Below are 41,143 nucleotides of genomic sequence, written 5' to 3' on the forward strand. Positions count from 1 at the left end.
AGATTTAAATAGTGTAATGTATTCTTGCTAAATAAAATCGTTGATTACTTTCGGGAGCATCGTTCTGGTGAGTTGAAGTGATGCAACGAAGTGTCTTGTTTCAAAGTAATTTCAATGTGTAATAGAATTTCTAATGCATATTGCGGGTTTAATTAAGGCGCTAATGTGCGTGCTCGTGATTCATCGTTTCATGATATATTTTTAAATCCTAACCATCTTTAGTTTACCTAATTCATATGGAAGAACACTTAATATTTATAACTTAGAGAAATGACGACAAAATTGATAAACCCCAAAACATAGATCGTGAACTGGAAAAAGATTACAATCACAACAGTAAGGATAGCTATTGGTTGGCATTTCTTGTACGAAGGTATCTCAAAAATAGTAATTCAAGACTGGAGCGCTGCTTCCTACTTAATGGGGGCCACTGGCCCTTTTTCAGACTTTTACCATGGGTTAGGTGAATCCGAAACCTTGTTAAAAGTAGTTGATCTTGCAAACATGTATGGATTAGTTCTTATCGGATTTAGTCTTTTTCTGGGGGTAGCCATTCGTATTTCTTCTATTTCAGCTATTCTACTGTTAACCCTTTATTATTTTGCCTATCCTCCATTTGGAGGAACTTTGTTTGGAGCTACAGAAGGAAACCTTTATATCGTGAACCGAATATTTTTAGAGGCTTCAATATTAGCTGTATTACTGAGTATAAAAGAAAAGGGCTATGGGATATTTGCTTTATCGTCTGTGTTATTTTCGCATAAAAGTAATATGGAAAAAGTAAGTAATGATGAAAGGGACAGTTCCAGGCGTGAAGCGCTTAGAAACCTGATAACTGTTCCTGTTTTAGGTGTATTTGGCGTTGGTGCTATACACGAAAACAATAAATATGGAGTTGATACACTTTCGGGAGCCACCATTAAAATTGGTAAAGCGGATATAAGTGAGTTAAAGGGAGAACTGCCCAAAGGGAAAATTGGAGCGCACGAAATCAGTAGATTGGTGATGGGCGGAAACCTGATAGGAGGGTGGTCGCATTCGCGCGACCTGATTTATGTTTCGAGCTTGTTCAGAGCTTATAATACCGAAGCCAAGATATTTGAAACACTTCAACTGGCTGAGGAGGCTGGGATAAATACCATCAATATTGGTTATCCTACAAATGCAACCATGCAGAAATATAAAAGAGTTACCGGAAGTAAAATCAAGGTTATCTCGCAGGTTGGGCACAATAAGGATAACCCGTTTGTATACATCAATAAAGCCATTGATTATGGTGTAGATATTATTCAGATCATTGGAAATTCAACCGATGTGCTGGTTCGGGACGGTAAAATTACCATGGTAGATAAAATGGTGGATGAAATCAGACGTCAAGGATATACTGCAGGAATAGGTGCTCATGCTTTGGAAGCCCTGGTTGAGTGTGAGAATGCAGGTATCATTCCAGATTATTGGATGAAAACCATGCACCACGATCAATATTGGTCGGCACACCCAAAGGAAAACCGATCTTCGTTTGAAGTGATGGGAGGAAGGAACAAAGAACACGATATGTATCATGATAACCTTTTCTGTTCTTATCCCGAAAAAACAATCGATTTCGTAAATAATGCCAAGGTTCCTGTCATGGGGTTTAAAGTATTGGCAGCAGGAGCCATAAAACCTGAGGATGGTTTCAACTGGGCCTTTGAAAATGGAGCTGATTTTATTTGTGTGGGTATGTTCGATTTCCAGGTGGTTAACAATGTAAATACAACAATCGATGTTTTGAATAACTTAAATGGTCGTAGAAGACGTTGGTATGGGTAGAGAGCCCCAATACATGTCCGGATTGAGCGGGAGGTGTGCAGTAATTAGCCTAGGGTGCAAGCCCTAGGGGAATAGGAGATAATATTGTTGCGCCACAGGCGTGAAGTCTGTATCGATGAGAGAAGCCATTAATCCCATACATCTCGATCATCAAACTCCACATTATATTTTTTCAGATACGCTTTAAATTCATCCTTAAATGCTAACAGAAAACACTTTTCATTTTTTATCCATGGGTATACTTCTAGGTCTTTCGGCGGGTTTATCGCCAGGACCGCTGCTAACCTTGGTATTGACACAGACGATAAAGTATAATAAATCAGAAGGCATTAAAGTTGCGCTATCTCCGTTAATAACTGATCTGCCCATTATACTGATTACCCTTTTTATATTCAAGGAACTTTCACAATTCGATCTTGTTTTGGGCATGATTTCATTTGTTGGCGGTGCATTTGTGGCATACCTGGGATATGAATCTATAAAAACCAAGAAACTTAACTTGAAAATAGTAGATGAAAAATCGCAGTCCATACAAAAAGGAATTATTACCAATTCCTTAAGTCCGCACCCATATCTCTTTTGGGCTACAGTGGGTATTCCGTTGTTGTTTAAGGCTTATGAAATAAGTTTGCAGAACGCCATCATATTTATGAGCTCTTTTTATGTGATGTTGGTTGGTTCAAAGGTGACTATAGCTATTATTGTTTCTCGTACCAAAGTATTTATGGGGCAGAAGGCTTATGGTTGGATTATGAAGGTATTAGGTGCGGCCTTGTTAGTTTTTTCATTAATGTTTATTTATGAAGGAATAAAATATCTGAAATAGCATAATCAGAAATGCACCCCATTAAACCTCCAAAAACTAGCTTTAGGCTTTCTCAAAATTTAAAACCTGGGTAATTTAACTACTTTAGCAATTTGTTGAACCACTCCCTTAGCTTAACAGTTGATTCCCTATCATCCAAAAACATAGCACACGCATGAGCTCCCAGACCTGAGTTTTCGAAAACAACATCAATTCCATTGTCTTGAAACATCCGTTTAGGTTGCTGATTGTTATTGTCGGTATGAAATTGAGGAATATGTTTAGCCCTTTTTAACCTTTCTAATGCATCGTCCATTTTAGTTTTTCCCCATCCATCGCCATCAAAATGCTGACAGGCATGAATACCTTTCCAAAGGGAGGCAATAGAATCGTTTCTTAAACCAATAAAACCACAGGCTATAGCGCCACGAGAAAAACCGGTCAGTACAATTTTCTCTTCATCGGCATTAAATTCCTTGCATACTCGTTTTACCAGGCGATAAGCAAAATCAGCGGTATGCTCGGGATTTCCCCAACCACTTTCAGCAATCTCTACACCATTGTCTGCGACAAAAGGTAAACTAAGCCAAATCGCGTTTTCTCCTTTGCTCATTCCATAACCAATAGTGCATTGCTCCGGTCGTCCCGTTGAATAACAACCCGTGTTATAAAAAATATTACCCGGAAATTCGACGATTAAGGGATATGTCTTCTCAGGCGTCCAACTATTAGGTAGGTATAATAATCCGTATATTTTATCTTCTTAGGGAAGCGAATACGTCACTCTTCTCCCTGCTTCAGGTTTGGCCATTTCCATATCCGGCACTTCTAATCTTCTTTTGGAGCTTGGAACGGCTTAGCTATACCTTTGGCTTTTAAACCACCTACCACTAATTTGGCATCCGCTTTTGCATTCACCAACATAAACTGAATTTTATCGATACAAGACGGGTTAATCTTCGGTGTACCATCGGGGAAAGCCTCCCACAAGTTACAAGATAAGGTCTGACTTTCTCCTGGAATTAAAGTCGCACTGGAGGCCACCGCATCCCATCCTTTATTGGCATGAACCCAAAACAAAAGCTCTATTTCTGAATCTCCAACATTGGTGAACTGAGCTTCAATAAATGCTGATTCGTTTAAATCCCATCCTTCTTCAGGTGAAATGATAGAACACCAATTATATTTACTTGTTTGGCTATTGGTCATATAAAGCGTCTTCTTATGAGTTTCTTTCACGAACTCAGCTTTTACTCCTTTTGAACCATCTAATTGGGATTCATATGGAAGGTGTTCCCATAAAGAACTTGAGGTATCGGAAGCTGAGCAAGCCATATTAAATAGACCTATAAATAAATAGAAGAATAATTGCTTATGTGTTATAATAGACATCCTGATTAAGGTAGAATTAATTTAGGTCTCCAAATTTAGAAAGAATTATAAATAAAACACCGGGTGAGTATTAGTCAATCATAAATAATCACCCGGCAAATTGTGTATTAATGGCCATTAGCTATTTAAACGACTTATTCAGGAGCTTTTGATACCAAAATTCCATCATTTCTTCATCACTAATCTTACCTGTATAACCTTCTTTGGCCATCGCTTTGGTAAACCAGGCTACCGATCCTTCTTTGGCTTTGGTGATGGTAGCTTCATCTTCTTCTACCATACCTTTTTCGAATTCTTTTAAAGCTGATATTAATTGGCATTTTAGCGCCTTCTCTTTCTTAGCATGTTTAAGACTTCCGCTTAAATTATTGAACTCCATAGGATCCTTTTTCAAATCATAGAATTCAAACTCAGGCCTTTCTTCTGCCATAAAATTTGTAAAAGGTGCTGCTAACTCTCCTTTTGAGTGAAGATACTTATAAACCGTAAATGCCGGATATTGCAATCGCTTGTAACTACTTAACTGCATGTAAGGAAGATCGGGTCTTCTGTTCCAAATTAATTTGTAGCGACCATCCGTAATACTTCTGATATTATCTGGTGCATCACCACATCGCTGGCGAAAACCATAAATATATTCACGTTTTTCTGAATTATCCCCCATAAATATCTTACCATGCATATGTTCAGGCACTTTAATTCCTGCCAAATCAAGTGAAGTAGTTGTCACATCGATAATACTAACCAACTTCGTACTTGCCTTATTTTTTTCAGGTTTAAATGGATTGTAAACGATTAACGGCACATGCAGTCCTGCTTCGTATAAAAACTGTTTATCGCGTAAATGAGGTCGTCCATTATCTCCGAAGAAAAATATAATAGTATTTTCCCATGCTCCTTCGTCTTTTAGGCGTTGGATGATGTTTCCGATTACATGATCTAAGTGCTGAATGCTTTCCAGGTACATGGCCCAATCTGCTTTAATAAGCTCATGGTCGGGATAACATGCTGGTAATGTTACTGTTTTGTAATCAATCGGATTTTCCTTGTCATAATCGAAATCACGATGAGGATATTTAATATTTACCTGTGCATAAAATGGCTGGTCTTTATCTCTATCCTGCCAGTCAATGGCATCAAAAATGTTTTTGGTTAGAAAGTTGAAATCGGTTTTCCCCATCTTTTTAAAGGACTTATCCATGTTGGAGCAGAAATAACCTGCTTCTCTAAAGTATTCGGTTACCGGTTTTACATGTTCAGGAAGCTCCATTTTGTTGATCGTACGATGATCGAGAGAGTTAATAGCCGTTGGGTACATGCCTGTGATGATGGAAGAACGACTTGAAGAACAAACCGGGGCTGTGGTATAGGCTTTAGTATATCTTGTTCCTTGGGATGCCAACATATCAAGGTTAGGCGTTTTAACGTCAGGGTTACCATAACAGGAAAGTTCCAGGCTTATATCATCGGAATAAATCCAAAGGATGTTGGGTTTCTTTTGGGCCGAAATGTGAAGAACAGCCGCAAGAAGCATCATAAAAGAGATAATTGATTTTAGTTTCATAATTAATGGTTTTGTTGCAATTTAATATTTTAAGACCCCCATCCTCCGCCTGTAGCTGAGTATTTTCCCCGGTTTCAGCGCCAAGGGAAGAGCTGACTTACATGACGTTTTCGTTTATCTAGAGCGAGGATGCCTGGAAGCAATTCGCTTTTTATACTGAATTTTGTCTACTTCTTATATTCTTTCTTTATAATTAAAGGAATTTGCACGTTAAACGACTGACGTACATGATTCTCATCGTAGGTGTCTGCTGCACAAATTAAAGCAATGGGCTTACCATCTTCAACCAAAACCTGAGGTCGTTCCAGGTGGTCGAACTGTTGGGTAGTACCATCCTCCCAGGTGAAACTACGATCAGAAATTTCAAAGTTTTTCGCTTTCTGCCAATCGATTCCATCCATAGAATCGTAGTGTACCAAAGAGAAGATACGTTTTTTACCTTCGTGTTTGATGAATTTTACGATAGCACGATATTTACCATCTGCATACCATATATAAGGATCTTCTGCAGGGAAACGAACGCCTTCCTCTAAAAATACGGGATCCGGGAATTTTTTAAACGGACCGGTAGGAGAATCTGCGATAGCCACACAATGAACTACAGGACCTCCTTGGGGTAATGGAAATTTCTTTCCTACCGCCTTATAAACCATTAGTATTTTACCATCTGCCATTTGGCAAACTGAAGGATTCGAAGTCATCAAAGCATCGTGAGCCGTAGAGTCGTTATGCGTAATATCCAATACTGGTTTATCAAATCTTTTCCACGGACCATTAGGATCATCAGCAACCGCCACGCCAATACGCTGGTTGTTTCGGTGCATCCAGTTAATGCGTGCCTTTCCGGGAACACTCACAATCTTTTCGTCACCAATGTTTCCCATATAGTACAGGTAATATTTGCCATTGAATTTATGCACTGTTGGATTATGTGTGGCAGAACCATCCCAGTATTCAGTACCTCTATCCGGTAAAGCTACATCAACGTGTTTGTATGGCCCAAAAGGAGATTTAGAAGTGGCATGGGCAATTACCGAATAGTTCACCCATTCCCAGCCAATTTGTTTAGGCCAGCGTGAGTATAACATGTGGTATAATCCGTCTTGTCCTTTAACAACCGAGCCACCCCAATGACTAAGGGTATCACCACCGCTAAACACGGAATGTTTAGCTACCTTTCCGAATTCAATTTTATAATCAGGAATTTGTTCTGTTTTATACTGACAAGAAATCAGGGCAAACATAATGAGTACAAATAGTACATTTTTCATTTTTATAACTTTTTAGAATTATTATTTTAATGGAATTTGAACATTCCAGGCATGTAACACACCATTTGAATCCATAGTATCCGCTGCACATAATAAGGCAATCGGCTTACCGTTTTCTCTATATATTTGAGGACGTTCAAGGTGTTTTAATTTTATAAGTTCACCACTTGCCATGTTTATCTGTAACTTCGAAACCAATGAGTTGTCAGCCAGTTTCCAATCAAAACCATCTTCGGATTCAAACAGTACCAATGCCTGGCCAGCTTTGGTAAAAGCTCCATGCATGTCTTTTACGATGGCTCTGTATTTTCCATCCTGAAACCATATGGAAGGATCCTCCGCTGGAAAATCGTGTCCCTCGGCCGTAAATACCGGCAAATCATATTTTTTAAAAGGTCCAGTCGGACTATCCGATGTGGCCACACAATGTACTACCGGTCCTCCTGATATCCTTTTTTTCTTTTTGCCAACCGCTTTGTAAACCATCATAAAACCACCATCAGGACGTTGGGTAACCGATGGGTTGCTCACTAATAAAGCATCCATGGCAGTGCTATCGGGGCTAACATCAATCAATGGATCATCAGATCGTTTCCAAGGACCATTAGGATCATCAGCTACAGCAACACCAATTCGCTGATTATTGCGATGCATCCAGTTGTATTTTAATTTACCGGGAGAACAAGGATTTTTTCCATCTCCTGTATTTCCCATATAATACAGGTAATATTTACCATTGAATTTATGAACGGTTGGATTATGGGTGCATAAGCCATCCCAGTATTCTTCTCCCCGAACAGGTAAGGTTATATTTTTATGTTTAAATGGACCATACGGAGACTCGGAGACAGCATGAGCAATTTCTGAATGCGTAACCCAGGCCCATCCCAAATCTTTCTTCCAACGCGAATAGAACATATGATAGAGGCCATCTTGACCTTTAACTAAAGATCCTCCCCAATGGGTTATTGAATCACCTCCGCTAAAAATGGAATGGTTGGCAACCTTACCCAATTTGATTTTGATGCTGGTTTGTTTTGGTTCCTGTTGACATGAAACCATTATCAGAATTGTGATTATTGTAATTAAATGTTTCATGTTTTTTTGTTTGATTTTTATCATCGGAATTTGTCTTTTCCCCAATTTGCAGGATTGTTATTAATATAATTTGCAATACGATGATGTTCAGCATTATCGCGAATAATGTGGTCGTAAAAACGTGTTTGCCATGCAAATTTGTACCCCAACCGATGTGCATGTTTGGTAACCGCCGATTTATATGAACCAATAACCGATGACACGGAATTTTTACCAATATTTTGAAAACGATTTTTACCAATGGTTTGATTGTCGGATGATGGCATTGATTGTTGTTGTGATTGTAGAGACAGGGCATGCCCTGTCTCTACGTTACGTTCGTCCACGTTACGTCCATCCACGTCATTATCGTTTGTACAATCATTTAAAATTAAAATACCATGCACATGATTGGGCATTACCACAAATTCACCTAATTCAATATTATGGGAATGGTTTGTTATTTCTTGCCATAATATATCGGCAATTACACCTGTGGATGACAATTCCATTTTATTGTTCTGTATTTTTCCAAAATAATGTTCTCTGTCTTTGGTACAAATGGTTATAAAATAGGGTGCGTTCCATCGATAATCCCAATTCTGTAATCTTGTGGATTCAATTCTGTATTTATTTTGAAATTTATCGGTCATATTACAATTTACCATTAAACCTGGTATAATTCCTTATTTAACCTCAACCACCTCTGACCACACGCTCTCACCAGTTTCCGTTTCTCGCTTCATCTTAAAATAAACCTTTTCTTCTCCCTTTAAATCGATGGATACCATACCTCTTACATTTGAGGTAAATTCTTTATCTAACATATCCTTTGCAACACCATACCTTATGGTATAATTACCATCATTAAAATCACTGGAATAACCAATCACCAATTTATTATCGGTAATAAATGAATCCCAAATAATTGGGGGCAATGCATTTTGATTTGTTGTTGCTTTAACCATTTCTGACGGCTTACTAACTCCTTTGTCGTTAATAGCATACAGTTGGAACTCATATTTTTTACCTTCCTCAATTCCCATAACATCTATATAGCTATCCACAGTTTTGTAGGATTCTTTTACATCGACACCATTAGCCGAATACGTGACGAAATATTCCGTGGCATTAGGCACCTGATTAAACAGTATTCTCACTGCATTTTTACCTGGAATAATTTCTGATATTTCTGGTGTTATCGCCTGTTGAAATGAAATAGTTTTATCTAACCTTGAATAGTTGGTTGGTGTTACCAGGCTAACGGTAAAATCTATAATGTCGGATGGCAAATCTTTCCACGAAATTGAGCCTTTCCATTCTTTATCCGCTGGCTGTATTTCGGGTAAATCAATAGCGTTTTTAGAAACAACATCCCCTTTACTGTTTCTAAATTGATAAACTAATTTATAGTTGCGCATGGCGTGACTGGGATAATCACTGGCACTTCTTACGGGCATGCGCACGTCAGCCGTATTTTTCTCAAAATCGATATCTGTAACTTCAATATCCAAAACAGGGGCATGTTCCCTTTTAATGCGTGGAAACAACCTGCGTTTCTGTCTCCAGGAAGTAATGACTCCCCACACCCTGTTTTCTTCAGCGGTTGTTCCTGCATACCCGCTCCTGTAATCATTAAATGTCCACATGGATGTTCCAATCACAAATTCATTTTTATGTCTGAAATTATTCGTCCATTCCGAAAAAATTTCTTTATCCGAATCCAGTGCGGTTGAGGGGAACGGGTCGAAACCAAATTCAGAAATAAAAACTGGTTTATCGGGCCATTTTGTTCTTAATGTAGTTATTATTTCCTGCGGATCTCCCTGCCATCGGTACATGTTATGCATGATTAAATCTACATGCGTGTTTGCGTCGGTTTCTGGAGTGTATTCCTTTTTTTGTCCCGAATTACTTACACAGGTAACTAACCTGTATGGATCCAGTTCCTTCTTTACATATTCAATAGCCGCTTTACCATAATAAAAGTGATTATTTAGCTCATTACCTACACTCCAACCAATTATGCTGGGATGGTTGATGTCTCGTTCAATCATACCTTTCAACCAATATTTAGCCAAAAAATAGTTCTTTTCTTTAATCTCTATTCCATGCTTTTCGGTAAGCATAACGTAGGGCTCGTCAAGCATTAATATTTCTTCATCTTCACTATTAAGCTTAATCCCTTTTTCTTTCTCTAACTTAGAAACCGGGTAGTAGCTAGCTCTGAATTCATCATTATCTAAATCTCGCACATTGATTTCTTCGAAAAGTAAAATCCCTTTTCTATCACATAAATCAATCAGCTTTTTATTTTGAGTCCCGTGCATGATACGCATAAAATTTGCTCCTGCTTCTTTCATCAGGTCAACATCTTTCTCCAACAATTCTATAGGTTCAGAAGAACCCCAGAAACGGTGCTCACTCACTCTGTTAAAACCAGCCAAACGAACGGGTTCACCATTCAATAACATTTTAGATGCTGTCAATTCAACTTTTCGTATCCCGAAATTATCCAGTCTTTTATTTAATACCATTTTTCCTTCGGAGATGGTAGTTTCAATTTGATACAATTTAGGATTGTCAAAGTGCCATAATTCTACATTTTTAGATTTCAAAACCGTTTCTAAGTGTATATCCTTTACCTTATTGGGTTCAATTTCAACAGTACCTTTTAAAGCCCCAACTTTGGCTTTATCCATTATTTTGGAATTAACTTTAAGGATTCTTTTCTCACTAGAATTATTTTCAATTCTCACCTTTACTTTAAGGTTTGCGGAACCTGTTTTCAGATTGGGGTCTGCATGTATATATTGATAATTTATTCTAACATCATTGTTTTTGGTTAAAGTAACATCTCTTATGATACCTCCCCAGTTCCATGTTGCACCAACAATTGCACTATTATCGGCTTGAACAGCGATCACATTTTTTCCATTGAAATTTAAAACATCGGTCACATCAAATTCAAAAGGGGTAAATCCGCCCCTGTTTTTTCCAATAAACTTTCCGTTGAGATAAATTTTTGAAAGATGATAAACACCGCCAAATTTCAGGTAATATCTTTCATTTGAATTCTGTTTCCAGTTTGCAGGAAGATCAAGAATCTTACGATACCAGCCAATACCTGTATAGTTTGAATAATCATTGATCATACCCCAATGTCCCGGAACAGCCAAATTGCTCCAATCCGAATCGTCAAAATCACTTAAATAAACACGCGTGGGTTCTTCTTTGGCCTTTAGATACTTCTCTTTGGAAATTTCCCTAAACATGACTGCATCAGCTGCCACAGCGCCACTCACAATGGCCGTTAATTCTATATAGTTATTATCAGCTTTGTTAAATTCATAAATACCCAGGCTATTCCATTCTCCACAAAAAACCCTTTGACTCACAAATTTTGTTGAAACACCTTTAGCATGTTTTACATTGCACTGGGCCGTGAGGTGTGATGAAAAAGGATATTTTACAAAGGTCTCGTAGTATCCTGATTTTTTTAAGTTGGGAAAAAACCGAAAATACGAACTATCTGCTTTATCGCCTCCATTCAGGTCGGTTAAGGAAAAATAATGTTGCTTATAATCCTTTCCGTAAAACTTTGACTCTCTGGCTCCTGTTTTCAATGTCTTCCAATTACCCTGCATTTCAACACCTGGATCATTGTTGTCAATCACAATATCACTTTTCGTCTCTTGAATGTTCATGTAATTGGAACCTTCTCCATAAATAGCATAGAATTTCCAGTGACCATTAAGCGAAACTTTTTCTTCGCCTGTTTGTGCATTTATATTAGTGCAGAATATCATGCAGGCTAATAATATCAGTTTTGTAGCTTTTATCATAGTCGTATTTTTTATCTGTTTAAAGGAACCCTTAAATTACATGCGTGCCCGCGATGAACATTGTTAACAGTTATGCCCAAGGCTCCGAACAAAAAAGTGGGAACGCCATCTTCAACTAATAATTGAGGTCTTTCTAATTTATATTCTGTTCGGGTTCCATTATCCTTTAATACCCGGCTAGGCAGCACCAAAGGATGTTTTGCCTGATTCCAGTCGCACCCATTCCCCGATTCCATAAGCGCAAATGCCCCTTTATCACCTGTAAATATTCCTTTTATGTCGCATACAATGGCGTAGTATTTACCGTCCTGACTCCATACATAGGGGTCTTCAGCAATCATATGTTCGTCCTCTGAACCTGGCATCTCAAAAATAGTTTCGTCATGCTTTTTAAATGGGCCCAGCGGATTATCGGCAAAAGCCACCATATAACGCACACGACTACCTTTAGACACCTGGTAACTATCGTCGTTTTTCATATCCACAGGCTGCCATCCATTCTGCTTACCTACCACTTTATAAACGGCAAATATGCTCCCATCAGGGGCTATATTAATGGCAGGATTGGATGTCATCAATGCATCTGGTGCACTTGGATCTTCATCTACATCGATAACTGGCTTGTCCATTCTGTGCCAGGGTCCTGCCGGACCATTTGCCCACGCCACACCAATACGCTGATTGTTGCGGTAAATCCACCAGTCTTTATTTTTCATTGAGGTGGGTTGTTGGGCTTTAACAGGCGATGTAGTTCCCATGTAATACAAATAGTACTTACCATCCTTTTTAAAAACAGTAGGGTTGTGCGTTGTAGTCCCGTCCCAAAACTCCTTACCTCTTGCGGGTAAGGCTACATTAACATCATGGTAAGGCCCCTCTGCTTTTTCGGCTACAGCGTAAGCTATTTCCGAATCAGTTACCCAGCCCATATGTCCCAGCTCATATTTCCAACGGGAGTAATACATATGGTATTTCCCATCGAAACCCTTCAAAACTGAAGCGCCCCAGATATGATAATCCTGGCTGATGAGTTTGTGTTTTTCGCTAACTGGCTGCACCAAAGCACCAATATTCAAATCTTTAGTAGCCGGAGTCTTTTTAGGGGAACAACTCCAAAAGAGTAGAATAACCAGTATCGAATTAAAGATCATGTAATTTCGTATCATCTTTATTTATTCCAGCTTTTATATACCTCTTTTAACTGCTGATATGCTGCTTTTTTCTTTCTTTGCTCATCAACAATCCCCCATTCCCGGAATCCCGATTCAGGCGTTCCTTTATAATTACTTCTATAATCGTTATAACACCAGTAAGAGATGCCGATTAGGTAAGGGTATGTTTTCATTTCGTTCATATAACCCACTAAATCATCTTGCAATTTTGAGTTTGGTGCCGGGCCAATTTGACCTCTCCCTAGCTCAGATAAAAAAATAGGTTTACCAGGAAAGTTCTCATGTGTTGTTCGGACAGCCTTTGCTGAGTTACCATATGAATTCAAACAAATAAAATCTACCTTATCGATTGGTTCGTTGCTGAGGTTTACACCCTGGCTGTAGCAAGTAAGACTTACATACGTTTTTAAGCGTGTTGTGTCCAGTTCATCGATATAATCCAACATGGAGGCGATATAATCGTGCTGACGTGTGGTAAGAAGTTTCTTGCCCCAGTTAGGAACAGAATCCCGCAATTCATTACCCATACTCCAACCCACCACACAAGGGTGATTAAAATCACGCTCCACCAAGGTGCTTAACCATTTTTTAGTAAGTGGATTATCAGGAAATGATTGCGGATCGTCATTACCCCAAACAGGTATTTCTTCTATCACTAAAAACCCAATACTATCACATACCTCCAGCAAGTTTTTGGATAACGGAGCATGCATCAATCGGGCAAAATTACATCCCAATGATTTAATATCGAGCATATCCTGCTTTACCAAATGGTCGGGTTCTGTATTCCCAAACTTGGGATGGTCATGAACGCGATTGAGCCCGTTCATTCTAACAGCTGTGTTATTTAAGAACAATTGTTCACCACGAACCTCCAACTTGCGAATACCAAACTTATCGGTATCAGAATCGACCGCCTTCCCTTTAATTTCCAGTTTACTGGTTAAGGTATACAAATTTGGGTTATCGAAATCCCACAGTTGAAAATCGGTAAGTTCCTTTTCAAAAGTCACTTCCTCAACTTTAGTCTGATGACTATCCAAAGATATTTTAGTAATGATAGGGTTTGGTATATTCGATATTTCGGACATAATACGCCCTTTGTAGTTTCTGCACGAGTTATTCTCAACTTTATATTTTAGAATGAATTTTACCTGGTTCGCTTCAAAATCAGGAATAGCTGCAATATGCTGATAAACCATACGAACATCTTCATTGCATGCTAAAGTAACATCACGGCTAATTCCACCCCAGGCCCACCATGCCCCACGTTTGTATGTATTATCAGCACGCACCAACACTTTATTGGGTTGATTATAATTTATATAGTTCGTAATATTATATTCAAAAGGTAAGTAGCCACCTACATGCTCGCCTAAGAAATGACCATTCACCCATACTTTTGAAGTTTGATACACAGCTCCAAACTGAATGCGTATCTGCTTACCTTTCCATGATGATGGAATATTAAACTCACGCTGATAATATCCTTTACCAACATACTCAGAATTTCTCTCACGAGTATCCCAGTTTCCAGGAACAGATATAGTATCCCAGTCGATTTTGTAATTGGCGATAACCTCATATTCCATTTTGGAGTTGGAAGCTAAAAAGTTCCATTGTCCGTTTAAGGATTGTTTTTGCGTTTGGGCATTCCCAAAGAATCCAATTCCAAATGCAATTATTAATGTGTAGATGAATTTCATAGTTAATTAATTTTTCACCGTTATCATATAACTAGGCACGGGATTTATCCCGTGCAATATATTCAGTTTAAAATGGCTTAAGCCTAAACATAAGGTTGAGTTGTTAGCCTGCTAAACAGATAGAAATCTATTGGCATATTATATTTGAACAACTAGTTTCCGGCGCAAAGCTGACTTGCATTATTTCACACCTTTGTGATGCGTCGGATTTACTTCTTTACTATACCCGGGGTTAAAACCCCGGGCTATTCATGTCTAACCCCGTTGGGGTTTATTACCTACAAACCACCTCAAAAACAGAAGCAGGTACATGGGCTGAAGGATGTTCAACTTCAATCACTAAACCTTTCGTTTTTAAAGCCGTATCAAGACTTATTTTATTAATCGTTTGATAATTCCCGGTTACTTCTCTTACCAACTCTCCGTCTAATGTTTTGATGACATAATTTTGAACACAGAACGGAATCACATCTTCAGGATGACCATATTGCACGGTTTCCATGGCATGGTCAAAATCAGTATCAAAAAACAAGGTGATTTCGGATATTTCTTTTTCTTCTTGCCATTCGATTTTCAATGCTGGTTTTTCATCATTTAAATCAGCAACCCAGGCATTGGCAGTAAGCCAGGGACGAACAAATCCGTTCCCTAAATTCTGAACGTTAAATGCTTCGATAGCTGGTGTAATTTCCATGGCCATATTTTTACCTTCCGGTCGACGATTAGGAATCCAAAACTCAAATTCATCCACGCCAATTCCTTTAGGTGGTCTTTGACTACCGTCATTTGATACTTTTTCGTTAACTCCGTTGAAGGCCGTCATCACACCTGTAATCAACTCTTTGCTTTCGCGTATGCTGATTTTATTGTTCTGCATAAAGGTGACAAAGGCATATAAATCTTCTTCAACAGTTGCATCAAAGCTGAATTCAATGACTTGTTCTCCTTGTTTTAATCCAATCGTTTTTGATTCCAGGATAATTTCCGGTGTGTAGTTCGTTGCCATTTCAGACCTACGTAATTGAACCTCAAGTTCCGTAGTCTCTTCTGCTTTAACAGTTACCTTAAACGAATATCTTTGACCTGCTTTCACCGGCAATAATTGAGCCGCAGAAACATCTAACCTTAACCAATCTCCATCGGCTGGTATTTGCGAAAGCTTTAAACTGGAAGATGCTGAAAGTTGACCAACATTTACCAGGTTACTGGCTGAATCGATAGGTACATTTAAAATACTTTGACCAGTCAGGTTTAATTCATTCTGTAGTTTTTTTAAGTTTTCCTTCTCAAGTATTTGTGCCGGCAACAAGTTATCCTCTTTACATACGGCTGCTGCCATCCCTACCGCCTGAGCACCAAAGCCACACGTCACCATCACTCTGGTTGAACCAAAGGCCACATGCGACGAGCTGATGATTCTACCCGCCAGAAACAGATTATCAATATCCTTACTTACAAAGCTTCGATAAGGTATATCATATACCCCTTTGGAATGCCATTGGGTACATCCCGACAACTCACTGTATACACCATCAGCAGGATGTAGGTCAAGCGCCCAGCCACCATAAGCTATGGCATCGTCAAAGCTTTGCTGTCCGAGAACATCTTGCTGTTTCATCATATACAAACCTTCAAAACGACGACTCTCACGTTTACCCGGAACATTACCAACCCACTCCAGGGTCAGATTTTCAACGCCTTTAAACTCTCCTGAGTTTTTGATATAATCCCAAACGCCAAAAATAACTTTAGAAAGTTCCCATTTGATCTCCTCTGTTTCATGAATGGTATCCAGACGCCCACCATATTCAAACCACCAAAAATTACATCCTGTCATATCTTTGCGGATGATTTTGTGGCGAGGTATCTGGGTAATATCTTTTAAAGCATATGATGGTGCTACGTATTTAACCGGATGATCCACCTCTTTCGTGTAAAAGAACATGGAGTGTCCCAATAACTGTCCATAAGATTTATCCGGTGCGAATAATTCTCCAAATTCTTCTTTTGATTCTGCACCTATTCTAAAGCTGGCTCCAGCCTGAAAAGCCACGATGCCATCTCCCGACGCATCACAAAACAATGGAGCATTAATGGTATATTCGATAGAATTTTGACTATTAAAGGCAAACACACTTTTGATGTTTCTGCCATCCGACTTTTCAACACTTGAAACTGAGGTATTCAGCAGTAGGGTAATATTTTCCTCATTCACTACTTTCTCCAATAATACAGTGTCAAAAATCACTGGATTCCCTTCTTTGTTTCGATAAAGGTTCTCCACCATTATCTCGTCAATCACACCACCTTCACGACTCCATCGGTTGTTATTTCCCATGTGTGAGGTTGCACCCAAAGCCCACAAGCGCACCTCAGAAGAGGCATTTCCACCCAGCACAGGTCTGTCCTGTACCAATACTGTTTTTGTTCCTTTGCGGGCTGCTGTGATAGCTGCACAAACACCTGAAAGCCCACCTCCAATCACTACAAAATCAGCCTGAATTTGAATTTGCTTATTATGTCGTTTATCTATTGAATATTCCTCTTGTATCATATTTTTAGATTTTTTTATTTTACATCATGTAAATCAATTCTACTCTTTTCTGTGGTGAAAATTGATTTACAACACGTGTTTCTTATCCAGTAAGGGTTTTATTCTCAAAGCCCATCATCTATCAGCCTCCTCTTTACATTTTTCCTTCTTCTTATTACATATTGTCTTTTGGGGCGATAGTAAATTACTGTTAACAGATTCTTGTTAAACTGTTCACCCTCTATTTCTATAAATAATCACGGAGCCCAGCAATGCTACAACTATACCCATACCAGCAACCAGTCCAGCACCGTTTTCTGCCAGGAAAGACAGTATAAGAACAATGCCACCGGTGGCAGCAACTCCAATTCCAATTACACGGGCACCCCGTTTGTTCCCTTCGTCTGCTTCTGTTTCTTCAGAACCTTTGCTGGCTAATATTTTTTGGTATTCATTGTATTGTGTTGTTTCAGCTTTTTTAATGATATAAATGATTTCGTAAATAGCCATTAGTACCACTGGCAATCCAACACCCAAAGCCATTTCCATGGCACGCCCCAATTCAATATTAAGTAAGGTTGGAGCCAAAAATTTAAAGAAAGCATTAATTAGTAATGAGATGATGGTTACCGTTAATGCAGATTTGCCTGTTTGGTTTTTAGAGAACAGCGACCAGATAGGTGGCAAAAACATAGCTCCTCCAGTAAGTGCAGCCACGGTCATCACCACTTCAACAATGCCTCCAAAATAAGGTACCATCAGGGCAATGATGATGGTTAGGATACCAAGACCAACAGTAGACCACTTACCAACCATTACCAGTTTTTTATCGGTGGTGTTCGGATTAAAATGTTTGTATACATCGTTGGCCAAAACACCTGCTGAAATATTTAAGGTAGTATTTACCGAACTTGATGTAGCGAATATCATACCTCCTAACATCAGACCTAACATTCCAACAGGCAGTACTTCTTTACACATCAATAGGTAAGCTCCTTCATCAGCCAAGCCACCCAAATCAGGATTTAATACACGATATATCATGGGAGGTAACATCCATATTAAAGGACTAACTGCATACAAACCTCCAAACAACCAACCTACTTTTTTGGCGTCTTTTGGAGAGGCCACACTGGTGTATCGTTGTACATACGCCCAGTTACCAGCTATAAAAAAGAGGTTATATAAGCCAAATGCCACCAGGAAGGAAGGTGAATATTCTTCATTAACAAAATTGAAAAAGTTATCGGGAGCTTTCGCAATAAAATTATCTATCCCACCAATAGCATCAAACGACAAAGGTACGACAATCAATACGGCTGCTGTTAATACCACAAACTGGAGTACATCAGTTACAATTACGGCCCATAGTCCGCCTACTGCAGTATAAATCAATATTAGCACCCCTAGAAAAACAATGCTGGCATAAATTGGAATACCTGTGGATACTTCTACAATTTTGGCTACCGGATATAAAAAAGCGCCGGTAGTAAAAATGGAAATAAAAAGAAACAGGTAAGTGTAAATCTTCTGTGTTCTATATCCAAATCTGTCTGTAATATATTCGGCGGCAGTAAGTGCTTTTGTTTTTTGCCATTTAGGGGCGATAACAAAACCAATGATGAGACCTGCAATACACATGGTCCATTGAATGGCAATAGCAACCCAACCGCTCTGATAGGCAATGGAGCCCCAAACGACAAATGTTCCTGCCGAAAAGAAACTCATAAAAAGCGATAGCCCGCTCATCCACCAGGGAAGTGCACCGCCGGCAGCAAAAAATGATTTCATATTTTTACCAGAACGAGAAAAACTCATTCCGCTGATAAAAACCAGTGCGGTAAAAACAAATATGGCTATGATATCTATATGTCCCATAAAATAATCTCGTTTTCTATTTATTCGCGTTTTTAATTCGTTTTATTTGCTTTTTGCTCAATCCATATTTGAAATACTCGTCCGGATTTCTTAAAAAATTATGATGTTTCATTTCCGGGTCGTGAATGTCACGACTTAAATCACAATCGAAACGGTATAATTCTGAATGCCATCTTTTCGCTTCCTTTCCTTTAAAGTTGATGAAGTGACCGATACCCCAGGTGATACCGCGTCCATCACCATTATCGGCAAAAGCATCAGGAATATAGGCATTAGGTCCCACAGGCATCATTTCAGTAATGGCCATAATTTCAAAATTGACCCAGTCTTTTGCATATTGAATGGTAAAGTGTTCGCTACCATCGCGGATAGTTAAAGAAGCCACTCCTTCTTTCCATGGGAAAAAGCAAATCTCATGTCCTGAGTTCTGAACAGGATTCAATGGATGTTTTTCAAATGGTCCCAGTGGGTCTTCAGCAATAGCCAAACCAATACCACTCCAGACTGTTTGTGGGCGGTTAAATGCCGCTTTATAATACACATATATCTTTCCATCATGTACTAACGGTGTTGGTGCTTGAATGGCAAACTGATCCCATTCTCCCTTTGTTCCGGTTGGAATAACTACCTCATTAACATGTGTCCACGGACCATTGATATTATCAGCGTAAGCTACACCTACAGGACAATAATCACCACGTACTCCACTAGGCTCCGTAAATGCCTGGTAGTATAAATAATACTTTCCTTTAAACTTTAGAATGTCCGGTGTTGCAACCGCCCTCCATCCTGGAATGGGGTATTCCGGACGTGTAACTGCCACCCCTTGTTCGTCCCAGTGGAATCCATCTTTGCTGGTTGCATACCAAACTTCACCTAAATCCCAATCTGTTGTTGCAATAGTATCGTTCCAGGTTATTTTATCTCCTTCCATTTCCATTACGGAGTAATCCTTTGAAAACCTTCCTACAGGAGGTATAGAAGTATGACGTTTGGTGTACCAAACATAGTACTTACCATTTTCAAACAGCACTTTAGAAGGATCGCGACGGGTTATGGTAGCATCTCCATCGTTATAATCAAGTCCAGTTAATTTGGTGTATTTAAATTGGCTATACAGCTCATTTTCAGCATTTACATACGACGGATATTGATTAAAACTACGATCTAAAGCAGCACTCAACTCATAATCACGAGAATATTCAGTTACCTGATAAGGGAAAGCTTTAGTACCCGGCTTAGGTGTTTTTAATGGAATTACCAATGAATACGAAATCTCACTATTCTTTGGCAGGATCGCGATAATCAGCGCTTTAGGTATTCCATTTTCCATGTAGAATTTAGGCATATCTGCAGTACGGGCTGTTTTGGTAACCGTACCATCTGTCCACTTTATTTCACCTGCCTTAAGCACTAAGAAGTTTTTAGCTGGATTCCATCTAAGGCCCATATCATCACCCTCAAACAACATAGTAGAGCCATCCGGATAATCACTCCAGGCTCCGCGAGAATCTTTGGCAATACAATAATAATTACCGTTGAATACCCATTCCACATGATCATCAATAGCAAAACTTGCTGTTGGGTGTGTGATAAATGGTATACCCGTATCCGCAAAAGGTCCCATTGGAGAACGTGATGTAGCGGTTACATGAACCACTTTTCCGTTTTTAAATTTCGGATGAGGTTCAACATACTTATAAGCCAATAAAAATATGCCATCGTTCCTGCGAGAAATAGTTGGAGTTGAGGTCATCATTCGGTTGCCGGTTACATCTATCAATGGTTTGTCAAAACGTTTCCATTCACCATTTAAATCATCGGCTACAGCTACACCAACGCGTTGATTGTTACGATTTACCCACCACTCAGCATCTTTATAAAGCGGCATCCTGTCATCAGGTGTATTGTCCCAGTAACCGCTTCCCCGGTTACCCATATGGTATAGGTAATATTTACCCTTATATTCCATTACGTGGGGATTGTGAGTACAGTCACCATCCCAAAAATCCCTTCCACGAGCAGGAAGAATTACGTTTTTAAATGTATAAGGACCTGTCAATTTATCCGAGACAGCATGAGCAATCTCGGAATGTGTTACCCAGCCATGGTGACCTCTTGACTTTAACCAACGCGAGTAAATAGCATGGTATTTTCCATCGTTTCCTTTTATAATATTCGTTCCCCACACATTGTAATCTTCTTCCTCAATGATATTTGCTTTATCAAACTTCTCGGGGAGTAGTTCCGCAAAATTGAAGTCGGTTTGAGCCTGAATAAGTATTGATAGGCAGCACACTATTGCCGTTATAAAATATCTAATTTTCATCATAAGAAGTTTTTACTTTTCCTTTTTGTACCTACCCTCAGGGTGAAAATAAAGCGATTCCATGCTCTGCTCAAAATATACTTCCGGCCTATGCCAAACACCCGTCTTTTTAAAACCAGATTCGTTAAAATCCAAACTTAAATCGCAATCAAAACGAGCCATGATAGAGTATGTACTTGTAGGCGTTCCTGCATTTACAAAGTGACACAATCCCCATTTGAATCCGCGGTTGCCTTTTCCTTCTGTAAAAAGATTGGGAATATACGGCGCTGCGGCAGTCGGTGCGAATGAGATACATGAAGCAATATTGAAATTTACACCGTCTTTTGAATATTGAATGGTCTCGCGCTCATTCCCATCCTTAATAGCCAAAGTAGCTACTCCATCTCTAAAAGGAAAATAAGTGGTTTCGTGACCTGAATTCATTACTGGATTTAGCGGATGCTTTTTAAATGGGCCTAAAGGATTTTCTGAAGTCACCAACCCGTGTGCTACTGCATAATTATCACGTTTATCCGGCCATTTATTGTAGGCAGCTTTATAGTAGATATGAATTTTTCCGTTGAAAATAATAGGATGTGGATCATGCGTTGCATTTTGGTCCCATTCACCTTCTTTTCCGAAAGGTATTACCGCATCGCCACCATGTGTCCATGGGCCATCAGGCGAATCGGCGTACGATACTGAAACCGGGCAAAGGTCACCCCGTAATCCACTTGGCTCATCAAATGCCTGGTAGTATAAATAGTATTTGCCTTTCCAAACCAGGATATCAGGTGTTGCCAATGAACGCCATCCTGATTTTGGTTTTTCAGGACGTTCTACCGCTGGTCCCTGTTCTTCCCAAGTGGTGCCGTCCTCACTCGTAGCGTACCAAATATCGGCCAAATCCCAATCAGTAGAAGGGATGACATCCGTAGCTTCCTTTGCTCTGCTAAAGCCTACCGGAGGAACCTCCGTATGGCGTTTGGTATACCAGATATAGTATTTACCATCAGCCAGGATAGGTCTGGAAGGATCGCGACGCGAGATAGTTCCATCACCACCATTATAATCAAAACCCTTCAAGCGAGTGTATTTGAATTGACTAAAAAGTTCATTATCCTGAACTCGTTTGGCATCGTATTTAAACATTCGTTCGGTAGATGAACTCATGGGAATATTGGGTTTTTCCTCAGGCATAGTAAATGGAAATACACCTTGGGATTCACTTACTTGCTCCTTTGATCCTTCTGAACATGAAGTAAATATTGCTGTTGCCAAAACAACATAAATAAGTTTCGCTTTAGTTTTTCTTATCATGATCTTTATGTTTTTTCCGACACCAATGGCTCTTTTATAGTGTTATGTATTAGTGATGCTCCGGTTTAATGTTTTATTATACATCTGGGATTACACTCCATACTAATGGAGCTTAACTACTTACCTTTGACTGCCGACTGTTGACTGCTCTATCCTCTGCTTCCTCATTCCTCCGAGACCTTGCTTAAAATAAACTTCTGGTCGATGCCATACACCGGTACTCTTAAACCATTTTTCATCCACATCGAGACTTAAATCGCAATCTACTCGAGCTATGATAGAGTGTTTCTTATCAGGAGAAGTAGCTGCGTTGATAAAATGACAAACGCCCCAGGTCACCCCTCTGCCATATTCTGTCCCTGTAAAAGCATCTGGTGTATAAAAGCCACAAGCTGTTGGAGTAAGTTCCACTGTTGCAGCAATATTAAAGTTTACACCATCCTCTGCATATTGCATGGTTTGTGCTTCGTTACCGTCTTTAATGGCTAAAGCAGCAATCCCTTCTTTAAATGGAAAGTAAGTGGTTTCGTGACCTGAGTTTAAAACCGGGTTTAAAGGGTGCTTTTCGAAAGGACCAAAAGGATTATCGGCAATGGCCAAACCATGGGCTACTGCATATTTATCTCTTACATCAGGCCACTTGTTATAGGCTGCTTTGTAGTAGCAATAGATTTTATTTTTGTAAACAATTAAATGTGGGTCTTGTGTTTGGTCCTGATCCCATTCTCCTTTTTTACCAAAAGGTACCAGCACTTTTCCTGTATGCGTCCAGGGTCCTTCAGGAGAATCGGCATAAGCCATGGATATAGGGCACCAGTCTCCTTTGGTTCCGCTAGGCTCGTTAAAAGCCTGAAAATACAAATAGTATTTTCCTTCCCATATTAATATATCGGGAGTAGCCACAGAGCGCCAGCCCAATGCCGGTTTTTCAGGACGGGCTACAGCCACCCCTTGTTCTTCCCAGGTAAAGCCATCTTTTGAGGTAGCATACCATAGGTCGCATAAATCCCAATCCGTAGAAGGTATCACATCGGTAGCTTCAGCGGCCCTGTTCCAGCCAATTGGTGGTACTTCTGTGTGTCGTTTAGTATACCACATATAGTATTTGCCATCAATCAAAACAGGGCGAGAAGGATCGCGACGAGAGATGGTTCCATCACCACCGTTATAATCAAATCCTTCCAGACGTGTATATTTAAACTGAGAAAACAGCTCATTGTCCTGAACCCGTGGAGTTGGGTAATCGAACATACGGTCAACTGCAGAGCTAATAGGGTAATCAGGTTTCTCTGTAGGCATTTTATGCGGGAACACCTGAGGTTCAAATGTACCCCTGGTTTGTTCTTGTTTTGTAGTACAAGAACTGAATATGCCAAATAATAGTGCTCCGATTATTGTAGATTTTATTTTCATAATAGATTGATTTCTTAAGTAATTGACAGTTGCCTGTTTACTCCTTTTCTTTTTTCAATTTCTTGTTTTGCTCTTCAATTCGCTCTCTTTGTTCTTTATTTAATCCTTGTTTAAAATAGATGTCAATATCTTGCCATAGTCCTGTCCGTTTCATGTTTGGGTCATCAACTTCAAGACTTAAATCACAATCGAAGCGAGCCAAAATAGAATGCTGGTTCACACCGTATTTCCCTGCATTGATGAAGTGGCACATTCCCCAGGTAATCCCTTGTCCATATTTTGTGTTTGTAAAAGCATCAGGAACAAAAGGTCCGGTTGCGATAGGAACCATTTCGGTGATTGATGCTATTTCAAAGTTTACCCAGTCCTTGGCATATTGAACGGTAAAATGTTCGTTGCCATCCTTGGCAATAATAGCTGCAACTCCTTCTTTAAAAGGGAATAATGTTACCTCATGACCTGAATTCAAAACAGGGTTCAGTGGATGTTTTTTAAAGGGTCCTAGCGGGTGATCTGCAATGGCCAGACCACCACCTACCCAAACCGGTTCAGGGCGGTTAAATGCGCTTTTATAGTATAGGTAGATTTTACCATCATGTACCAAAGGATAAGGATCGTGAATAGCATATTGATCCCACGCACCTTCTGGTCCATTAGGGATGACGATTTCGTTGGTTGGCGTCCAGGGGCCATCTGGTGAATCAGCGTATGATACAGCCACAGGACAATAATCGCCTTTTAACCCACTGGCTTCCATAAAACCCTGGTAATACAAATAAAACTTCCCTTTAAACTTGAGTACATCGGTAGTTGTAACCGAACGCCATCCTACATGTGGTTTAGGTGGGCGCGGTACAGCTACTCCTTGCTCTTTCCAGGTAAAACCGTCTTCACTGGTCGCGTACCATATTTCTGATAAATCCCAATCGGTTGATGGTATGGTGTCGTTGGCTTTTTGGGCATTTTTTGCGCCTACCGGAATAACAGGGGTATCACGCTTGGTATACCAGACATAATATTTTCCATTTTCAAAAATTACCTTTGAAGGATCACGACGCGTAATGGTTCCATCATGATTGCTGTAATCCAATCCTTTAACCGGTGTATATTTAAATTGAGAATATAACTCATTGTTTCGAGGATGAATATGGCTGTAGTTTTGGAAACTACGTTTCATGGCAGCACTCATTCCCTCCCTGTTAGCTGTTTCTTCCGTGATGGTATAGGGAAAAGGTGTTTTGTTACTCTCGGTATTGCTTTTTTGATTTGTACAAGCAATAAAAATACATGCTGTTAAAAAATAAGTTAGTTTTTTCATTTTATATTCTTTTTACGGCAGTTGGCTTTCCTCCATACAAAGGAGGAGTATCTCAACGAAGAAGATGGCAGATGCTTTTAGTTTATGAAATGCTAAAACTTAGTTCTAAAAAAAAATATCTGATTCCCCGTGCCTTCACATCATTCCCCCTCCTTTATGAAGGGGAAACTGATCACCATGACTGATTAATAAATTATTGTGTTAATTTCATTCACCTCTTAATATGCTTTTCAATTCTTCCAGATGTTTTTCGTAAATACCTCTTGGATCGGTACCATATTTAACCGCCAGACTCGCTGCATAACCAACAACTTCCCCCATTAATCCAGTGGTACGCATCACTCGCGTTGAACCAAAACCAACGTGGGTGGTACTAATATCCCGACCCGCCATAAATAAGTTGCTGATATTTCGAGAATAGAGACAACGATATGGAACATGCGCCGGTTTTACCCTTTTATGCACTGCTTTTGAAAGAAATTCCTGACCCTTAAAATATGTACTATTCTCATCTTGTGGATAGTGCAAATCAATAGACCAGGTTGTAGGAATAAAGGCATCCGGCTGACGAGGATTAGTATGATCCCGATCCATCTCCGAGAAAATGTAATCGCCCATTAATCTTCTGGATTCTCGTTTACCTCCAATATATCCAACCCAATCCAGTTTATAATGACTGTATTTTTCTTTCAAATTATTTTTCAGGTACGACCAGTTTCCATAAACAGCCCTAAAGTTGTGGTCGCGAATTTCTTCCGCTTCAGAAAGTGCATCGAAATTATTAAAACCGGTTTCCCAAAACCATTCCGATGTAGGACCATCTAAAAAGTATTCATTGGAGAACTGCAGGGCCCATGGCGTTTCCGGGAATGAAGAAACATCATCGAATTTAGAAGCATGCCACATGTTTGACGTCCCCAGGCAGAAGGTGTCCGCTTTATCTCTCGCTAATGATTCGCCTGTTTCTTTTTTACTCTCCCTGCCATAACGATAATCAGCACCTGCAACGTAGCCAATGGTTCCATCACCGGTGCAGTCCACAAAAAAACTACCCTCAAATCTTAGCTCCTGGTTGGTTGAAATATGACGACCAATAACTGCTTTTATTATTGCCCCATCCATTTCTACTTCATAAGCATGCATATTTAAATACAGGTCGATGTTCTTTTCAAAGTTAACCACACTTTCTTTTCGTTTATCGCCATACTTTTTGCCATCAATATTGGCATTATGAGGATCACCATTATCCAACTCTCGCACTATTCTACCCAATGCCGGATAATCATTTTCCCTGTCGATATACCCCATCAGGTGAACACGTATTTCAGAGCTATTATTGCCACCTAATACAGGACGATTTTGAATCAATGCAACCTTTAATCCACTTCGTGATGCTGCAACAGCCGAACAAATACCGGCCATTCCGCCTCCAACAACCACTACATCGTATTTCCCTTTAGTTTCAGGAGTATCTGATAAACCTAAAAGCGCTTTGCGCCACGGATTCATGGTCTTTAAATCATTGGGTGGGACATCTCTTTTGCTTGAACTAAAGTAAATCGCATCACATCTTCCGGCAAAACCAGTTAAGTCCTTTAATACAATTTTAATACTGGAAGGATCATCTATTTGAACTGTACCCCCTTCATACCATTTCCATCCTTTTTCTCCAGAAGCGCCAAACTCTTTGGTATAATTCTTTCCTATTTTAAGCTGAAACTTACCCGGTCCAACAGGAAATGGCGCCCAATCTTTTGTTCGCACCCAAATATGATATTTTCCCTTTTTAGGCAGCACAATACTGGTTGAAGCATTTTTGACTGATTCGCCCATACCATGCGCCAATAAATATGACGATCCCATGATATCGAAATACTGTTGATCTACTTTCCAACCACCACGATTTTTGAAAGACTCTGCTTCTAATAAATACTTATGTTGTCCATGTATATTAAGAGTGCAAAGAAGTAATATGAATATTACTTTACTTAGTTTATTTAGAATTTTATCCATAACACTGATATAGATGTAGTGATTCCTATTAAGTTTCATAAACTGATTTCTACCTTAAAATTATGGATAACATCAGAAATTTTCACATATTAGCTTATTCTTTCCCGAAACAAAACAGTGAATAGGTTAAGTGTGTATAAATGAGTGTTTTGTATTTGGGGATTTATATGGAATCTCAAGAATGAACAAGGATATTACACGGCAAATTTTAAAACAGGTAGAGAAAAAGTTTAACCGCGGAAGGGGGGTGAATTGGAAAAATCGCGATTTTGAAGATCTCAGTTTTTCGGTCCATCAGCAGACCAAAGTCTTGATAAGCGTAGCTACACTAAAGCGAATATTTGGTAAGGTAAAGACAGATGCAAATTATTCGCCACAAGAAAGTACCCTGGAGGCTCTTGCTAACTATACTGAATTTGATTTTACTACTAATCCTAAAAAAAGTAGTGTAAAATACATATGGTATCTGGTTCCTTTGCTAATTATTGTTATTGGTTTTTTTTATACCATCAGTTTCGATAATAATAAAACTTTAATAAAAAATAGTCCTATTCAGGCCACTATTCAGTTGGTTAAAACAGAAGGCAATTGCCCAACAACAGCCTATTTCGATCTTGAAATACAAGAAACTCAGGATTCTGTTTTTATTGATTTTGGAGACAATTCAGAATTTCACCAGGTCAACCATCAAAAAGCGATCTCTCATTTTTATGCTTATCCCGGGCAGTTTGAGGCTAAACTGAGGAGTAGAGGCGAGGTTATTGCGCGGTCCGACAAAATATTGGTTAAAACTAATGGCTGGCAGGCTTTCACCTATTACTATTTTGGTGATTATAATGCAGAAACGCGAAAACGGTATTATCCGGTTCCGTTAGAAAAAGCAGTTAAAAGTAATGTTTTCCATGTCTCTCCCAAAACGATATCATCTTTAGGAATTGATACTACTGAAATCATTTCCGTACGCTTGGATAATTACAAAAAAACAGGAATTAATGGGGATTTATTTACTTATAAAGCCAGGTTAAAAACAAGTTCGTTTTGGCCTGCAGTTCGTTGTTATTCTACTTATGTTGTTGTGGTGGGGACTAGTGGAGAGATTAGTTTTAAATTTGTAGGCGAAGGTTGTAGCACTTATTCTTCTTATGGAATTAGTGAAATTAAAAGGACCGGATTAGAAGAGGACTTAAGTAGTCTTGTCGTTAATCGCAATGAGTGGTTTGATGTAGAAATCACGAACCAATCAAAAAATGTTCAGTTGTTGGTGAATAACAAAGAAGTTTTTGCAGGAGAGTATAAAAACTCTATTGGCGAAATCGTTGGGACTACCGTTGAATTTCACGGCAGTGGCTCTGTTGATCATGTAAAGTTATTTGTGGAAAAAGAGTGTGTTTTTGACAAAGATTTTTGATAGTTGGGATATTTCCTATTAAATTGTAGTGGTTTAATCAATAGGAACCTTCGCAAAATACATATTCTTACTGTAGCACTATGGGTAAATTAGCGTCTGTAAAAGATAATATTTTTGGTAATACAGACCAGATTGGCAATGAGGGATATTTTATCTCGGCAACCACCTTTACATCCGCTCCTTTTCTTATTTTACTGTGTAATCTTCATTTACTTATGGAGCTAAAATTAACACCGTTGATTTTAGGAGGGAGTAGCGTTTTGGTATTGCTGTTTTAATATTATTTTGTGCAATTCGGTAATATTGTTTATATCTCAAAATTTATACTTGCCATTTGGGGATTGGTAATGTTAGATGTTACCTGGTATTACATGTAATTATCAAACGGTCCGCTGCTTTATTCTAGTTTATGGCGCACTTGTAATTTGGGTATGGGAGGTTAGAAGTTTAATGGTTTTATTTTGATTGGATGCGAAATGAATCATAAAACCAACGTGTTCCGGTTCTATGCTAAAGATACCGGTATCGGAATATGTAAATCAAAAAAGGCAGAAATATTCAAACATTTAAACTTTCTGAAAATGTTCCGAATAAGAATGTAACGGTCGCAACTAGTAATATAACGAAAGAAGCAAAATTGAAATATTCAAATGGCTAAAAAGAAGTTAAGCTGGATATGTAGTCCAAAAATGATTCCTTGAGGAATTGAAAATGCAAATAGTATATTCTCCTAATAAATAATGGTAACTCATGGTATTATTTTGAAGCAAACTCTATCCATATTAACCATCATCTTATTCTTGCTTCCAACCATTGGCAGGATTTGGATTGTCATCGACTTTAAAATACACCAGGATTATATTGCCAAGGTACTTTGCGTTAATAAAGATAAGCCTGATAACACTTGTAATGGTAAGTGCCATTTAAAAAAGCAATTAAAGAAAGCACAAGAAAACCCTCAAAGCGAAACGTCAAAAAATTTTAAGGAAAATTCCGTTTTAAATTTATTTCTGCCTGAATTTGATATATTATTAAAATCTAATTCATCGATTAAAGAAAAGCAAAAACAATACTTTAATACACCATTCAAAAGATCCGGTTATATAAATAAGTTTTTCCGACCTCCGAAATTCTTATTACAATTTACTTTATAAATCTCCCCATGTAACTATTGGAGAGTGCTTTTGGCGTGCGCAAATGTACAGTCCTTAAAGCGTTGTGTCTGGTATACAAAATTGGATCAACCTAAAATCATTTTATGAAATTTAAAAAAACTATCAAGCATGTGTTCATGATTTTGATGTTGTTACTCATGAACATGACCGGAATATATGCACAACAACACATCAAGTTGCTGGATGAGGAGAGTTCGATGCCTATTCAAGGTGCAACTTATGTGTATGGAAATCAAACAGGCGTTTCTGACGAAAACGGAACGATTAAATTTACTTGGAAAGAAGAAGTTAGCATGAAACTGTCCCATCTCAACTATGGAGAGTGGGAGTGGAGTGCAGATCAACTAGTACAGTTATTTAAACCCGGAATATACTATCGAAAAAGTGTCTCGGTAAGTCTTTACCCGGTAACGGTGTTAGCTGTTCGGCCAGGTCAAACACCATCATCCAGTTTGAAACTGGGATATCAGGACAGAATGGCGCACGATGGGGCGGACGTGTTAAATCAGACACCCATGCTAAACAGTATCCGCAAAAGTGGGAAGTATGGTTTTGACCCCGTTTTACGCGGATTTAAATACGACCAGCTCAATATCGTTTTAAATGGAGCCCAAAGCGCTACGGCTGCTTGTCCTAACAGGATGGATCCGCCTACAAGCCAGGTGGCGCCCAACATGATTGATAAGATTGAGGTGCTTAAAGGCCCGCACGTTTTGCGATATGGGACAGGTTTTGGAGGAACAGTAAACTTTGTTCCCGCCAAGCTTAAGTTTACGGACAAAACTGATGTTTATGGCAGATTATCTTCAGGTTACGAAAGTAATGGATCGGCCTTAACTAGTGAGGCTCAATTAGGGTTTCGTGGCAAAAGCTATGACCTTAGTTTTTTTGGAGCCTGGGCACAAGGGGATGATTATAAGGCAGGAAATGATCAAACTGTTCAATCCGACTTTGAGAGGGGGAGTTTTGGAACTACTATCGGACTTAAGCTTACCTCTAAACAGCAACTGAGAGTTTCCGCCATTTACAATATGGCTCGCGATGTGGATTTTCCTGCACTGCCAATGGACTTGCGGGAAGATGATACCTGGATGATGAACGCCCGGCACGATATGAACATTAACAATGATCGGCTAAAATCCTGGAATACTACTTTTTTTGCCTCTTTTGTAGATCACTTAATGGATAATCTTCTGAAAAACCTGGATCCGCGAACCATGAATGCTGAAACTCCGGCAAAGACTCATAACTACGGGGGGCGTAGCGAAGGAGTATGGAAGTTTACGAAGGGAACCCTATTTGCAGGGGCAGACTGGCGCGTGGAAGGAGCGGAGGGAACCAGGGTTCGCGAATTTTTGATGGGGCCCAATGCAGGAAAAACAGTTGAGGATAATGCCTGGCAAGATAGTCGTATCGCTAAAGGGGGATTGTTTGGAGAGTACCATCTCGAAACAGAGAAATATCACTTTGTTTTTTCTGGTAGGATGGAGGTTAATAACTCTAAAGTTAACGATGGTAGTACGGAGTTTATGCAAGTGTACTCCCAAACAGACGAGACACAGATTAACCCGAGCATCAGTTTGGGAACCTCACTAAAATTGAATAAGACGGTTACATTAGGACTATGGCTAGGCAGAGCGCAACGTAGTGCAGGATTAACAGAACGTTTTATTAATTATTTTCCCGTAGGGCAAGATCCCTACGAGATGTTGGGTAATCCAAACTTAGATCCGGAGATCAACAACCAGGTGGATTTAACTTTTGAATGGGCCACGAAGAAATCAGTCATAGATTTTGATTTTTTTGCTTCGTTTATGCAGGACTTTATTTCATCGGTGATCGACACCAATTTGACCGCAAGATTGCCCAACAGTCCCGGCGTACGCCAGTTTGTAAATATTGATAAGGCTTTTAAAACCGGTCTCGAGATTAATTGGACACAGGAACTATTTGCGGGGCTGCGGCATCAAATGGGTTTAGCGTACACCTATGCCGAAGATTTGGAAAGAGGAGAACCTCTGCCAGAAATAGCGCCGCTTGATTTTAGATATACATTGCGAGGGTCATTTTTGGGGGATAAGTTTCGGCCAGAGCTTAACTTCCGTCATGTAATGGAACAATCGCGCATTTCATCTGAATATGGAGAAACAAAAACACCATCATTTTCATTGTTGGATGTAAAACTATCGTATCAAATTTCCAATGCTGTTCAGATTGCCGCAGGTGTAAACAACCTATTCGACGAGAATTACTACGAACACTTAAGTCGTTCGGTGCGTGGAACAACAGATCCTATTTTTGCTCCGGGAAGGAATGTGTTTGGTTCGTTGAATATAAGTTTTTAATACTAAGTTTATAAAGCACAAAGCCAATAAAGTAAAAAGGTAATTTGATATCAATGTTAAACTGCTTATGCATTTTTTTCAGGTTCTATGATTTAATTTAATAAATACATGTGAATTTTATAGAGGGTGGTGATTTATCGTTGCCATCCTTTATTTTTAAACATCTTAGTTTGTAAATATGCATTAAAATATAAGTATATTGTATATTAGTCCGTAAATTAATGTAGAAATATTAATAGTTGCACCATATGTCGGAATTTACAAATACGAAGGATAAGAGATTAACAATATTATTAAAAGTTGCCAAAACCATATTGCAAACTGGCAGTGCTCGTGAATTTATTGTTGGGAATAAAGACTTTATTGAAACGGTAATACCTACAGACTTTATCACCCTTTTTGATGTACTGATAAAAGAAGGGTATCCGATGGATGATATTAAGGTGCTGACCAATAAAATTCTGAATATTTTCCACCAACCTATTGAGAACTTTGAAAGGATAATACCAGCAATAGATTCTTTTTTGGGTGTACTTGAGCAAAACAACAGGGAAATGGAGTTGTTACTAAAACAGATAAAGCCTGTTTTTAAAGATTTTGTTTTAGATGTGGAGCACATTGAACGCAAAAAAAAGTTGCTCCAATTATTTCGGCAGTTGGAGGTATTTGTAGCACATTATACCATTAAAGAAAATGTGCTGTTTCCGGTGATTGAAAAAAACTCGTCCGATTACAGGTGTTTGCTAATTATGTGGTCATTTCATGACGATATCAGAAAGAATATAAAAACGGTGATCCATCAGCTATCGAATGATAGCGTTGAATTAAAAACGTTTAAGCGTTGTGTTGGCGATATCTTTTTTAATATGCTGGCCATTAAGTTTCGTGAAGAGCGTATTCTTTTTCCCTATATCCTGTCTACTATCAGCGAAGAACAGCTGGCCGCAATGAACCGTGAAGGTTTTGAGATGGGATATCCTTATGTTCAGCCTGCAAAAGTAGCAAAGAGCGATAAAAAAGAAGATTTCGAAGACGGAAAGGTAAATCTTGGAACAGGAGAGCTAAGTGTGGAGCAGCTCAAACTTATTTTTAATCATTTACCCGTTGATATCACTTACGTGGACGAGCACGACAAAGTGCGGTATTTTTCAACACCTCCTAAAAGAATATTCCCGCGGACCAAGGCCATAATAGGGCGCCAAGTAAACAACTGTCATCCGCCCGAAAGTGTGCATGTGGTAGAAAATATTGTTCGGTCATTTAGAAGTGGAGAAAAAAGCAGGGCCGATTTTTGGATTAAAATGAGGGGAGAATATATTCTTATCCAATATTTTGCGGTAAGAAACGAACAGGGTGAATACAAAGGGGTGATTGAAGTTTCACAGGAAATATCGGACATCAGGAAACTGGAAGGCGAAAAAAGATTGTTAGATTGGTAATATAAATAAAATGGTGGCGGTTTTACGAGGCATAAATGTTGGCGGTAAAAGAAAAATCCTCATGGCAGATTTAAAGCTGTTGTTTGCAGGTATAGGTTTTACAGACGTGGTTACCTATATCCAAAGCGGCAATGTAATTTTTAATGCTGACCAGCCATGGAGTAACCTAGAAATAGGGAATAAGATTGAACAGGCTATTGCAGATAAATATGGGTTTGAAGTACCTGTAATCGTTCGATCGGCTCAAGAATTGGAGCATATCGTTAATAATAACCCTTTTGATAAAGGTGAGATAGGTATAAACCAACTACATCTTACGTTTTTAAAAGATATACCTAGTTCAGACAACCGTTTAAAAGCAGAATCCTATAATTTTGAGCCAGATCAGTTTGTCATCGACAAGAATGATGTGTTTCTCTGCATCAAAGGAAAATATCATCAAACTAAGCTAAGCAACCACTTTTTCGAAAGTAAATTTAAAGTACCAGCAACTACCCGAAATTGGAAAACTGTTTTAAAGCTTCTTGAGTTGAGTAGATAAGCATGTTTTATATTGTCTAGAAAAACTGAAAAGTAAGTTTATTTAGTACAGACAAAAAGCACATATGATGAGAAACCAAAAGGAAACAGAAATGTTGAACCGGATGAGCAAGGATCCCGGAAATTGGCATGGACCATTTTATTTCAACAGGAAAGACCCACGATTAATAGTGCCCAAATTCAATCCCGCTTTAGGCCAAACTTTTAACTTCGCAAGCCCTTATGCCTATATAACTCTGGCAGGAATAATCCTAATTGTTGTCGTATTTAGGTTATTAGGGAAATGAGGCTAACCGAATTGGCAACTACCATGTTGGAAACAGGGTTATCCGGCCAGGTTTAAAGGATGTAATAATAATTGGGTTTATGATGGACATTACACCGGTAAAAAATAGGCCCGTTAATGTATAAGTGAAGATAGTTAGAGATTTTTAAAGTTTCGGTATCGGGAAGATAGTGAGCAATAGCTATGTATTGGGGCATAAAATGACGCTTAAAATGCATTCAATGGTGAAGCTAAAATAAATAACAGAAAATGTTGATAACTTTTTCGGTAAGAAAATAACAGCCAATGATGTATGGTGTGTAGTCTCTTTTCTTAGTATTGTCTTCTTTGATGATAAACAATCCCTTAGTGGAGGTTTTACTAGTTCCAGTATGGTGTAAATTCTTTTTTCACTCTAATTAAGAAATTCATTTGTCTCTGAGAAAACTTTTGTACTTTTAATATTTAGTATGGCTTTTAAAATATCGCAAATTTAATATGTTGAATATTAATAGATTAACAAAATAAACCATGCTTCTTTTTTCTTGCTATTCAACATTTTAAGTCATCTTGGAAACATAAGGATATCTGTTATATAATATGCAATTAATGGCTTGCTTTGGATGGGTACTTATTTGTTCAACAGGTATAAAGTTTAATCAATAAGCCGAATATCTCATGTGTTTTTGGTGAAGATATATCTAGTATGTGGTGTAAGGATGTTACACTTTATTTGGGGCACAGGTCTTCTATTAATGTAGTTATAAGAGGAGGAACAGGCGAAATACACGGGTTATAGAATCGGGAATATAAAATAAATCAGATGTGTAAGGTCAATATGATATGGGGAGTTTTTATTTTGTCGGTAACATTGAGTTGTGGACTCAATTCCTCCATAGAAAATCGCAAAAAAGATAAAGAATGGAAATATCTGTTTAACGGAAAAAACCTTGACGGGTGGGTGGTGAAATTAAATCATCATAAGTTAGGTGATAATTACGCCAATACGTTCAGGGTCGTTGACGGTAAAATTCAAGTTAACTACGACGGGTATAATCGGTTTGACGAACGTTTTGGACATTTGTTCTATTACCAGCCATTTTCTTCCTATCATTTAAAATTTGAATATCGTTTCACCGATCAGTGGTTAAATGACGCACCTGTATTTACCTTTCGCAATAGCGGTGTCATGTTTCATTCCCAAGATCCTAAGACCATTTTAAAAGAACAGAACTGGCCAATATCTGTAGAATATCAGCTGCTGGCGGAGGAAACAGAAGGTGAGCAAAGACCTACGGGAAATGTTTGTACGCCGGGAACAAATATTGTTTTTAATGGGAAAAAGGATTCCCGACATTGTATAAAATCAACCTCTTCGACGTATAAATGGGATCAGTGGATTAGCGTTGAGTTGATTGTAAAAGGAGGTTCAGTATTTCACATTGTTGAAGGGGATACTGTATTGCATTACAGTAATCCTTCGATAGGCGGCGGAGTTGTTAAAGGTTATGATCCAAGGGTAAAAATTGATGGTAAACCGTTGACCGATGGATATATTGGATTACAATCTGAAGGACAGGGGGTAGAGTTTAGTGAAATAAAGATAAAGGAATTATGACAGACAGAGGTCGAATTGTTGAGATATATTCAGGTTCGTTATGGGAGAGCGAAATGGTGAAAAGTATGCTGAAAGCCAATGGTATCAATTGTTTCTTAAAAAATAATACCTTGAATTCATATGTTTACGAACCTATTGTTGCAGAAGGGGTTAAGGTGATGGTTAATGAAGCAGATCAACAAATTGCACAAGTAATTGTGGAGGCCTATAAAAAATCGAAAAATTAGTCAATAGGGACAACCAAATAACCGGTTATATGTTATGTATCTGTTAACATTAATGCCGATAACCATGCAAATACAAGCAGATTCTCCCGCTGACTATATCAACCAACTTCCCGAAGATCGGCAAAGTGCCTTTAAAAAACTCAGAAATGTAATACTTGAAAATCTTCCTGAAGGATTTGAAGAAACCATGAGTTACGGCATGATTGGTTATGTGGTTCCGCATTCCTTGTACCCAGCCGGGTACCATTGTGATCCAAAACTACCATTGCCCTTTATGAGTATAGCATCGCAAAAGAATTTTGTTGCTTTATATCACTCAGGAATTTATGCCGATAAAAAATTGCACGATTGGTTTGTGGGAGAATACCCAAAACATGGTAAGTATAAATTGGATATGGGCAAGAGTTGCATTCGTTTTAAAAAATGGGATGATATTCCTTATGAACTTATTGGTGAACTGACTCGGAAAATGACATCTCAGGACTGGATCAATTTGTATGAGGAAAATGTGAAAAGGTGAAATGTCTAATAGGCTGCTATTGATTAATTAGTACTTCTTACAATTCGTAATTTTCACTGTTTTCCCCGTGTAATATTCTTTTGCAGGGTAAAATAATATATTTTTAAAGACAGCCTTGTGCTTTGCGGATTGCCCCTTTAGGTCAATGTTTTATATGCGCTGAAAGTGCCTATTGTTTTACTTAATCCATGGAAATATCAGCATCCAGCGTGTTATTAAAGTGTAGAAGGACCTGCAAATGATATGGTTGTACAACCTATAAGCGCATGTTTAGTTAATCCGGATATGTATTAAAGACACATAATGAGTTTTTAAAATGCCATTAAACAAGACGTTGCTGAAACAAGGCAGCACCCTTTTGTGAGTTGAGGCAAGTTAGTGAAACACCTTGTGTTGAAGCAGTTTAATTGCGTAACAGAAATTCGAATGCATATGGCTGGTTTAATCATTTCCTTGGGGTCTCAGTGTCACCGTATTCTACTGCTCAAACTCCAGTGTAAACTCTAAAATTTCGGGTCTGTTCCCAATCCGTACCGGAGGACCCCAGGTTCCAAAGCCCGTGCTTACATAAAAATGAGAGTTGCCTTTTTGCTTATATCCTCTGCTCACTTCAAAAATCTTTTGTGTGATATAGCCAAAAGGCCAAAGTTGTCCATGGTGGGTATGTCCGCTAATCTGTAAGTCAATACCTGCTTTTTGGGCCATTTCCAGGTTGTAAGGCTGATGATCGAGCATTACAATGGTTTTTTGCCTGTCTAGAGGTCTAACAAGTTCCTCAACTGATTTTCGTGGCATACGCGTGAAGGATGTTCTATCTTTATCCTCCCTTCCCACAATATAAAAACAACTGTCAATGAAAACACTTTCGTCCCTTAGTATATGAATACCATGTTCTTCCAGATATTCAACAGCCCTGTCAACCCCACCAATGTATTCATGGTTCCCCGTTGAAGCGTAAACTCCCAGAGGGGCTTCAAGCTGAAGCAGGTTCTCACCCAGATTTTGTTCGATAACAGGTTTGACATCTTCATCAACCACATCGCCCGCAAACAATATGATGTCCGGGTTTAACGAATTGATGGTATTTACCAGTTTCCCTGTTTTTCGCGGCCCTATAATCGTTCCCAGATGAATATCCGAAGCCGCTACTATTTTAATGGACTTCCTATCTCCACCCGGTTTATTTATTTTGATGTTTTGTTTTACAATTTTGGGTGTCCAGGCATTGATGTGCCCAACTACAACCGTGAGAACCACAATTGCGGTTACAGCATAGGTTGTAATTAATTTGATTTGTGCATAATTGTCGTTTAGTTTGTCCGGCATAAAATGAAACAACATATTGCTCCATCTGACCAAATCAACCATAAAAATAACAAGCACAAAATAAAGCATTCCGGCAAACCAAAATGCACCACTCCAATGAACAAACGAAGAAATGGGAGAATACCAGATTTTTTCTAAAAAGCGACCCGCCGGATACGCCAAAACCAAGAACAACATTATTCCTCGCAGATAAGGAAGCAGTTGAGGCATAGCTTCAATCCCTTGAGCACCCCGCTTATAAATATATAAGTTCACCAAAAAGTGAATTCCCAAAATAATCCCAAAGAAAATTAAAAAACGCATATTTTTCATTGTGTGGTGTGTAATTTTTCCCTTGTCTTTTTTAACCAGGAGAGCCGGTTTTCTAACAAGAAACAAAAATAAAGGTTTAATTGGGTTTTAGGTGTAAAAAAAGTACTACTGGGAAATAACCAGTATTCAAATACCCGAATTGAGTAATGAAGTGATAAGAAAATATCCCCGGAAATGTTCCTGAGGATAAATACGAAGTTCTTTAATGTTATAAAAGTCAGCGCTTTTTTTTCGTATCTGTTTCTTATTTTTCACCTTTTTATTCTACCTATTTTAAATAGGTATCAAGCCATCTAAAAAATTCACGATGCCACAGAATACCATTCTGTGGTTGAAGTACCCAATGGTTTTCTTCGGGGAAGAATAAAAAACGGGCGGGTATGTCTCTTAATTTAGCCGTATTATAAGCACCCATGCCTTGAGTATAAGGTATTCTAAAATCCTTTTGTCCGTGAATAACTAAAATGGGGGTGTCCCAGTTGCCAACAAATTTATGAGGAGAATTGGCATAGGAGTTTTGAGCCAGCGTGTTGTCTTTGTCCCAATAGGCGCCTTTCAGGTCAAAGTTCACAAAAAACATCTCTTCTGTGGTGGAATACATCTGTTCCAAGTTGAAGATGCCGCAGTGTGAAACAAAGGCTTTAAAACGTTTGTTATGATTTCCGGCCAGCCAGTATACCGAAAAGCCACCATAGCTGGCACCAATTGCACCTAATTTATTCTCATTCACGTATGGCTCTTTTGCTAAAGCATCAATGGCGCTAAAATAATCTTTCATGTTCTGGCCGCCATAATCACCACTGATTTGCTCATTCCATTCTTGTCCGAACCCGGGTAGGCCATGCCTGTTTGGCGCAACAACAATATAACCGTTGGCAGCCATGAGCTGAAAGTTCCAGCGTAAACTCCAAAATTGACTGACGGTGCTTTGCGGGCCTCCCTGGCAATATAATAGTGTCGGGTATTTTTTATGGGGATCAAAGTTTGGCGGGTATATTACCCAGGTTTGCATTTCTTTGTGATCGGTAGTTGGGATCCATCGACTTTCCACTTTACCCATTTCTAATTGAGCCAATACGTCTTTGTTTACAAACGAAATTTCCTGGTCTTCACCAGTTTTGGTGTCTACCATATAAATTTCAGTGGGGTGGTTCATGGTAGTTTTTGTTGCTACCACTTGATCCACCAACGGAAATACCGAAGTGTAATTTTGCTGGCCTTTTGTTATTTGTTTTATGTCTCCCGAGCTAAGCTCTACATGGTAAATTTGGTATGGCCCAAGATGGTTACTGGTAAACCAAATCTTGTCACTTTTGTCTGACCATGCCAACGCTCCGGCATTTTGATCAAAACCTTCCGTTAAATCCCTTTTCTCACCGGAAGTTAGATCCAATAAAAACAACCTGTTTTTATCCGCTTCGTATCCATCCCGCTCCATGCTTTCCCAAGCCATATATTTGCCATCCGGCGAAAAGATAGGATTAAGATCGTACCCGGCCATGCCTTTGGTAAGGTTGGTAGTGGATTTGTTTTCCAGGTCATACAAATAAATATCGGCATTTGTGGAAAGGGCATAAGCTTTACCTGATAGTTTTTTACAGGAGTAGGCGATTTTTTTAGAATCCATTGTCCAGTTGATTTGTTCTATACCACCAAAAGGATTTAATGGTGAATCGAACCTCTCATCTTTCATGATATCAATATAGTTATCGGTTACCTTACCATCAGCTATATTAGCCACAAAAACATGGCTATAGGAACCATCCTCCCAGCTATCCCAATGGCGATACATTAAATCGTTTTCAATTCTTGCATCGGCATGTGGAAGGTCAGGGTACAAATCATGAATATCTTCATCCATTTTAACTTGTGCGGTAAAAGCCAGGTGTTTCATGTCCGGCGAATATACGTAACCTGTTATGCCTCCGTTGATATCTGTAACCTGTATTTTATCGGAGGCATCGGGATTCATTTCCCATAACTGTAATGAGCCGGATTCCGAAGATAGGTAGTTAATCTTACTTCCATCGGGACTGAATGTTACGCTTGATTTGCTAAGTCTGGAATTTGTAATCTGCCTTACTTCACCAGATTCGAGTGCAATCCTGTATATGTCGGTATACGATTTGTTCTCTTCTATATTTGTATAAGATACCGTATAGAGCAGCTGCTTGTTATCGGGCGATAAAGAAACATTGCCCACTCTTCCCAATTGCCATATAATTTCAGGGGTAAGTTTAGTACTGTTAAGCTTTATTCCTTTGTTCGTAAAACCAATAGTATTGTTAGTAGAAGGAGTATTACAGGAAAATAGAAATAAAAGCAGGATTAACGGTAAGTGTATTATTTTCATGTTTCTGTTTTAACGAATGGATAAATTATTTTAGCGCAATTTAAAACACGTTTTAGAGAGTTCCAAATATTCATTTGAAGATTCGGATGTATAATTATTTTAACCCGAATTATGCATTAGAACTTCGTCGTGAACATTGAAAGTGCAATAAAACAAGGCTTTACTGAAACGAGGCATAACTTGTC

At 38.8% G+C, this 41,143-nt stretch carries 28 protein-coding genes; 10 read left to right on the forward strand and 18 right to left on the reverse strand.

What is annotated here, in order from left to right; genetic code table 11:
• Positions 1-306: 306 nt before the first annotated feature.
• Both ACT29I_RS23355 and ACT29I_RS23360 read left to right on the forward strand, forming a co-directional pair.
• A complete protein-coding gene (locus ACT29I_RS23355; RefSeq protein WP_430933350.1) occupies positions 307-1,812 on the forward strand; it encodes a hypothetical protein in 1,506 nt (501 codons plus the stop codon).
• 199 nt (positions 1,813-2,011) lie between these two features.
• The gene (locus tag ACT29I_RS23360) at positions 2,012-2,638 is read left to right on the forward strand and encodes a LysE family translocator (RefSeq protein WP_430933351.1); all 627 of its coding nucleotides are present in this window, start codon (positions 2,012-2,014) and stop codon (positions 2,636-2,638) included.
• A gap of 79 nt (positions 2,639-2,717) precedes the next feature.
• Here ACT29I_RS23360 and ACT29I_RS23365 read toward each other — a convergent pair whose 3' ends face one another.
• The 16 genes from ACT29I_RS23365 to ACT29I_RS23440 form a co-directional block, all read right to left on the reverse strand.
• Positions 2,718-3,230, reverse strand: coding sequence for a hypothetical protein (locus ACT29I_RS23365; RefSeq protein WP_444794569.1), 513 nt, complete (start codon positions 3,228-3,230; stop codon positions 2,718-2,720).
• A 215-nt stretch (positions 3,231-3,445) separates the two neighbouring features.
• Positions 3,446-4,009: a hypothetical protein gene (locus ACT29I_RS23370; RefSeq protein WP_430933353.1), complete on the reverse strand. Its 564-nt coding sequence runs from the start codon at positions 4,007-4,009 to the stop codon at positions 3,446-3,448.
• 121 nt (positions 4,010-4,130) lie between these two features.
• Positions 4,131-5,573 carry a sulfatase family protein gene (locus ACT29I_RS23375; RefSeq protein WP_444794570.1) on the reverse strand — a complete coding sequence of 481 codons (1,443 nt, stop codon included), beginning with the start codon at positions 5,571-5,573 and terminating at the stop codon, positions 4,131-4,133.
• Positions 5,574-5,740: 167 nt separating this feature from the next.
• Positions 5,741-6,844, reverse strand: a complete 1,104-nt coding sequence (locus ACT29I_RS23380) for a glycoside hydrolase family protein (RefSeq protein WP_444794571.1) — start codon at positions 6,842-6,844, stop codon at positions 5,741-5,743.
• Positions 6,845-6,865: 21 nt separating this feature from the next.
• On the reverse strand, positions 6,866-7,942 hold the full coding sequence (locus ACT29I_RS23385) for a glycoside hydrolase family protein (protein ID WP_444794572.1): 1,077 nt from the start codon (positions 7,940-7,942) through the stop codon (positions 6,866-6,868).
• A gap of 20 nt (positions 7,943-7,962) precedes the next feature.
• Complete coding sequence (locus ACT29I_RS23390) at positions 7,963-8,574, reverse strand: transposase (protein WP_444794573.1); 612 nt, start codon at positions 8,572-8,574, stop codon at positions 7,963-7,965.
• A 33-nt stretch (positions 8,575-8,607) separates the two neighbouring features.
• A complete protein-coding gene (locus tag ACT29I_RS23395) occupies positions 8,608-11,766 on the reverse strand; it encodes a glycoside hydrolase family 2 TIM barrel-domain containing protein (protein WP_430933358.1) in 3,159 nt (1,052 codons plus the stop codon).
• 11 nt (positions 11,767-11,777) lie between these two features.
• Positions 11,778-12,932, reverse strand: a complete 1,155-nt coding sequence (locus tag ACT29I_RS23400; protein ID WP_444794574.1) for a glycoside hydrolase family protein — start codon at positions 12,930-12,932, stop codon at positions 11,778-11,780.
• A gap of 2 nt (positions 12,933-12,934) precedes the next feature.
• A complete protein-coding gene (locus tag ACT29I_RS23405; RefSeq protein ID WP_444794575.1) occupies positions 12,935-14,644 on the reverse strand; it encodes a glycoside hydrolase family 2 protein in 1,710 nt (569 codons plus the stop codon).
• A 274-nt stretch (positions 14,645-14,918) separates the two neighbouring features.
• A complete protein-coding gene (locus ACT29I_RS23410) occupies positions 14,919-17,198 on the reverse strand; it encodes an FAD-dependent oxidoreductase (protein ID WP_444794576.1) in 2,280 nt (759 codons plus the stop codon).
• Positions 17,199-17,411: 213 nt separating this feature from the next.
• The gene (locus ACT29I_RS23415) at positions 17,412-19,055 is read right to left on the reverse strand and encodes a sodium:solute symporter family protein (protein WP_444794577.1); all 1,644 of its coding nucleotides are present in this window, start codon (positions 19,053-19,055) and stop codon (positions 17,412-17,414) included.
• Between the two features lie 16 nt (positions 19,056-19,071).
• Positions 19,072-21,387, reverse strand: a complete 2,316-nt coding sequence (locus tag ACT29I_RS23420; RefSeq protein ID WP_430933364.1) for a family 43 glycosylhydrolase — start codon at positions 21,385-21,387, stop codon at positions 19,072-19,074.
• Positions 21,388-21,396: 9 nt separating this feature from the next.
• The gene (locus ACT29I_RS23425) at positions 21,397-22,686 is read right to left on the reverse strand and encodes a glycoside hydrolase family 117 protein (protein ID WP_430933365.1); all 1,290 of its coding nucleotides are present in this window, start codon (positions 22,684-22,686) and stop codon (positions 21,397-21,399) included.
• A gap of 120 nt (positions 22,687-22,806) precedes the next feature.
• Positions 22,807-24,099 carry a glycoside hydrolase family 117 protein gene (locus tag ACT29I_RS23430; protein WP_430933366.1) on the reverse strand — a complete coding sequence of 431 codons (1,293 nt, stop codon included), beginning with the start codon at positions 24,097-24,099 and terminating at the stop codon, positions 22,807-22,809.
• 37 nt (positions 24,100-24,136) lie between these two features.
• The gene (locus ACT29I_RS23435) at positions 24,137-25,417 is read right to left on the reverse strand and encodes a glycoside hydrolase family 117 protein (RefSeq protein ID WP_430933367.1); all 1,281 of its coding nucleotides are present in this window, start codon (positions 25,415-25,417) and stop codon (positions 24,137-24,139) included.
• A 207-nt stretch (positions 25,418-25,624) separates the two neighbouring features.
• Entirely contained in the window at positions 25,625-27,430 is a 1,806-nt protein-coding gene (locus ACT29I_RS23440) for an FAD-dependent oxidoreductase (RefSeq protein ID WP_430933368.1), read from the reverse strand.
• A 181-nt stretch (positions 27,431-27,611) separates the two neighbouring features.
• Between ACT29I_RS23440 and ACT29I_RS23445 the strand changes: the two genes are divergently transcribed.
• The 8 genes from ACT29I_RS23445 (at position 27,612) to ACT29I_RS23480 (ending at position 36,967) form a co-directional block, all read left to right on the forward strand.
• Positions 27,612-28,838 carry a hypothetical protein gene (locus tag ACT29I_RS23445; RefSeq protein WP_444794578.1) on the forward strand — a complete coding sequence of 409 codons (1,227 nt, stop codon included), beginning with the start codon at positions 27,612-27,614 and terminating at the stop codon, positions 28,836-28,838.
• Between the two features lie 740 nt (positions 28,839-29,578).
• Complete coding sequence (locus ACT29I_RS23450) at positions 29,579-29,992, forward strand: hypothetical protein (protein ID WP_430933371.1); 414 nt, start codon at positions 29,579-29,581, stop codon at positions 29,990-29,992.
• A gap of 104 nt (positions 29,993-30,096) precedes the next feature.
• A complete protein-coding gene (locus ACT29I_RS23455; RefSeq protein ID WP_444794579.1) occupies positions 30,097-32,358 on the forward strand; it encodes a TonB-dependent receptor domain-containing protein in 2,262 nt (753 codons plus the stop codon).
• A 248-nt stretch (positions 32,359-32,606) separates the two neighbouring features.
• Positions 32,607-33,797 carry a DUF438 domain-containing protein gene (locus tag ACT29I_RS23460; RefSeq protein WP_444794580.1) on the forward strand — a complete coding sequence of 397 codons (1,191 nt, stop codon included), beginning with the start codon at positions 32,607-32,609 and terminating at the stop codon, positions 33,795-33,797.
• 10 nt (positions 33,798-33,807) lie between these two features.
• Positions 33,808-34,338 carry a DUF1697 domain-containing protein gene (locus tag ACT29I_RS23465; RefSeq protein WP_444794581.1) on the forward strand — a complete coding sequence of 177 codons (531 nt, stop codon included), beginning with the start codon at positions 33,808-33,810 and terminating at the stop codon, positions 34,336-34,338.
• Between the two features lie 1,087 nt (positions 34,339-35,425).
• Positions 35,426-36,220 (forward strand): 3-keto-disaccharide hydrolase, encoded by a 795-nt coding sequence (locus ACT29I_RS23470; protein ID WP_430933376.1) that lies wholly within the window; start codon positions 35,426-35,428, stop codon positions 36,218-36,220.
• Positions 36,217-36,447 carry a DUF2007-related protein gene (locus tag ACT29I_RS23475; RefSeq protein WP_430933377.1) on the forward strand — a complete coding sequence of 77 codons (231 nt, stop codon included), beginning with the start codon at positions 36,217-36,219 and terminating at the stop codon, positions 36,445-36,447. The genes ACT29I_RS23470 and ACT29I_RS23475 overlap by 4 nt, the downstream gene beginning before the upstream one ends.
• Before the next feature lie 64 nt (positions 36,448-36,511).
• Positions 36,512-36,967 (forward strand): DUF1801 domain-containing protein, encoded by a 456-nt coding sequence (locus ACT29I_RS23480; RefSeq protein ID WP_430933378.1) that lies wholly within the window; start codon positions 36,512-36,514, stop codon positions 36,965-36,967.
• Between the two features lie 477 nt (positions 36,968-37,444).
• On the opposite strand, the gene ACT29I_RS23485 is transcribed toward ACT29I_RS23480, so the two are convergent.
• Positions 37,445-38,605, reverse strand: a complete 1,161-nt coding sequence (locus tag ACT29I_RS23485; RefSeq protein WP_444794582.1) for a metallophosphoesterase — start codon at positions 38,603-38,605, stop codon at positions 37,445-37,447.
• Positions 38,606-38,873: 268 nt separating this feature from the next.
• Positions 38,874-40,958 carry a S9 family peptidase gene (locus ACT29I_RS23490; protein ID WP_430933381.1) on the reverse strand — a complete coding sequence of 695 codons (2,085 nt, stop codon included), beginning with the start codon at positions 40,956-40,958 and terminating at the stop codon, positions 38,874-38,876.
• Positions 40,959-41,143: the final 185 nt, after the last annotated feature.

Source organism: Saccharicrinis sp. GN24d3 (assembly GCF_052400645.1).
Lineage (GTDB): Bacteria > Bacteroidota > Bacteroidia > Bacteroidales > Marinilabiliaceae > Saccharicrinis.

Coding starts and splice junctions, on each gene's coding strand:
- ACT29I_RS23405 (WP_444794575.1), bottom strand. CDS start 14,644: ATGAAATTCATCTACACATTAATAATTGCATTTGGAATTGGATTCTTT.
- ACT29I_RS23370 (WP_430933353.1), bottom strand. CDS start 4,009: ATGTCTATTATAACACATAAGCAATTATTCTTCTATTTATTTATAGGT.
- ACT29I_RS23380 (WP_444794571.1), bottom strand. CDS start 6,844: ATGAAAAATGTACTATTTGTACTCATTATGTTTGCCCTGATTTCTTGT.
- ACT29I_RS23455 (WP_444794579.1), top strand. CDS start 30,097: ATGAAATTTAAAAAAACTATCAAGCATGTGTTCATGATTTTGATGTTG.
- ACT29I_RS23490 (WP_430933381.1), bottom strand. CDS start 40,958: ATGAAAATAATACACTTACCGTTAATCCTGCTTTTATTTCTATTTTCC.
- ACT29I_RS23360 (WP_430933351.1), top strand. CDS start 2,012: ATGCTAACAGAAAACACTTTTCATTTTTTATCCATGGGTATACTTCTA.
- ACT29I_RS23385 (WP_444794572.1), bottom strand. CDS start 7,942: ATGAAACATTTAATTACAATAATCACAATTCTGATAATGGTTTCATGT.
- ACT29I_RS23415 (WP_444794577.1), bottom strand. CDS start 19,055: ATGGGACATATAGATATCATAGCCATATTTGTTTTTACCGCACTGGTT.
- ACT29I_RS23485 (WP_444794582.1), bottom strand. CDS start 38,605: ATGAAAAATATGCGTTTTTTAATTTTCTTTGGGATTATTTTGGGAATT.
- ACT29I_RS23460 (WP_444794580.1), top strand. CDS start 32,607: ATGTCGGAATTTACAAATACGAAGGATAAGAGATTAACAATATTATTA.
- ACT29I_RS23470 (WP_430933376.1), top strand. CDS start 35,426: ATGTGTAAGGTCAATATGATATGGGGAGTTTTTATTTTGTCGGTAACA.
- ACT29I_RS23410 (WP_444794576.1), bottom strand. CDS start 17,198: ATGATACAAGAGGAATATTCAATAGATAAACGACATAATAAGCAAATT.
- ACT29I_RS23400 (WP_444794574.1), bottom strand. CDS start 12,932: ATGATACGAAATTACATGATCTTTAATTCGATACTGGTTATTCTACTC.
- ACT29I_RS23450 (WP_430933371.1), top strand. CDS start 29,579: ATGGTAACTCATGGTATTATTTTGAAGCAAACTCTATCCATATTAACC.
- ACT29I_RS23375 (WP_444794570.1), bottom strand. CDS start 5,573: ATGAAACTAAAATCAATTATCTCTTTTATGATGCTTCTTGCGGCTGTT.
- ACT29I_RS23440 (WP_430933368.1), bottom strand. CDS start 27,430: ATGGATAAAATTCTAAATAAACTAAGTAAAGTAATATTCATATTACTT.
- ACT29I_RS23475 (WP_430933377.1), top strand. CDS start 36,217: ATGACAGACAGAGGTCGAATTGTTGAGATATATTCAGGTTCGTTATGG.
- ACT29I_RS23395 (WP_430933358.1), bottom strand. CDS start 11,766: ATGATAAAAGCTACAAAACTGATATTATTAGCCTGCATGATATTCTGC.
- ACT29I_RS23435 (WP_430933367.1), bottom strand. CDS start 25,417: ATGAAAAAACTAACTTATTTTTTAACAGCATGTATTTTTATTGCTTGT.
- ACT29I_RS23390 (WP_444794573.1), bottom strand. CDS start 8,574: ATGACCGATAAATTTCAAAATAAATACAGAATTGAATCCACAAGATTA.
- ACT29I_RS23445 (WP_444794578.1), top strand. CDS start 27,612: ATGAACAAGGATATTACACGGCAAATTTTAAAACAGGTAGAGAAAAAG.
- ACT29I_RS23365 (WP_444794569.1), bottom strand. CDS start 3,230: ATGAGCAAAGGAGAAAACGCGATTTGGCTTAGTTTACCTTTTGTCGCA.
- ACT29I_RS23430 (WP_430933366.1), bottom strand. CDS start 24,099: ATGAAAATAAAATCTACAATAATCGGAGCACTATTATTTGGCATATTC.
- ACT29I_RS23465 (WP_444794581.1), top strand. CDS start 33,808: ATGGTGGCGGTTTTACGAGGCATAAATGTTGGCGGTAAAAGAAAAATC.
- ACT29I_RS23420 (WP_430933364.1), bottom strand. CDS start 21,387: ATGATGAAAATTAGATATTTTATAACGGCAATAGTGTGCTGCCTATCA.
- ACT29I_RS23425 (WP_430933365.1), bottom strand. CDS start 22,686: ATGATAAGAAAAACTAAAGCGAAACTTATTTATGTTGTTTTGGCAACA.
- ACT29I_RS23480 (WP_430933378.1), top strand. CDS start 36,512: ATGCAAATACAAGCAGATTCTCCCGCTGACTATATCAACCAACTTCCC.